At 42.1% G+C, this 57,671-nt stretch carries 52 protein-coding genes, 1 pseudogene and 1 riboswitch (1 of these 54 running past the window's edge); of the genes and pseudogenes, 35 read left to right on the top strand and 18 right to left on the bottom strand.

Features of this window, described 5'->3' with window-relative positions:
* Positions 1-255: the 3' portion of a secondary thiamine-phosphate synthase enzyme YjbQ gene (locus QYG89_RS06420; protein WP_404315778.1), read on the top strand. The gene continues 141 nt to the left of window position 1, outside the view; 255 of the gene's 396 nt are visible here — the last part of the coding sequence; the start codon falls outside the window, past its left edge; the stop codon is at positions 253-255.
* A gap of 63 nt (positions 256-318) precedes the next feature.
* Here QYG89_RS06420 and QYG89_RS06415 read toward each other — a convergent pair whose 3' ends face one another.
* Entirely contained in the window at positions 319-1,728 is a 1,410-nt protein-coding gene (locus tag QYG89_RS06415) for a S1C family serine protease (protein WP_404315776.1), read from the bottom strand.
* 557 nt (positions 1,729-2,285) lie between these two features.
* Here QYG89_RS06415 and QYG89_RS06410 point away from each other — a divergent pair.
* Positions 2,286-3,929 carry an outer membrane protein assembly factor BamB family protein gene (locus QYG89_RS06410; protein ID WP_404315774.1) on the top strand — a complete coding sequence of 548 codons (1,644 nt, stop codon included), beginning with the start codon at positions 2,286-2,288 and terminating at the stop codon, positions 3,927-3,929.
* Between the two features lie 160 nt (positions 3,930-4,089).
* Positions 4,090-4,317 (top strand): GlsB/YeaQ/YmgE family stress response membrane protein, encoded by a 228-nt coding sequence (locus tag QYG89_RS06405; RefSeq protein ID WP_404316192.1) that lies wholly within the window; start codon positions 4,090-4,092, stop codon positions 4,315-4,317.
* 84 nt (positions 4,318-4,401) lie between these two features.
* Here QYG89_RS06405 and QYG89_RS06400 read toward each other — a convergent pair whose 3' ends face one another.
* A complete protein-coding gene (locus QYG89_RS06400) occupies positions 4,402-4,596 on the bottom strand; it encodes a YppG family protein (protein WP_404315772.1) in 195 nt (64 codons plus the stop codon).
* Between the two features lie 181 nt (positions 4,597-4,777).
* On the opposite strand from QYG89_RS06400, the gene QYG89_RS06395 reads away from it, so the two are divergent.
* From QYG89_RS06395 to QYG89_RS06385, 3 genes are all read left to right on the top strand, one after another.
* A complete protein-coding gene (locus QYG89_RS06395; RefSeq protein WP_404315770.1) occupies positions 4,778-5,554 on the top strand; it encodes a DUF2268 domain-containing protein in 777 nt (258 codons plus the stop codon).
* A gap of 132 nt (positions 5,555-5,686) precedes the next feature.
* Positions 5,687-6,433, top strand: coding sequence for a CPBP family intramembrane glutamic endopeptidase (locus QYG89_RS06390; RefSeq protein ID WP_404316191.1), 747 nt, complete (start codon positions 5,687-5,689; stop codon positions 6,431-6,433).
* 27 nt (positions 6,434-6,460) lie between these two features.
* Positions 6,461-9,364, top strand: a complete 2,904-nt coding sequence (locus tag QYG89_RS06385) for a DUF3427 domain-containing protein (protein WP_404315768.1) — start codon at positions 6,461-6,463, stop codon at positions 9,362-9,364.
* Between the two features lie 49 nt (positions 9,365-9,413).
* Here QYG89_RS06385 and mutT read toward each other — a convergent pair whose 3' ends face one another.
* On the bottom strand, positions 9,414-9,803 hold the full coding sequence (mutT, locus tag QYG89_RS06380; RefSeq protein WP_404315766.1) for an 8-oxo-dGTP diphosphatase MutT: 390 nt from the start codon (positions 9,801-9,803) through the stop codon (positions 9,414-9,416).
* A gap of 192 nt (positions 9,804-9,995) precedes the next feature.
* Here mutT and QYG89_RS06375 point away from each other — a divergent pair, with 192 nt between their 5' ends.
* Positions 9,996-10,430, top strand: coding sequence for an SRPBCC family protein (locus QYG89_RS06375; protein WP_404315764.1), 435 nt, complete (start codon positions 9,996-9,998; stop codon positions 10,428-10,430).
* Positions 10,430-10,759, top strand: a complete 330-nt coding sequence (locus tag QYG89_RS06370; RefSeq protein WP_404315762.1) for an ArsR/SmtB family transcription factor — start codon at positions 10,430-10,432, stop codon at positions 10,757-10,759. Before QYG89_RS06375 ends, QYG89_RS06370 begins: the two co-directional genes overlap by 1 nt.
* A gap of 254 nt (positions 10,760-11,013) precedes the next feature.
* Here QYG89_RS06370 and gltS read toward each other — a convergent pair whose 3' ends face one another.
* On the bottom strand, positions 11,014-12,210 hold the full coding sequence (gene gltS, locus QYG89_RS06365; RefSeq protein WP_404315760.1) for a sodium/glutamate symporter: 1,197 nt from the start codon (positions 12,208-12,210) through the stop codon (positions 11,014-11,016).
* 193 nt (positions 12,211-12,403) lie between these two features.
* Positions 12,404-13,354 (bottom strand): formimidoylglutamase, encoded by a 951-nt coding sequence (gene hutG, locus QYG89_RS06360; protein WP_404315758.1) that lies wholly within the window; start codon positions 13,352-13,354, stop codon positions 12,404-12,406.
* A gap of 138 nt (positions 13,355-13,492) precedes the next feature.
* Between hutG and QYG89_RS06355 the strand changes: the two genes are divergently transcribed.
* From QYG89_RS06355 to QYG89_RS06345, 3 genes are all read left to right on the top strand, one after another.
* Positions 13,493-14,395, top strand: coding sequence for a LysR family transcriptional regulator (locus QYG89_RS06355; RefSeq protein ID WP_404315756.1), 903 nt, complete (start codon positions 13,493-13,495; stop codon positions 14,393-14,395).
* Between the two features lie 426 nt (positions 14,396-14,821).
* Entirely contained in the window at positions 14,822-15,178 is a 357-nt protein-coding gene (locus tag QYG89_RS06350) for a hypothetical protein (RefSeq protein ID WP_404315754.1), read from the top strand.
* 68 nt (positions 15,179-15,246) lie between these two features.
* Positions 15,247-17,544 carry a N,N-dimethylformamidase beta subunit family domain-containing protein gene (locus tag QYG89_RS06345; RefSeq protein ID WP_404315752.1) on the top strand — a complete coding sequence of 766 codons (2,298 nt, stop codon included), beginning with the start codon at positions 15,247-15,249 and terminating at the stop codon, positions 17,542-17,544.
* 187 nt (positions 17,545-17,731) lie between these two features.
* On the opposite strand, the gene yhfH is transcribed toward QYG89_RS06345, so the two are convergent.
* The 7 genes from yhfH to QYG89_RS06310 all read right to left on the bottom strand — a co-directional run bounded on the left by yhfH (position 17,732) and on the right by QYG89_RS06310 (position 22,557).
* Entirely contained in the window at positions 17,732-17,860 is a 129-nt protein-coding gene (gene yhfH, locus QYG89_RS06340; RefSeq protein ID WP_404315750.1) for a protein YhfH, read from the bottom strand.
* Between the two features lie 375 nt (positions 17,861-18,235).
* Positions 18,236-19,291, bottom strand: coding sequence for a TDT family transporter (locus QYG89_RS06335; protein WP_404315748.1), 1,056 nt, complete (start codon positions 19,289-19,291; stop codon positions 18,236-18,238).
* Positions 19,292-19,745: 454 nt separating this feature from the next.
* A complete protein-coding gene (locus QYG89_RS06330) occupies positions 19,746-19,970 on the bottom strand; it encodes a helix-turn-helix domain-containing protein (RefSeq protein ID WP_404315746.1) in 225 nt (74 codons plus the stop codon).
* 10 nt (positions 19,971-19,980) lie between these two features.
* Positions 19,981-20,472 (bottom strand): DUF2975 domain-containing protein, encoded by a 492-nt coding sequence (locus QYG89_RS06325; RefSeq protein ID WP_404315744.1) that lies wholly within the window; start codon positions 20,470-20,472, stop codon positions 19,981-19,983.
* Between the two features lie 501 nt (positions 20,473-20,973).
* Positions 20,974-21,279: a monooxygenase gene (locus tag QYG89_RS06320; RefSeq protein WP_404315742.1), complete on the bottom strand. Its 306-nt coding sequence runs from the start codon at positions 21,277-21,279 to the stop codon at positions 20,974-20,976.
* A gap of 14 nt (positions 21,280-21,293) precedes the next feature.
* A complete protein-coding gene (locus tag QYG89_RS06315; RefSeq protein ID WP_404315740.1) occupies positions 21,294-22,220 on the bottom strand; it encodes a DsbA family protein in 927 nt (308 codons plus the stop codon).
* A gap of 1 nt (position 22,221) precedes the next feature.
* Positions 22,222-22,557: a winged helix-turn-helix transcriptional regulator gene (locus tag QYG89_RS06310; RefSeq protein ID WP_404316189.1), complete on the bottom strand. Its 336-nt coding sequence runs from the start codon at positions 22,555-22,557 to the stop codon at positions 22,222-22,224.
* Positions 22,558-22,794: 237 nt separating this feature from the next.
* Here QYG89_RS06310 and crcB (QYG89_RS06305) point away from each other — a divergent pair, with 237 nt between their 5' ends.
* The 3 genes from crcB (QYG89_RS06305) to QYG89_RS06295 all read left to right on the top strand — a co-directional run bounded on the left by crcB (QYG89_RS06305) (position 22,795) and on the right by QYG89_RS06295 (position 24,975).
* On the top strand, positions 22,795-23,193 hold the full coding sequence (gene crcB / locus QYG89_RS06305; RefSeq protein ID WP_404315738.1) for a fluoride efflux transporter CrcB: 399 nt from the start codon (positions 22,795-22,797) through the stop codon (positions 23,191-23,193).
* Positions 23,190-23,549: a fluoride efflux transporter CrcB gene (crcB, locus tag QYG89_RS06300; RefSeq protein WP_404315736.1), complete on the top strand. Its 360-nt coding sequence runs from the start codon at positions 23,190-23,192 to the stop codon at positions 23,547-23,549. The genes crcB (QYG89_RS06305) and crcB (QYG89_RS06300) overlap by 4 nt, the downstream gene beginning before the upstream one ends.
* Positions 23,550-23,763: 214 nt before the next feature.
* On the top strand, positions 23,764-24,975 hold the full coding sequence (locus QYG89_RS06295) for an MFS transporter (protein WP_404315734.1): 1,212 nt from the start codon (positions 23,764-23,766) through the stop codon (positions 24,973-24,975).
* A 130-nt stretch (positions 24,976-25,105) separates the two neighbouring features.
* Here the strand turns inward: QYG89_RS06295 and QYG89_RS06290 are convergent.
* Positions 25,106-25,396: pseudogene (locus QYG89_RS06290) on the bottom strand (VOC family protein).
* 227 nt (positions 25,397-25,623) lie between these two features.
* Here QYG89_RS06290 and QYG89_RS06285 point away from each other — a divergent pair.
* The 9 genes from QYG89_RS06285 to QYG89_RS06245 all read left to right on the top strand — a co-directional run bounded on the left by QYG89_RS06285 (position 25,624) and on the right by QYG89_RS06245 (position 37,705).
* On the top strand, positions 25,624-27,555 hold the full coding sequence (locus QYG89_RS06285) for a sigma 54-interacting transcriptional regulator (RefSeq protein ID WP_404315732.1): 1,932 nt from the start codon (positions 25,624-25,626) through the stop codon (positions 27,553-27,555).
* Positions 27,556-27,823: 268 nt separating this feature from the next.
* Positions 27,824-28,798 carry a hydroxyacid dehydrogenase gene (locus QYG89_RS06280; protein WP_404315730.1) on the top strand — a complete coding sequence of 325 codons (975 nt, stop codon included), beginning with the start codon at positions 27,824-27,826 and terminating at the stop codon, positions 28,796-28,798.
* A 57-nt stretch (positions 28,799-28,855) separates the two neighbouring features.
* Positions 28,856-29,044, top strand: coding sequence for a DUF3311 domain-containing protein (locus QYG89_RS06275; RefSeq protein WP_404315728.1), 189 nt, complete (start codon positions 28,856-28,858; stop codon positions 29,042-29,044).
* A 2-nt stretch (positions 29,045-29,046) separates the two neighbouring features.
* Complete coding sequence (locus QYG89_RS06270) at positions 29,047-30,531, top strand: sodium:solute symporter family protein (RefSeq protein WP_404315726.1); 1,485 nt, start codon at positions 29,047-29,049, stop codon at positions 30,529-30,531.
* 72 nt (positions 30,532-30,603) lie between these two features.
* Positions 30,604-32,268, top strand: coding sequence for a thiamine pyrophosphate-dependent enzyme (locus QYG89_RS06265; RefSeq protein ID WP_404315724.1), 1,665 nt, complete (start codon positions 30,604-30,606; stop codon positions 32,266-32,268).
* Between the two features lie 87 nt (positions 32,269-32,355).
* Positions 32,356-33,534 (top strand): Glu/Leu/Phe/Val family dehydrogenase, encoded by a 1,179-nt coding sequence (locus tag QYG89_RS06260; RefSeq protein ID WP_404315722.1) that lies wholly within the window; start codon positions 32,356-32,358, stop codon positions 33,532-33,534.
* A 91-nt stretch (positions 33,535-33,625) separates the two neighbouring features.
* The gene (locus tag QYG89_RS06255; protein ID WP_404315720.1) at positions 33,626-35,053 is read left to right on the top strand and encodes an amino acid permease; all 1,428 of its coding nucleotides are present in this window, start codon (positions 33,626-33,628) and stop codon (positions 35,051-35,053) included.
* 101 nt (positions 35,054-35,154) lie between these two features.
* Positions 35,155-36,597 (top strand): aldehyde dehydrogenase family protein, encoded by a 1,443-nt coding sequence (locus QYG89_RS06250; RefSeq protein ID WP_404315718.1) that lies wholly within the window; start codon positions 35,155-35,157, stop codon positions 36,595-36,597.
* Positions 36,598-36,667: 70 nt separating this feature from the next.
* Positions 36,668-37,705 carry an aromatic ring-hydroxylating oxygenase subunit alpha gene (locus QYG89_RS06245; RefSeq protein ID WP_404315716.1) on the top strand — a complete coding sequence of 346 codons (1,038 nt, stop codon included), beginning with the start codon at positions 36,668-36,670 and terminating at the stop codon, positions 37,703-37,705.
* Between the two features lie 107 nt (positions 37,706-37,812).
* Here the strand turns inward: QYG89_RS06245 and QYG89_RS06240 are convergent, their stop codons facing one another.
* A complete protein-coding gene (locus tag QYG89_RS06240) occupies positions 37,813-39,189 on the bottom strand; it encodes an amidase (protein WP_404315714.1) in 1,377 nt (458 codons plus the stop codon).
* A gap of 152 nt (positions 39,190-39,341) precedes the next feature.
* On the opposite strand from QYG89_RS06240, the gene QYG89_RS06235 reads away from it, so the two are divergent.
* Entirely contained in the window at positions 39,342-39,845 is a 504-nt protein-coding gene (locus tag QYG89_RS06235; protein WP_404315712.1) for a flavin reductase family protein, read from the top strand.
* A gap of 332 nt (positions 39,846-40,177) precedes the next feature.
* Here QYG89_RS06235 and QYG89_RS06230 read toward each other — a convergent pair whose 3' ends face one another.
* The gene (locus QYG89_RS06230) at positions 40,178-41,620 is read right to left on the bottom strand and encodes an amino acid permease (RefSeq protein WP_404315710.1); all 1,443 of its coding nucleotides are present in this window, start codon (positions 41,618-41,620) and stop codon (positions 40,178-40,180) included.
* A gap of 99 nt (positions 41,621-41,719) precedes the next feature.
* Positions 41,720-41,898: riboswitch (Lysine riboswitch) on the bottom strand.
* Between the two features lie 339 nt (positions 41,899-42,237).
* On the opposite strand from QYG89_RS06230, the gene QYG89_RS06225 reads away from it, so the two are divergent.
* From QYG89_RS06225 to QYG89_RS06210, 4 genes are all read left to right on the top strand, one after another.
* A complete protein-coding gene (locus tag QYG89_RS06225) occupies positions 42,238-42,933 on the top strand; it encodes a FadR/GntR family transcriptional regulator (RefSeq protein ID WP_404315708.1) in 696 nt (231 codons plus the stop codon).
* Positions 42,933-44,150 (top strand): CynX/NimT family MFS transporter, encoded by a 1,218-nt coding sequence (locus tag QYG89_RS06220; protein ID WP_404315706.1) that lies wholly within the window; start codon positions 42,933-42,935, stop codon positions 44,148-44,150. The genes QYG89_RS06225 and QYG89_RS06220 overlap by 1 nt, the downstream gene beginning before the upstream one ends.
* A 463-nt stretch (positions 44,151-44,613) precedes the next feature.
* Positions 44,614-44,940 (top strand): PadR family transcriptional regulator, encoded by a 327-nt coding sequence (locus QYG89_RS06215; RefSeq protein WP_404315704.1) that lies wholly within the window; start codon positions 44,614-44,616, stop codon positions 44,938-44,940.
* Between the two features lie 15 nt (positions 44,941-44,955).
* A complete protein-coding gene (locus QYG89_RS06210; RefSeq protein ID WP_404315702.1) occupies positions 44,956-45,819 on the top strand; it encodes a permease prefix domain 1-containing protein in 864 nt (287 codons plus the stop codon).
* A gap of 215 nt (positions 45,820-46,034) precedes the next feature.
* Here QYG89_RS06210 and QYG89_RS06205 read toward each other — a convergent pair whose 3' ends face one another.
* Positions 46,035-46,826, bottom strand: coding sequence for a DUF2935 domain-containing protein (locus QYG89_RS06205; RefSeq protein ID WP_404315700.1), 792 nt, complete (start codon positions 46,824-46,826; stop codon positions 46,035-46,037).
* A gap of 360 nt (positions 46,827-47,186) precedes the next feature.
* On the opposite strand from QYG89_RS06205, the gene QYG89_RS06200 reads away from it, so the two are divergent.
* Positions 47,187-47,999, top strand: a complete 813-nt coding sequence (locus tag QYG89_RS06200; protein WP_404315698.1) for a YitT family protein — start codon at positions 47,187-47,189, stop codon at positions 47,997-47,999.
* A 65-nt stretch (positions 48,000-48,064) separates the two neighbouring features.
* Here the strand turns inward: QYG89_RS06200 and QYG89_RS06195 are convergent, their stop codons facing one another.
* A complete protein-coding gene (locus tag QYG89_RS06195; protein WP_404315696.1) occupies positions 48,065-49,465 on the bottom strand; it encodes a sigma-54 interaction domain-containing protein in 1,401 nt (466 codons plus the stop codon).
* Between the two features lie 267 nt (positions 49,466-49,732).
* Here QYG89_RS06195 and QYG89_RS06190 point away from each other — a divergent pair, with 267 nt between their 5' ends.
* The 6 genes from QYG89_RS06190 (at position 49,733) to QYG89_RS06165 (ending at position 56,425) form a co-directional block, all read left to right on the top strand.
* Positions 49,733-50,740 (top strand): NAD(P)/FAD-dependent oxidoreductase, encoded by a 1,008-nt coding sequence (locus tag QYG89_RS06190; RefSeq protein WP_404315694.1) that lies wholly within the window; start codon positions 49,733-49,735, stop codon positions 50,738-50,740.
* A gap of 12 nt (positions 50,741-50,752) precedes the next feature.
* Positions 50,753-50,995, top strand: a complete 243-nt coding sequence (locus QYG89_RS06185) for a ferredoxin (RefSeq protein WP_404315692.1) — start codon at positions 50,753-50,755, stop codon at positions 50,993-50,995.
* Positions 50,996-51,101: 106 nt separating this feature from the next.
* A complete protein-coding gene (locus tag QYG89_RS06180) occupies positions 51,102-52,184 on the top strand; it encodes an aromatic ring-hydroxylating oxygenase subunit alpha (RefSeq protein WP_404315690.1) in 1,083 nt (360 codons plus the stop codon).
* On the top strand, positions 52,177-53,628 hold the full coding sequence (locus QYG89_RS06175) for an aldehyde dehydrogenase family protein (RefSeq protein ID WP_404315688.1): 1,452 nt from the start codon (positions 52,177-52,179) through the stop codon (positions 53,626-53,628). Before QYG89_RS06180 ends, QYG89_RS06175 begins: the two co-directional genes overlap by 8 nt.
* Positions 53,629-53,647: 19 nt before the next feature.
* On the top strand, positions 53,648-54,727 hold the full coding sequence (locus QYG89_RS06170; protein WP_404315686.1) for a tartrate dehydrogenase: 1,080 nt from the start codon (positions 53,648-53,650) through the stop codon (positions 54,725-54,727).
* A gap of 153 nt (positions 54,728-54,880) precedes the next feature.
* The gene (locus QYG89_RS06165) at positions 54,881-56,425 is read left to right on the top strand and encodes a BCCT family transporter (protein WP_404315684.1); all 1,545 of its coding nucleotides are present in this window, start codon (positions 54,881-54,883) and stop codon (positions 56,423-56,425) included.
* Between the two features lie 34 nt (positions 56,426-56,459).
* On the opposite strand, the gene QYG89_RS06160 is transcribed toward QYG89_RS06165, so the two are convergent.
* Complete coding sequence (locus QYG89_RS06160) at positions 56,460-57,347, bottom strand: LysR family transcriptional regulator (RefSeq protein ID WP_404315682.1); 888 nt, start codon at positions 57,345-57,347, stop codon at positions 56,460-56,462.
* Between the last annotated feature and the right edge of the window lie 324 nt (positions 57,348-57,671).

Genomic DNA, 57,671 nt, shown 5'->3' with positions numbered 1-57,671 from the left:
ACGATTAATGAAAATGCTGATCCGGATGTGAAGCGTGATATGATCCGGCGCTTTGATGAAGTCTATCCGTGGGAGCATGAGCTGGACCGCCATGCGGAAGGCAATACGGCAGCACATATGAAAGCAAGTACAGTGGGAACGTCGCAGCATGTGATTATCACAGACGGGCGTTTGCTTCTAGGGACGTGGCAGGGAATTTACTTTTGTGAATTTGATGGGCCGCGCACTCGTACGTTTTATGTGAAGGTTTTATAAAAGACAAAGGGTCAGATCTCACCTTGAATGGTGTGGGATCTGACCCTCTGCTTTGCAGTCTAGTTAGGTTTCTTTATCCTTATCTTTCTTCCGTTCTTCCTCTTGTTTCTTCTGCAGGGCCAGCAAAATGTCTTCCATGTCTGTTTTGCCATCGCCGTTTAAATCGGAGAGGAGCTGTTCGATGCCGGCGGTTGGGTCAGGTTCGGCAGCGGCTGCTTTCGCCTGCTTTGGTTTCAGGGCGAAGGTGAAGACCATTAGGCCGATGATGAGCAGTCCGGCCGCGCCGTCAATGGTGTAGAACAGTGTTTGATAGTCGGACCACAGGATTTTACTGTCATCGACTTTCTTTTCAGCGTTAGAAATGTAGTATTTGATTTTTGGATGGTTCGGGAAGATCCGCTGGACAGCTTCGAATTTTTCTAACGCATTTTTGTAATAGCCGCCCCAATAGAGGGTTAATCCTTCTTTGAACAGTTTATCTGTCTGGCTTCTCGTATTGGTGGCCCCAGCTTGATTCACAAATTCTTTTACGGTATTGATCGGTACAGCGAAGTTAAATCCTTGCACTTCTTGGCCGTTTACCGTATCTCCTCTAAAGGTTAATAGACCAATGATTTCTCCTTTTTCATTAATGACCGGCCCGCCGCTATTTCCATGTGTGGCCGCTGCATCTAATTGAATGACCGGGCTTCCTTGTTCTGTTTTTTTGGATGTAGCCGAAATTTGTCCGTCGGTCATCGAAGATTCTAAGGAGGAATCAGGCGATAACAAGTCAGACTCAGCTGCTGCCGGGTATCCGAGCACCCAAATATTATCTTGGTCGGCAATATCCTCTGAGTTTCCAAGAGGTAACGTAGGCAGGTTCTTTCCTTCAATTTTCAGAACGGCAGCATCTTTTCCTTGATTAATAGGGGCACCGTAGCTTTTTACTTCACCGTCGAGAACATCCCCGCCAGGCAGAACGACCTTCAACTCTTTCGTGACTTGTGTGTACTGAGTGTTAGCGATCATATAGATGTAGGCTTCTTGATAGCTTACTTCGAAATATTGGGCAACGATCGCGACGAGATGTTCAAAAGCAGCATTAGCGAGCTCTTCTTCACTCATCTTAGCGCCTTCCACTACATGAGCGTTCGTGATGATGTAGCCATCAGGACTAATAATGGCTCCTGATCCAGATCCTCCAATGACCGTTTGATAATTTAGTTCTTTGAGGAGAGCATCCATTTCAGGAAAGTAAGCGTTAAACTGCCATTCCACAATCGCATAGTCAACAATACGCACGACTGCCGGCTTCGAGTACTCAGATAGCTTTCGGGCTTGAGAAACGTGGGATGTGTCTGGCTTAATGTTTAATAAAAAGACGGACGCGACCATCACAGCAATGAGCAAAATACTAATCGGTACGGTAAAAAGAGCTCTCTTTTTCAGCGCACTCACCTCTTGGTAGGTAATCAGAATTTTGAATCTCATACAATATACTCACATGGAGCCCAAAAGGAATGTTGTACCACTAAATAAAATGAAACTTCTATCAGTGGGAGCTTCATCCCCACTGATAGTTAGTTGAATGGATCGGGCGTTTACTGGCAGTTGATCCCCCGCACCTATATTTTTTTAAGGGGACCTTACTGCCAGTTAATGCGGGATAAAATGAAACTTCTATCAGTGGGAGCTTCATCCCCACTGATAGAATAAGGAACTCAGGCTAAGAGCGCCACTTCCTGTGGCAACACCTGAGTAACCAACGTCCTGTTGTCCCGAACGGATCGGGCGTTTACTGGCAGTTGATCCCCCGCACCTATATTTTTTTAAGGGGGCCTTACTGCCGGTTAATGCGAGATAAAATGAAATTTGCTTCGTTTTTGATGATCGATAAGTAAAAAGTTTTAAAACAACTTCGTCTTCCGACAAAATAACAGGGCATATGACATGGGCGATATGATATAAGTAAAGGAAGTGATTTTGATACTATTAGAAAACTTATCAAATAAAAAGGATATATCATTACATAACGGTGGTGTGTGTTGTTGAAGGTTAATAGATTAGTAGTTATATCTTTGTTTTGTTCGAGTGTGGCTTTTACGATAGCTTGTACAAATGAACAATTGAGCAGCATCATTCAAACGAAAGAGCCGGCGAATGAGGAGAGGGTTGTAGCTGCGGAACAAGAAGAGCCGGTAGATTCTGTTCAGGCTGCAAGTATTCCAGAAGAACCATTTTTGAAAGTGGAGCCGGCAGGGGATGCGATCATTTCTTCTGAATTGCTGCCAAACGGGCCATTGCATGAATTATCCTCTGTACATACTTTCCCTAAGGTATATACGGAAATGGAGGGGGTCCTCACGTTTCGCGGGGGGCATTGGAGAAACTCCCCAAGTTATGGCGGAGTGAAAACGAACCCGATTTCTCTGGAACCAATGTGGTCATTTACTACACGTCTAAGTCCTAGATGGGGAGGGGGCGCTGGATGGACAGGGCAGCCGGCCATTGTGAAGTGGGATGACGATGTGCAAGAAATGATGAACATTAAGGATGAATTTAAAAACAAGGAAGACTTTACAGAAGTGATTTATGCGAGCCTTGATGGAAACATCTATTTCTTTGACCTTGAATCGGGTCAGCCGTCGAGAGAGCCGATTCCTATACATAATCCGATCAAAGGAAGTGTCTCTATTGACCCGCGCGGCTACCCGCTTCTTTATACAGGCCAGGGCATCCCGCAGCAAGGGGACATTGGCTTTCGGATTTTTAGTTTAATCGATGGAAAACTGCTGCACTTTATTCCGGGAATTGAAGCGGATGCTTATCGGCTATGGGGAGCATTTGATGGTTCGGCACTTGTGAACCGGGAAACGGATACGCTAATCATCGGGGGAGAAAACGGATTATTTTATAATATTAAGTTAAATACCGTTTTTAATAAGGAAGAAAAAAGCATTAGTATTGCTCCTGAAACGATCAAATATCGTTATAAAGTGACGGGGAATGAACATCAAGGGATTGAAAACTCCGTGGCTGTCTATAAAAATCTTGCTTTCTTCGCTGATAATGGCGGGAGTGTACAAGGGATCGATATAATGACCATGAAACCGATCTGGGCGCTGCCAGGAACAGATGACACGGACGCATCGATCGTTATTGATGAAGAAGAACAAGTGCCTGTCCTCTATACTGGAACAGAAGTAGACAAATTAAGAGGAAGCAATAGTCATTCGCTTATAAGGAAAATCAATGGCATTACCGGAGAAGTCATGTGGACGAAGGAATACGCGGCCTTTTATCACGAAAGCGTCAACGGAGGCATGCTTGCTACACCGGTTATCGGGAAAAATGAAATCAAAGACTTGGCCATTTTCACCGTTGCCCGGCATAAGAAGATCGACGCCGGCTTGATGGTAGCGCTGGACAAAGCAACTGGACAAGAAGTGTGGCGCTGGGAAATGCCCTGCTACACATGGTCTTCACCCGTTGCCGTATACGATCAAGATGGACGGGCGTACCTGATCCAATCGGATTCAGCCGGTACGATATATTTGCTAAATGGAAAAACAGGAGAAATCATCAATCAGCTGAACTTAGGAGCGAATATTGAAGCATCCCCAGCTGTTTTCAACGACTCCATCGTCGTTGCCACTAGAGGCGGAAAGATCTTTGGAGTGAAAATTAAATAGGTAATGAAGCTGACTCGGTTCTCTTAGAGTCGGCTTTTTTTGGGGAGTTCGTCCGCAAATCGGTGGTGTCCGCCAGAAAGTGAAAAGAACTTCTCCTATCCTCATCACATATAGTGGTATAAACAGGAAAAGAGGAGTGTTAAGCATCGATCTGTTACTTATGCTGATCATGGCAACGGTTATTGGCGCGATTGGAAGTGCTCTTGTAGACGGAGATATGCCAGGCGGAATAATCGGGGCAATGGTTGCTGGATTTGTTGGAGCATGGTTGGGAAGTCAACTATTCGGTGTCTGGGGGCCGGTTTTCGCTGGATTTGCCATTGTACCCGCCATTATTGGAGCAGCCGCATTTGTGTTTGTGCTTCGTCTTCTCGTTAAGAGGCGATGAAAGGCTCCTCTCTAAAAATAAAAAAGAGAAAAGCATTATGGAAACACTTCTCTCTTTTACTTTATTTTCTAAAAAAGGAGTCTGTTACTTTTTCGTGAACATAGAGATGAATGGGCTGATTTGACTTTGAATTTTATAGAGTTGCTGCGCAGTGCCCATAATTTTCTCAATATCTAGATTCCCATTAGAGTTTTGAAACAAGGACATGACATTCGCTGTAGCTGAGGTTTGTGGGCCGCGTGCCGGCCTGCGCGGTGGAAAAGGACGATATGGGCGCATTGGTTGTCTTCTTGGTCCCAAAGGAAACATACATTTAACACCTCTCTTTTTGATCCATACTATATAGTATTCACTTCACGGTTTTCAGAGAGGATGTATGTCCTAAACTATTAAATTTTAGCAAAAGTGATAGAAACATGTATTTAAGCTATTAGATAAAATAAGCATTAGGGGTGGGGATATGAGTGTTGTTCGAACGGATGAGTGGTTACTCGATTCCTATCATCAGCCGCTTGACATATGCGAAAAGATCAAGGGTCACTTTCATGGAGCTTCACCTGCCGGAATCCATCGACACTTAACCAAGTATGGAATGTATCAACGCCCGATCAAGGAAGGATCTAGGCTTGTAGAAGAGTTAAAGAACAAGCACGTATGGGAAGTAGTGGAAAAAGAAGAGCGGCAGCTGCAAAGAATATGGAGAGGTCCAGATGTTCCTATCTTTATTTTGCCTACACAGACAAATGATCGAGGGATGAAACGTGAACATGAAGGAAAAGCAGGTGTAGCTTTTCACGATAAGATATTTTTATTCATCTCCGGACATGACACGGAAAGTGAAATAAGAGCACTGCTCACTCATGAATATAACCACGTTTGCCGGTTATCACAATATCGAAAAAGTGAAGAAGACTATGTATTGCTGGATACTATGATCATGGAAGGGCTAGCCGAAAATGCCGTTCGTGAAAGAATAGGCGAAGACTATGTGTCTTCATGGACATCGTACTATTCGAATGAAGAGCTAGAAAGAATATGGAAAACCATCATGCTTCCAAATACAAATATGGCAAGAACCCACCGTAAACATGACAGCCTGCTTTATGGAAGGGGCTTCTATCCAAAAATGGCCGGGTATTGTGTCGGGTATTATTTGGTAAAAAACTATATGGAAGAAAGCAGGCTCACGTGTAAGGATCTAATGAATGAACGGCAGGTGTTGAATGAGAGCTTATAAATGGAGGGTTCTATCCAAACTGAATTCCCGGTTAGCCGCTTGTCAGACGCTATAGGATGGATTGAATCGGGTACTGGATGTACTCGGTTTTTTTGTTTAATTATGTTAAATTTGTAAAGAAGGCAGGTGGTGGTGTTGGAGATCGGTTTTTGGATCATTATTATTTTTACATTGCTTTATGAACCAGTTATTGGTTATTTTGATTTTCAGAGGTTTAAGAAAAATGTCAGATTAAAGGAAGATGTAAGAATTAAATACTATATCAATACTATGGTCGGATTATGGATACCGACTATCTTCATTTTGCTTATCATCATTTTTACTGATCTGACTTTGAAGCAAGTTGGAGTGAACATGCCAGCAATAAATACAAATGTACTTGGTTCAGCAGTAACATATGTCGGATTTGGGATAGCGCTGCTTTATTTTTTAATTATTTTGTACTATGCGATTGGTTATCATGTTAGTGAAAAAATCAGAAGCCAGTTAACAAAGGCAAAAGAGCAAGAGTTAAGAAACATCGAGTTTTCTGCCATATTACCTATATCTAAGAAAGAGAAAAAGCTGTGGAATTACGTTTCATTCACTGCAGGTGTGACGGAAGAGATTATTTATAGAGGGTTTCTTATTTTTGCTTTAGCGTACTTATTTCCGAGTGTATCCATTTGGGCGGTTATACTCATTTCTTCGCTATTATTCGGGCTTGCCCATACGTATCAAGGGGCTGTAAAAGGAGTGTTAAGAACAGCCGTTGTTGGATGTTTGTTCGCTATTCTTTATATCGGATTAGGATCAATTTTGCCGCTCATCGCTTTCCACTTTTTGATAGATTATGTTGTTAAATTAGGGGATGTAGATCCGATAAATTATAATAAATAATAAAAACTGGTAGTGAATGGTGATTATATGGGGAATTTTATTCAAAACTTAGAAGCATCTTTGCACAAAGGGTTTATTGATCAGAATTATAGTCAATTTGGAAGTTATAAGCCTCAATTATTAGTAAATAATGCGAAGAAAAATGAAAATGTTTTAATGTCCTTGTTAGAGGAGCTCGAGTATAGCAAGTCGTTTATTTTTTCCGTTGCTTTTATTACGGAAAGCGGTCTTGCTACGTTAAAGTCTCACTTCTTAGATTTGAAACGGAAAGGGATTAAAGGGCGTATCTTAACGTCTACGTTTTTGAATTTCAATCAACCGAAAGTATTTAAAGAGTTGATGAAAATTACAAATGTGGAAGTGAGGTTGACCAGTGTAAAAGGGTTTCATTCGAAGGGGTATATTTTTGATCATGACACGCACTATTCACTGATTGTTGGGAGTTCTAATTTAACAGCTCATGCGCTAAAGGTCAATTATGAATGGAATGTGAAGCTCACGTCGCATGAAAATGGGGAGATTGTTCATCATTTTCGAAATCAATTTGAAGATGTATGGGAAAACTCTCAGCCATTGACGGAACAATGGATTGAAGACTATGAAAAAACGCATGTGCCATTTGTTAACCCTCAAGCAGGGAATCAAGTAGTCGAATTACCAGTTCCATATACGACGAATCCTGTGAAAGAGTCTATTGAGATTAAGCCGAATAAAATGCAACAAGCAGCCTTGCGAGAAATTCAAGAAGTAAGGGAAGCGGGAAGGGATAAAGGATTAATTATTTCAGCAACAGGAACAGGGAAAACGTATCTGTCTGCGTTTGATGTGAGACGATTTGCGCCGAAACGCATGCTGTTTATCGTGCATCGGGAGCAAATCTTAAATAAAGCAAAGTCTGATTTTCAGCGGGTGCTTGGCGGGATAGATGAAGAGTTTGGTACATTAACGGGAACGAATAAACAAAAGGATGCCAAATATTTATTTGCGACGATCCAAACGATTTCCAAGATAGAAACACTGCAACAGTTCGATCCAGATGAATTCGATTACATTTTAATTGACGAAGTGCATAAAGCTGGTGCTCAGTCGTATCGAAGAGTCATCAACTATTTTAAACCGCAATTTTTAATGGGGATGACAGCTACACCTGAACGAACAGACGACGTCAATATATATGAGCTGTTTGACTACAATATTGCGTACGAAATTCGCTTACAGGAAGCATTGGAAGAGGATATGCTTTGTCCTTTTCACTATTTTGGTGTGACCGATCTTGAGTACAACGGAGAAAGTATCGATGATGCGACTGTTTTATCCAAGCTCGTCACTGAGGAACGCATCAACCATTTAATTGAAAAAATTCATTACTACGGTTTTTACGGTAAGGAAGTAAGAGGACTCATCTTTTGCAGCAGAAAAGAAGAAGCACGAGAATTATCTGTGAGATTAAATGAAAAAGGCTTCCGGACAGTGGCGTTAACGGGGGATGATTCTCAAGAGGAAAGAGCACGCTGTGTAAAAGAATTAGAAGACGGGCTTCTCGATTATATATTAACGGTGGATATTTTTAATGAAGGGATCGATATACCGAGCATCAATCAAGTCATTATGTTAAGACAGACACAATCGAGTATTGTTTTTATTCAGCAGCTTGGAAGAGGACTTCGCAAGCATGGTTCTAAACAATTCGTCACGATCATCGATTTCATCGGCAATTATAAAAATAACTATTTAATTCCTATAGCTCTTTCAGGAGATAAATCACAAAACAAAGACAACATCCGGCGGCGAACGAAGGATACGAGTTATATTAAAGGTGTTTCTACGGTGAACTTTGAAGAGATCGCAAAGAAAAAAATCTTTCAAGCTATTAATAGCAGTAACTTGACTGCGATAAAGGTGTTAAAAGAAGCCTTCGTTGAGTTGAAAAACAGAATTGGCCGAGCTCCCTATTTATATGATTTTGTGTTGCATCGCTCGATTGATCCAGTCGTGATAGTGGAGCGGAAATCGAGTCCGACTAGGAACTATCATCAATTTTTATTAAAAATGAAAGAGGATGTTCCTGCCTTGACAGATTACGAGGACAACGTGCTGGCAATGCTGTCATTGGAAATATTGAACGGCAAGCGGAAGCATGAGGCTCTTTTGATAGAGATGCTGTTGCACAAAGAGAAAGTCGCGAGTGAGGAGTATACCGATTATTTACTCAGCTCAAACTGCCGGGCGGATGAGGATACGATTGCTTCTGTTCAACGTATATTCGACTTGTCGTTCTTTACGGAGAGTGAAAGAACAAGCTACGGGGGAGAGCCGATCATTCTTTTGCATGAAGACAATAGTTATCGGTTGAACGAAACTATCCGGAATAGTCTAAGCTCCAATCCATACTTTGAAAAATTAGTAATAGATGTTGTGCAGAGTGCAAAGGAAAAAAGCAAGATGTATACTTGCAGCGAGCCGTTCACTTTGTATGAAAAGTACACGAGGAAGGATGCGTGTAGGCTTTTAAATTGGGAGAACAATGAGCAATCTACAATATACGGCTACAAAACGAAACATGGTACATGCCCGATATTTATTACGTACCACAAAGATGAGGAAGTAGAGTCAAGCGTTAATTACGGCGATGAATTTCTTAGTCAGGATGTGCTTAAATGGTACACGACAAATAAAAGAACGTTGGAATCAAGAGAAGTTCAAACGATCATTCAAGCAGAAGAAAACAACGTGGATATTCATATCTTTGTAAAAAAGGATAACGATGAAGGTAAAGGATTTTACTATCTTGGAAAAGCCCTTCCTGATAAAGACAGCGTGGAGCAAACGAAAATGGAGGATCAGAGTGCGGTCGTACGCATGAATATGGTGATGGAGCATTCGATTGACAGTCAACTTTATCACTATATTAGGAATGGAACAGAAGGATGAAAAAGCGGAATGACATGGCGGTGATGTCATTCCGTACTACTAAGTCTACTCAATCTAACAACTTCTCAATTGTAGGAATATCAGCGGGTGCCCAAGCTAACGAGCGCAGCTCTTGAAGGGGCACCCATTTGATTTCTGCGTGTTCTTTCGCTTTTGGGGTTCCTTCTATAATGGTTGTGCGGTATGTAAGTAAATTAACAATGATCGTTGGATATTCGTGAACGATATCTTCAATCAATTCATGAACTTCGATCGTACATCCTAGTTCCTCTTGAATTTCTCTCACTAATGATTCTTGGGGTGTTTCCCCTGCTTCCACTTTACCTCCTGCAAATTCCCACAAGTTCGGCAGGGACATGTCTGGTGAACGCAAGGCGCAAAGTACGTTCTTTTGTTCATCGATGCATACAGCTGCAACGACTTTGATCGTTTTTTTCATAAGAGAATTCTCCTTCCCTAAGGTAAGTTCACTGTTTTTCATCCTTATTTAATCTATCATACGTTCAAAGGGAAGGAAATGATTGGGTGAGCCCAGTTAATGAATACTCTGCTTTGACATGAAACCAAATGGTGTTATATGATTAGAAATGAAACTCAATGGTGTTATATTTTTAAAATGGAGGAGATCGTAATGGAAACAAATAATCATGAGATGGTGCCAGATATTAAGCAAACGGCTATTTTTAAAGCTCCTATTCAAAAAGTGTGGGAGACTGTATCTACTTCGGAAGGCCTCGCTTCTTGGTTTATGCCCAATGACTTTGAGCTGAAAGAGGGGCATGACTTTCATTTGCAATCTCCTTTTGGCCCCTCTCCATGCAAAGTGTTAGAAATTGATCCGCCTCATCGGCTTTCATTTGCATGGGATACAGATGGCTGGGTCATTTCGTTTATTTTAAAAGAGCTGGGCGATCAGACAGAGTTTACGGTTGTTCATAGCGGATGGAAAGGGACGGATGCGGTTATTTCAAAAGCAGCTGAGAAGAGTTCGGTGATTCGCGACAGAATGAACGGCGGCTGGGAGTCACTTGTAAATGTTAAGCTGCGCAAAGCTGTTGAGGAATAATGTCATCATCAGCCGAGAAATATGATGTCTTTCAAGCGATTGCTGATCCGACCCGCAGAGAGGTGCTTCGTCTGCTTGCTGAAAAAGAATTATCCATTTCAAATATAACCTTGCATTTTCCAATGAGCCGCACAGCCATTGTCAAACATCTTCATATTCTTTCAGAAGCAAAGCTGGTCAGCGGACGGAAAGAAGGAAGGGAAAAGCTTTATCGACTGCAGCCGGAACCATTAGAGGAATTGAAACAATGGCTCTCTTTTTATGAACAATTTTGGAGTAATAAATTGTCTATGCTTAGATACGTTGTTGAAGAGGAGAAGGGAAAATAAATCAACAGGGGAGCTGACCTTAAAAACGACTTTTTAAGGTCAGTCTTTTCCCTAGATTTTTTTGCAAAGTTTAAACGATTATTTTTCACTGAGTAGATTGTAGTGGAAGGCGCGAAGACTCCTGCGGGGAAAGCGAAGCGCCTGGAACGGAAATCAACGGACAAGTGTAAAGAATCATATAAAAAAGGCTGTCCCAAAAATATAACTTTAGGGTCAGCCTTTTTTATATGATTGATATATTAACGAATTCTTTATTAACTAAAAAGATTGATCGTAGCAAGGATAATCGGGATACCAAATACGTCAATTAAAAAGGCTCCAACGATTGGGACGATTAAGAAAGCTTTTCGAGATGGACCGAATTTATTTACGATGGCGGACATATTGGCGATGGCGTTCGGCGTGGCTCCGAGTCCATGGCCGGTAAAGCCAGCGACCATAACGGCGGCATCATAATCTTTCCCGAGCAGTCTAAATAGTACAAAGGTGCTAAATAGAGCAATGAACAATACTTGAACGAGAACAATAATTACTAAAGGAAGGGCAAGGTTGGCGATTTCCCATAGTTTAATGCTCATTAATGCCATCGATAAGAAAATACCTAATGTAATATCGCCGATGAGGGAAATGCTTTTCATCTGGATGATATTTTTATCAAATTGGTCAACAACGTTCCGTACGATCACAGCAACAAACATTGCGCCCACATAACCAGGTAAGGCAAATCCGGTCAGGCTCGTAAATAAGGTTCCGAGATAATCTCCTAAGGCCATACAAAAAGTGATAATAAATACTTGAACCATAAACGATTGGGATGTAATAGATGTACCTGGTTCGTCATCTAACACCGAAGAATCCATGCTGACTTCTGTTTCATTTGGTTTTAAATCATATTTATTGACTAAATATTTGACAACTGGTCCGCCGACTAAGCCGCCTGCGACAAGTCCGAGCGTGGCGGCTGCCAGTCCAATAGAAAGAGCTGAATTGACTCCCATTTCTTCAAGCGTTGTTCCGAATGCTGTCGCGGCACCGTGGCCGCCTTCCATTGAAACGGAGCCAACCATGACGCCAATCAATGGATCGAGATTAAGCAATTTGGCAAGAGATACACCAATAACATTTTGCATAAGAGCTAAAAAGCCGCATGCTAGCCAATAGATGACGAGTAATTTACCTCCAAGCTTGATTAAGCTGAAGCTGGCTCCTAAACCGATGGTCGTAAAGAACGTCAGCATAAAGAGTCCTTGTAAGGAAGTGTCTAAACTAATCTCTAGGATGTTCAAGCTTTTTAGTATAGTTGCAATGACGGCAAATAAAAGACCGCCAACTACAGGAGCTGGTATACAAAATCTGTCTAGAAAGGTTAGTTTTTTATTTAAAAACGTCCCAATCATAAATACGGCAATGGCTAAAAAGATGGTTGTAATCTGGTTGATTTCTAGTGTCATGTATGTTCCCCTTTTAAGCTTTATTCTTGTTGAATGGATTCATGATGTCTGCTAAAAAGTAAGCTGTTTAGCCGAACCGATTTGTCTCTTTCATCGTACGTTCGGTTCACTTCTAAAATATGAAAACTTAGCATATTTTCTTTTGCTGGTGTGCATTTGAGTAATGCTTTTACTGTTTTAGAGTCTCATCCTGTTAAGCTTTATTCTTGTTGAATTGATTCATCACTTCCGCTAAATAGTAAGCTGCGAGGCGAACCGTTCTGTCGTCTTGGTCGTACGTTGGATTTACTTCTGAAATATCAAAGCTCAGCATATTTTCTTTTGCTGCTGTGTATTTCAGTAATGTTTTTACTGTTTTCGGATCTAACCCAAACGGAGAAGGCGCGCTGACTCCTGGTGCCGCATAAGCAATAATAGAATCCGTGCATAAAGTTAAAATGATGTAGTCGTGATCTTTTGAAAATTGATCAATCGCTCCAAATGTTTCTTGGAAATTGTTTGCGGTTACATCTTCTTCGTAAATGTAGCGGCAGCCTAATCTGTCGGCAGTGTTAAAGAGTGATTTCGTATTTCCGAATTCCTGAATGCCTATGCACAAATAGCCGGCATTTGAATCTTGCTCAAGAATTTGTCTGAACATCGTTCCTGAAGAAGGAATTGGATCGTCCCGCATATCGAAGTGAGCATCGATATTAATAATGCCAAGCTTCGCATCAGGGCCGATGTATTGTCTTGCACCTAAATAATGCCCATATAATGTTTCATGTCCGCCGCCTAAAATGATAGGAGTGCAAGAATGGCTATATAGCTCGTTCAGGTGGCTGCCAAGCTGTTCCTGTGCTTTTTCAAGCTCTCCATTTTCACATGAGATATTGCCTGTATCTACTACTTTTTTATCAATGTTATAAGGGAGACTAGATAAAAACTGTCTAATCTTATTAGGTGCTAAAGCCGCTCCTAACCGACCTTTATTGCGTCTTACTCCTTCTTCGCATTCAAAACCAACGATCCCAAAAGCGCTTTCATTTCCTGTTAAATTTTTGACGTCTGTTATTGTAATGGCTTGATGGAAACGAAAAGAATCGGGATTATCCTCGCTGTCAATTCTTCCGCTCCAATATTTTTTATCGGATAAAGCGTACATGAATATCACCCCATATGTTATGTTCTCTGCAAATTTTGAAATTATTCAACCTTCCACTATTATAAGAGGGAACCTTATATAATGGCTAATATATAAATTGTATATTACGATAGCTTTTATCTATAGAAGGGAGAAAAAATGGACATACGGCATCTGCATTATTTCATCACTTTGGCAGAACAAACAACGTTTACCCAGGCAGCTTTTGTCCTGCATATATCGCAGCCGTCTTTGAGCGCCACGATCAAAAAGCTAGAAAATGAATTAGGACTGATTTTATTAGATCGCAGCAGCAGGGAGATACGATTGACAAGAGAGGGAGAAATATTATATCACGAAGCCAAAAAGTTAGTAGATCATTTCGGGTATGTGTGGGAAGAAATGAGGAGGGTGAAAGAACAAGGTCCGCCAGAGCTTTCTGTTGGATTAATAGAATCGACGAAGCACTGGATTCCTAAAATATTGTCCCGTTTTAAAATGGAATATAAAGATGTGCGCATCAAATTAATGGACGTATTGAGCTTGGAGGATGTCGAGAAGGCATTGAGCAATTTTGAAATTCATCTTGCTATCACGAACCAGTATACGGATAGTGAAGAAATTGAAATGATCCCAATATATGAAGAAAAGTTGATCGCTCTTCTTCCGGAGGACCATCTTTTAAAAGATCATGCGTATCTCACAGTCCGCGATTTAGAAGGGGAGGCACTCATCATATGCAAAGAAGGTTTTCAAACCCGCACAGATACTTTAAATACCTTTCGAACAGCAGAGATCAGGCCGAACATACAATTTGAAATTGAACGGTTTGAAATGGCATGCAGGCTTGTTGAAGAAGGGCTGGGGATTACAGTGCTTCCAGAAAACTACGTAAAATATTCAATAAAGCCGAACTTTCTTATGAAGCCAATAGAAGATTCAAACCTATCTAGAACCGTTTACTTGGCATTTGATAAGAACAGGTATCTGCCTCCTTTAGTCCTTGATTTTATTTCGTTAGTGAAGGAATTTTTTGATCACCGTGCTCGTCCCCTTACGTAGCATATCTATAAATAAAGGTATTAAAAGAGAGGCTATGTTAAACACCTCTGTTGATTTCCATTACAGGCGCTTGCTTTCTGTGGGGGATTCCCTGGACACGCTTTTCTCGCAGGAATCTCTCGCACCTTCCGCTCCAATCAACAAAGGGGAAAACTAATAACATAGCCCAAAAAGCTGGTCCGTTTAACTGCTGACCAGTTTTTTTTGTTAAAAACGACAAAACTAGTGGTTATTTTTTTCATAATATAACAACATCGGCAATAGTTTCCACTTATGATATGAGAGGGATAAGGGGGAGGTGAAAGGCAGGCAAGGCATAAATGAAATGAAATAATTATGATTTTTTACCAGGTTGCTAGTTAAAATGGTTCGAATGGTCAGGACATTCCAGCTATCCGGAGTGTTTATTAAAAAGGAGGGTTTTCTATGATTGATCAAGTAAAGAAGGTTTATTTAGAGAAGGATAAGTACATTCTTGAGAACAACATAAAGCCCCTTATTACAAAAGAGCTCATTGAAGAGCATCGGAAAACACCAGTTGGCCGGCATAGCCATCAATTGACGATGGTACTGAACTATCTTCGGAGGAATCATGAGGAAATCAAAGGCAAGGACTTGCTTGTTTGTACAAAGCCTCATAAAGAATGGTGTCTCGGAGAGCATCCAGGTAAACGAGGCGTTCCTTATAAAGTATTCGAGGACGAGCGTTTTGATTCGCGCGAGGCGGCAGAGCATGCGCTATTCCTTAAAAGATTAAAAAAGCTTGGTTTATTACCTAATTAAACTATTAATCAACGAAATAATTAGATAACTAACTAACTCATTAATAAATAAAAGGGGACGATTCGTTTATGAAAATTACTGGATATACTGACCGACTAAGTGTACAACCTGGAGAAAATATTAAATTTATGGTGAATAGCCATTATAAAACATATAAAGCGGAAATTGTTCGTCTCATCCACGGAGATTCCAATCCTGAGGGACCAGGAGTAAAAATGGAAAAAGTGAATGCAGACGTGAATAAAGAATATAACGGCAGAAGACAGGAAATACATATGGGGTCATACATTAAGTTTGACGCTCATCCGCTTTTCGCCACAGTCGACAGCTTTTCTTTACAGGCAATGATTTATCCAACGACTCCTGAATTAGGAACACAAGGGATTCTAACGAAATGGTCGCCTGCAGCGAATACAGGATATGGCCTGTTCATTGATGACAAAGGCTGCCTGGCATTGTGGATCGGTGATGAAAAGGGGAACGTTGAAAAAATCAGCACGAATCAGCCATTAATTGCAGGCTGCTGGTATTTTGTAGGCGGCTCCTTTGATAAAAAGAGCGGGAAAATAGCTATTTTTCAAGAAGCTGTCATCAGCAAAACGAATGGAAAGTTTTCACTGCCTTATGAGGCGGAGAAACAGAATGTCAGCAATGAAAGAAAGGTAAACATTCAACCGTTTGCGGATAACAATGCACCGTTTTTAATTGCGAGTGTCATTGAGAAGCAGCCAGACGGTAAACATAAAGTGATCAACCGCTATAATGGGAAAATTGACCGTCCGCGGGTAGCTTGTGCGGCACTAAGCAAAGAAGAAATGTCTGCATGGATTGATCAGCCTTCTGGCAAGGATTTAATCGCTGCATGGGATTTCTCTGCTGGAATTACGAAAAAAGGTTTTAAAGAAATCGAGAAGATCCATGATATTTCTCCAAATAAAATCCATGGGGTGGCAGTGAACCATCCAACGCGCGCTGTAACAGGGTACAACTGGACATCAGAGGAACAAAACTTCGTCCATGCTCCGGAACAATATGGTGCGATTCATTTTCATGATGACGATATGACGGATGCTAAGTGGGATGTAGACTTTGAGTGGAAAGTACCTGATGATCTGAAGAGTGGAGTGTATGCTGCCCATGTCCACTGTGGAGATGATGCAGATCATATTACATTCTTCGTTAGACCGAAGAAAGGACAGCCGACGGCGAAAACGGCGCTCATTATTCCTACAGCTAGTTATTTAGCTTACGCGAATAACCGTTTCCAAGACATTCCGCTTGCGCAGCTCATGTTTGGACGAGCACCAGTCGTGCAGCAGGAAGATATGTATCTTGGCGAACATGCGGAATATGGATTGTCGACATATGACCATCATAATGATGGAACAGGTGTCTGCTTCTCATCCAGCTTGCGTCCAATTTTAAACATGAGACCGAAATATCGCCATAATCTTTCTCCTTCTTTATGGCAGTTCAATGCGGACCTTCATTTAGTCGATTGGCTGACGGAAAAAGGGTTTGAGTTTGATGTGATTACAGACCAAGACCTTCATTTTGAAGGGGCTGAGCTGCTCAATCAATACAAAGTAGCGATTACTGGATCACATCCAGAATATTATTCTGGTCCAATGTTAGATGCGGTGGAAGACTTCCAAGCACAGGGCGGCCGTTTCATGTACATGGGCTCGAATGGATTCTATTGGGTTGTTACATTCGATCCAGAAAATCCAAGCTTGATGGAAGTAAGAAAAAATTACGGAAACCAAGGATGGAAGTCTAAGCCAGGTGAGATCCATTTAAGTCTGACTGGAGAGCAGGGAAGTATTTGGAAACATCGTGGCAGAGCCCCGCAAAAAATCTGCGGAGTAGGCTATATGGCGGAAGGCTTCGAAGTTTCTTCTTACTATCGCCGGACAGAAGAAAGCGGTGCTCCAGAGCTTGCTTGGATCTTTGAGGGGATCGCAAAAGATGAAAAACTTGGAGACTTCGGCCTAGTGGGCGGAGGAGCGGCTGGACTAGAGCTTGACATTTATGATGAGGAGCTTGGCACACCGTCCCATGCGGTCATCCTTGCTTCATCGGAAGGTCATACGAGCGTCTATATGCCAGTGGCAGAGGAATTGTACTTTAACATTCCTGGTTTGTCGGGCGAGGAAAACCCACGGGTAAGAGCGGACATGGTGTTCTATCATACGCCTAACGGCGGGGCTGTGTTCTCAACGGCTTCCATTGCTTACTGCGGCAGCTTGTCTCACAACAATTACGATAATAACATTTCCCGTTTAACGGAGAATGTATTAAAGAACTTCTTGTTAGATCAGCCGCTTCCAGGAGCAGAAAAGCAACAAGTATTAACGAAGAACTAATCACTAGATAAAAGGAGCTTCTCCTTCTGTGTCGATTGACGCAGAGGGGGGGCTTTTTTGATGTTTCCTGTATTATAACAGGAGGTGAAAACAAACCTGTCCAAAAATTAGTTATAAAAAAAATCCGCCCTAATTCCAAAAAGAACAGGCGGATTTATAAAAAGAATTCATGTGTCAAAATCAATATTTACTCCTCCACTTTGCTTAGGCAATATTCACATTCAGTGTGGTAAGACTCATGTTGTTCAATAATTTGCGCTCCGCATTGGCAGCACTCTTTCGCTGGAATGTTTCGGTAAAATTCTAATGGCATCATATGGATCGTCCCCCTTGTTTTTTAGTAGTTAATGTGTTGCTGTTGAATTCATTGTATTATAACAGATTGATGAAGTCAACACCTGTTATATAATTAATTTAAATATTTTTTGAAAATTCAATTAAACATTAAGTTTTGTTAAACCTGCCTGTTGATTTCCGCTGCAGGCGCTCGCTTTCCGCGGGCAGTCTGGGAGCCTCCTCGGGGTCTCCCCTGGACATGCTTTTCCCACAGGAGTCTCGCGCCTTCCGCTCCAATCAACAAATCAGTCTAATCAACACTCGTCATTAACATAGCCAAATATAAAAAAACTGTTGAAGCTGTCGCAAACACATTCGTTTTGAGACAGCTCCAACAGCGGAGTGAATTCATTTATTACTTACTGGCTTGATGATTGTGCAAGTCTTGAAAAGTTTGAAGTTTTGCTTTCCGAATGACTTGAAGAACAAATGGGGTATAGATCAATACTTCAATAATGAATAGTAAAAAGATGACCGGCACACCTGCTATTAAGATGGTGTTTTTTATCCGTACGAGAAAGTCTGTCTGCGGGTTCACAAGTGAGGTGAACGTATAGAACATGCCGAACGTGAAAAGTCTGCTCCACTGGGTGACGTCATATATCCAGAGACCTTGTTTAAATCCATCACGGTTCAGACGCTTCATGAGCCGCTGGATTTCGATGGCTTCTACAAGAACGAACATCATGACAACAAATATCCATAGTGAGAGAGTCAGTTGCACACTGACTGCATCTGAAACAACGCAGGCAAACCCGGTGATTGATAAGGCGCCGTGCAAAATACAGTTCGTGTTGGCCCAATGGTCCTCGACCGTCCAGCCGGGAGTAAAGCGGTGGCGGATGATAAAGAAGAAGCTGATGGCATACAGCATAAGCCCGAAGCCGATCAGTGTTCGGTCGAGTACAATTGGTATGTGTTCATACATGGTATTCATTAAGAGAACGATCGACTGGGTGCTGACGGTCGTCAGCAGCAAAATGCCATGTACCCGCTCCGTTCTGGGACTGTGGTGCAAATGATAAAATGAGCGGAACGACAGCTGGAGATAAAAAAGCCATAGTCCAACAATGATATAAGAAAGTGCAATAGCAGCCGGGCGCCACTGATCAAAGTGCTTAAAAATGAGAATAGAACAAATGGACGTACCGGCGATCCAAGTGCCGATGCCAAACCGATTCATCGGATGGGCGGTGTGCAGCGAGGCGAACTTCCGGTGGATCGATGCTAGAATAATCGAAAAGGAGAAGGTCAGCCACAAAGCGATTGTTAGCAGACTGGCTATTTTTATGGAAAGAAGATAAGGGGCAGCAATGTGAAAAAGCACCCCGTGAATCATAATCCCGAGCGCCATAACAATCGCCATACTGGACGTTTTCACGAAAATCTTATTGAAAAAAATAATAGACATTAAACAAACACACATGGTGACAAATAAAAATAAATAAAGCATTCTTTTCACCGGTTTCATATATAGAGTATATTCATAGGATAACACGATTTTGATAGGGAGGGGAAGCGGCCGGCTGTAATGTGGATTTTTTCGGCCGAAATGCGAGTGTGTCCGCCCGTAAGCCTGGAATATCGGCCTGCACTATGTGTTTTTTCGCCTGCAAGTCCGGGTCCTCCGACTGCAATGAAAAAAGATGCCCTGAAAGCTGGGCATCTTTGAACAGGGGTCACTTTTTTATTTGACTGCTCCAAAATCCAAGGGGCAGATCAACCATGAGACAATCTCTTTTAAATGAAGAGTTTTAATGAATTAAAGCACTCGTTAACACAATAACTTTTATATGTTTAATGATCGTGGCCAAAACAATATCAGTGCTGACAAAAAGGCTATCATCAATCTATATTTTTATTTTCTAAGTGTTTTCAGTATTTTCCTCGCTTTTGTATTCTAAAATATCTCCAGGTTGACACTCTAATGCTTTACAAATTGCTTCTAAAGTTGAAAATCGAATCGCTTTTGCCTTTCCATTCTTCAATATAGAAAGGTTAGCCATCGTTATTCCAACCTTCTCCGAAAGTTCTGTTACGCTCATTTTCCTTTTAGCCAGCATCACATCAATATTGATTATAATTGCCATTGTTTTCACCTCAGATAGTTAAATCATTTTCTGATTTTATATTAATTGCTTCTTGTAAAAGTCTTTGGAGAACGGCTGCAAAGACTGCGATAACCATTGAAGCACCAATAATGACCATTCCGATTAGTATGAGACCTGGTGCATCATCCCACTCCGCTATGATATAGACTAAGGGCAAGGCTGTCACATATAAGCCGCTGATTGTGATAGCAAAGTTTTTTATTTTCTTTAGAGCCCTTACAGATAATTCCGAGAAAGCTTGGTTCTTGTCAATATAACTCAAAAGCCTTAATGCTTGATGCAATGCAAAGTAAAATGGGATAGCCGATACATACATAATAATTAAAATGCCAAATACCACATAGGCCAAATGTGCCCCCTTTTTTGCTTGTTCAATTGCTTCATTCGCTATCTGGGGCAGCAAAAATATGCACAGAGCAAGAACTGGAATGCCAATAAAGATAACAGCGGCCCTTAAAAAGAGTGTTGAACCCCGTTTCATAAAAAAAGCACCTCACTTATTTATTGTCCATTTGAATTTAACATGTTATTTATCGTTTAACAATAAATTTTTATTTATTTTAATAATAAATTTATTGTTAAACAGTGTTGATTTTAAGGGGGATAAAAAGTATTCCTCGTTAGAAAGAAATGATTCATAAACGTAAAACTAATAATTGTTTAGAGGGACAATGAAAAAAGACCGAATCACGATGTGATTTGGTCTGCTAATGACTCTGTTATTTATTTCTCCACGTCATTGAACTGCTTGCGAAAATAAGGTTCCCTTTAAATATACATAATAGAATGAAAGCACTAGGCGTATCGTCTCTTTAGCGTTATGTGAGAGGATCTTTTCTTTGTGTGTGAAAATGTTGACTTTATGAGCGGACATTCCTCATTTGTGCGCGGGGATGCCGACTTTATGAACGCATATCCCTTATTTGTGCGCGTGAATCCCAAATTTATAAGCACAAATAAGGGAATATGCGTACTGTCCCCTTTATTTTACCGGCCCGTGATTAATGACGCTGAGTTCGTCGTTCACTTCGAATATTTTTGCATGAACGTCTGCGATGCCGAAGCTGTTTAGGCGTTTCGTATGCTTTTCTAAATAGTTTTTAGCGTCTTCTTTCGTTTCAAACAGATAGATGCCGCCTGCTTCTTTTGTTTCTTCGTTCTCTGTCCAAATCTTCCAGATGAAGCCTTTTTCCTCATTAATGCTTTTTGCTAAATCCGTAAATGCTGCTATCATTTCAGCGCCGAACGGTCCTTGATGGTCGAAGTCGACTTGCAGTAAATAAGCCATAATTGTTGTCTCCTTTAGTTGGATTGTTTTTTGATATACGCTTCCCCAAGAATGTTCTTTAATTCGTATTCAATAGGGGAAAGCTGTTCTTGAATGAGTGAAACGGCTTGTTCTTGCTCTACATCATACATAATTTCAATTTCTTTGGAAAATAACAACTTTTCCTTTTCAAGAAGCTGAGATAGTGTCGGCTGCGGTTTCGGCTGTACTTCTTCATTAGCAGGAAGCAGCTGTTTCAGCCCGTTCACATACTGGTCGAGTGAGCGTGCACCGACGATTTTGACGCCTTTATTGTCTTCGTTCACCATGATGATCGTTGGGAATCCGCGGACGCCGAGTTTACCGGCAAGGGCGAAGTCTTGATCGAGCAGCTGCTGGCCCCCGGCTTCGTTCGCTTCTTTAATGATGGCTGTGCCGTCGAGTCCGAGTTGATTCACGATGTCGATGAGCACGTGATCGTCCCCGATGTTGCGGTTAAAAGCAAAGACGGCTTCGCGTGCGCGGCGTAAAAAGACGGAGGCGAGCTGTTGATCTTTCTGCTGAATGACTTTAAAAACGCGGGATGGCGGATAGGAAGATTGAATTGGGTTGTCATACCACAGTGAACCATCGATCGGCATCCGTGAATGTTCACCTACTTCTTTCCAGTGGGGAGCGACGTTAGCAGGACTAGAAATCCCGTTCGCAGCATCTGCAAATCCTTCCCAGCCTTTCAATAAGCCTCCCATCACGATATGAGCGTTAAAATATTGGCCATATTGCTTTTCAAACCGGCGAAGAACGGGTTCTAGCGCCCAGCAGTGAGAGCAGATTGGATCTGTCACGTAATAAAGTTCAATCGATTTCTTTAAATGATCGAGCTGAATGATTTCCATTTCTTCTTCACCGGCCGGCCCGCATACCCCTGTATGTAAGTCACACATCATATTATTATTCGTCATGTCATTCTCCCCCTTTTGATTGTTCTAAATTCATATGTTCCAGCGCCCACTTTTGAATAGGTTGGAGTGCTGTAGCGAGTGATCGTCCTTTTTCTGTTAATTCATAAAAAATGGTAACAGACGATCCACTTGTGACTTTTTTTTCAATTAAGCCGTATTCGATCAGCTCAGACAGCTTAAGAGAAAGGGCACGTGGTGTAATATCTGGGAGGTCTCGTTTCATGTCGGTAAAATGAGCCGTGCCATTCTTGCAAAGAGACAAATAGTGAATGATCAAACCGTTCCACTTTTTTCCTAAAATTTGAAAGGAAAGTTCTAAATACGGACAAATATTAATCAAGATCACCTCCCTTTTGTATAAATAGTATATCAAGTATAAAAAATATATCAAGAGGGTAAGAAGCCCTTATTCGTAAAGAATAAGGGCTGATTCATGATAATCCCCGCCTGAATCATGATATTTTATTTTGAATTATGATATCCTTTCCCTGATTCATGATAAAGTTTTCTCAATCATGATAAAACTATAATAAGTGAATGCTAACAATACAGACGAGGAAGTTGAAATGAAAGAATGGTGATTGGGATGAATGTGTTATTCGTTATGATTGGCGGTTTTGTCGGTGCCATCGGGAGATATGCGTTAGGGGAGTTCATACATACAAATAATCATTTTCCTTTAGGTACCTTCTCTATTAATATGATCGGATGCTTATTTCTTGGCTGGTTTTTAACGTTTGCGGGCCAGAGCGGAAAAGTAAAGCCGGAATGGACGTTATTGATTGGAACAGGATTAGTCGGTTCCTTTACCACTTTCTCAACGTTTTCCGTGGAGACGATTCAATTATTTCAAGAAGGGCTTGTTTTCCTTGCGCTGCTCTACGCTGCTGCCAGCACGGTATTCGGTTTATTGCTCGCTTATGCAGGCCGCCGGTTGGCGTTATCAAATAAAAAAGAGGACGGTGTACGATGATTTGGCTTATAGGCTTAGGCGGTTCATTAGGTGCTGCGGCTCGTTATTTACTAGGGAATCTAGTAAATAAAAAAGCCAAAAACATTTATCCTTTTCCAGCAGGTACTTGGGTCATCAACGTAACAGGCTCCTTCCTGCTAGGATGGATCGCCAACCTTCACCTGACAGGTGGAATCGATGATTGGGTATGGCTGTTTGGCGGTGTTGGTTTTTGCGGTGCTTATACAACATTCTCTACATTTGGAAATGAAACGATTACTTTAATACAGTCCAATCAAATGAAATCAGCTGTTATTTATGTAATGACATCGGTCATAGTAGGCTGTGTGTCTGCAGCCGTTGGTTTAGCTATTTAAAATGGACTGTCAGTAAAAACAGGGGTACTCCCATATAAACTGTGGGAGTGCCTCTGTTTTTGGGTGGAGAAATATTCATCTTGTGGTGTCTATACTATGAAAGTATGTTTTCCTAATAAATTAAATATTAGACATCTAGGATTATGGAGTTTTATAATTAAAATTAAAATATTCCGAATATTTTTAACTAACATCTAGAAAAGGAGGGGATTCAATGGAACAGCTGGCCGCGGAAACACCTCATACAGTGGTGGAAAGGAGGTATTCGCTCATAACGCTCGTCTTTTTTTGCAGCGGGTTGTTTGTCGTTGCGGCTTTGTTTTCCACGATTCCGTTAAATCCGGTGTTTATGACAGAGTTTCATCTTACGGCAGAAAGAGCGGCTTTGGCAACAAGTATTTGTTCACTATGCTATGCTCTCGGGACAGTGGTGTTTGCTCCGCTTTCAGACCGATACGGGCGGAAGCGGGTCATTATATTGGGGCTTCTGTTATTAACAGTCATTTCTCCAGTGATCGGATTTCTTTCCAATTATGAGGCGATTATTGTATTCCGGGGGATTCAAGGATTTGTTGCTGCTTCCTTTGCTCCGACTGCGCTTACTTTCATTACGGAGCTGTATCCGCCGAAAAAACGAATGACGGCCATTGGTGTGATTAGTGCGGGTTTTTTAATGGCGGGGATCGTCGGTCAAGTGTACAGCAGCATGATTAATGGAATGCTTGGCTGGCACTTCGTATTTTACATATTCGGCCTTCTTTATTTAGGATTGGCTATCGCCTTTATAGCTGTTATTCCGAGAGATCGCGTTCTTGACGTTATGGAAAAGAGATCCGTCTTTGGAGCGTTTCCTGTCGTTTTATCACAAAGTTTCTTTCGAAAGTGCTATTTCATTACGGTTTTATTGTTGTTAAGCTTCGTCGGAATGTATACAGCGCTTGAAAATTATTTGCGAGACATGTATGCGCTTGAAGCATCACAAATATTGCTCATTCGATCTGCAGGAATGATCGGGATGCTCCTTACACCGTTTGGCGGCCGGCTGGCAGAGCGTTTCGGCACGTTTAAAACATTGCGCAGCGGTCTTGCTCTTGCAGCGATTGGCCTGTTTAGCGTCGGGGTATCGAACAGTATTTTCATGATTGCCTGTATGAGCATCGTCTTTACAGCGGGCATTTCCATTACTGTTCCTTCCTTAATTTCTCTGCTCGGGCAAATTGGAGGAAAGGAAAAAGCGTCGGCGATGTCACTGTATTCATTCTTCTTATTTGTTGGTTCGACGATCGGACCGATGATCGCTGTTTTCTTAATGAAAACAGGCAATTATGTCTTGACGTTCGGAATGATCGCGGCTTTGCTGACGTTCGGATTTTTGACGACATTCCCGCTCGCGAAAAAAGCAGCAGTCCGTCGAGCGGAATCATGATTTTCTCTTAATTAAAGCGTCAGACCTCTGGAACCATACGTATGGTTCCAGAGGTCTGACGCTCCTGCACTTATTAGCCTTTTAATAAAAACTCGTTTTCATCTTCATTTTTAAATTGTACGAACGTACCTCATTGCATTTGGTTAGGTCCTCCTAAAAATTCTACCCCGTTTGCTTTCATTTTTTCATATGTTCCTAAAATGTTCTCACATTCAAAAACGATCGATGCTTTCATATTCTCTGACCCGTTCATCATGGACTTTGGATATAGAACGAGTCAGGTCTGGGCCTGCTGGGAGCTGCATCAAGCCAATGAGCGATGATCCGCCGCCTCGAAACCCACTTTCTCTGTCGTCCAAAATACTTTTGCTTTTTGTTAATCTTCAACATAAACAGCGACTGTTGCTACGTGTTTAATCATTTCATAAGCCTCCCAATGTGAATAGATATAAGCTATATTTTAGCCTAACTTTAAAGGGGATGAAACTGGTGTTCGTTTTTTGTTAGGGCAACACTAACGGCACTTACACTTTGCTGGAAGGTGCCTTTTAGCTTATGGGAAAATATTCATAATCACACACGTCTGAGCTTTACGTTTATAATTATGAGAAAATTATATTTATTTTCACAACAGTTGAGGTGATGGCTTTGATTAAAATAACACTTGTTGTTCCTCGTAAAGGATATATTAAAGACGCTTTTGAGCGGTTTGAAGAATTTAATCGGCTGGAAGAAATGGAAAACAAGCATGAGGCAAGCATAGAGTTTGAATTAGAAGAAATAGTAGTAGCAGCTGATAAGATTTCAGAATTGGAAATAGATGCGGATGTCATTATATCGAGAGGATTAATGACGAAACTGTTAAAAGAGCATAATGAATTTATGCCGATCGTTGATATTCCGGTACAGGGAATTGACTTGATCCGCTGTTTGTCTGATTGTAAAGCGCGTTTTGGCAGAAAAAAAGTAGCTGTTATTGGGGCGCTTAATATGATTTACGGCGTAGAAAACCTAGCGGACGTTGTGGATCTGCCGATTCAGTCGTACATCTTAGAGAGTATAGAACACTCAGCGAGCTTAGTAGACTTAGCTGCCAGCGAAGGGTGTGAAGTCGTGTTGAGCGGATTGAGCACGTCTAAATATGCGGAAGAACTAGGCCTAGGGGCTGCCGTCGTTGAAACAGGAAAGGAATCTTTTCGTCAGGCGTTAATTGAGGCGAAGAGGCTGGCGCTTGTCAGTTTGAGAGAACAGGAAAAGGCTCAGCGCTATCAGACGATTCTTAACTATGCGTATGAGGGAGTCATCGCTATCGATTTAAAAGGGCATATCTCTGTATTCAACACGGCAGCCCGCGAGATTTTATCGATTTCAGAAGAAAGTTTCATTGGACGATCAATAGACGAGATCTTAAAAAAAGGGAAGTTTCGGGATTTATTGCTGAGTGATGGAGATTATCGGGAAGAAATTGTTTCCTACCAATCTATTCAATTATCAGTAAAAAAGGTCGGGACATTTTTAAAAGGAAAAAAAGTAGGGAACATGGTTGCTTTTCAAGATGTGACAGGCATTCAGGAGATGGAAGGGAAAATCCGTAAAAAGATTCATTCTCGTGGACATGTGGCGAAGTACACATTCCAAGACATTCTATTCCGCAGCATTGAAATTGAAAAAACGATTGAAACAGCCAAGCGGTACAGTGAAGTGGATTCTAATATTTTAATTATTGGAGAAACGGGAACAGGCAAAGAAATATTTGCTCAAAGTATTCATAATCACAGTAAGCGGAAAAGCAATCCGTTTGTAGCGATCAACTGTGCGGCTCTTCCTGAAGATTTATTAGAAAGTGAGCTGTTCGGTTATGCGGAAGGAGCTTTTACAGGAGCGATGAAAGGTGGAAAGCAAGGTTTCTTTGAGCTGGCGCATCGAGGAACGATCTTTTTAGATGAAATTGGTGAGATTTCTCCTAAACTGCAAAGCAGGCTGCTTCGTGTGCTTCAAGAGCGAGAAATTATGCGCATCGGAGACGATAAAGTGATCCCGGTAGATGTAAGGATTATTGCGGCTACAAACAAAAATCTTATACATATGGTTAAAGAAGGAGATTTTCGAGAGGATCTTTATTACCGTTTGAGTGTGTTAGACCTTAACTTGCCCCCTCTTCGGGAACGCAGAGGAGACATTCCTGTATTAGTGAATGCTTTCATCAGTAAAGCTTTTCGCGGTCAGGAAAAGGGTGGGATTACTGATGCAGCCAGTCAAAAATTAAGCGAAGCCCATTGGGAAGGAAATGTGCGCCAGCTGCAAAACTTCTGCGAAAGGTTAACCGTTCTCTGCAAAGGAAAGGTCATCGATGTATACGATATTGAGAAATATTTGCCGAATATGAATCAGCAGAGAGAACAGTCCAAGCAGGAAAAAGAAGAGGACGCTGCAATTATCCCGCAGCGATCCGAGCGTGAGCGTATTGTTCAAGTGTTAGCAAAGTGTAATTACAATAAAGGAAAAGCAGCCGTTGAATTAGGAATGAGCCGTACGACGTTATGGAGGAAGATGAAACAATGGAATATTGAAACAGAATGAAACAAATTGAAACATTTTGTTGCGTGAAGAAACAAAATGTTAACCGTATGTGTAGCGAAATGAGAGCGAAAAACGCTTGGCAGCTAGTAAAAAGATAATTTTAAATATTGGCACAATTTTTGCAAATATAAAAACAAAGGAATGAGATAGACGATACCTTAAGAGTACAACATTTATTTAAGAGGAAGGCTCTGTTAATGAAGATTGTTGATTGAAGTGGAAATCAACAGGCAAGTTTAACAAAGCCAAGAAGAAAGAGGGGGATGATGTGAGCAGCGTAGTCTATATTCCTCAAGACATTGAGGAGGAAGGAAAAAATTATTTATTAGAGAGAGGGTATCAACTTAGAATAGGGTCTGATTTGTTACCGGAAGTTTTAACGAAAGAAGTGAAAGATTGTGATGCAGTATTAACAAGGTCCATAGCTGTCATTAATAAAGAAGTGATACAGGCAGGAAAAAAGCTTAAAGTCATCGCTAAGTATGGGGTAGGGTTAGACAATATTGACATTGAGGCAGCGACAGAAAGAGGCATTTATGTAACAAATACTCCGGAGGCGAATGCCAACGCGGTTGCTGAACATGTGATAGCGTTCATTCTATCTCTGTCTAAAAGCCTCATTTCGGCTGATCGGGAGCTGCGCAGCGGAAATTATGCGAGCCGCCATCAACTTACTAGCATCGATTTAGAAGATAAGACGTTAGGGATTATCGGGTTAGGAAGAATCGGGAAGCTGTTAGCACAAAAGGCAGCTAAAGGGTTCGGTATGAAAGTCATTGGCTACGATCCTTATTTAACAGCCGGATCAATGCACGATTTAGACATCGTGCCGAACATAGAGGAGCTGTTCAAAAACTCTGATTTTATTAGCTTGCATTTGCCGTTAACGGAATCAACGAAAGGATCAATAGGGAGCCGGGAGTTTTCCTGGATGAAAACGTCCGCTTATTTTGTTAACGCTTCCAGAGGTGGCATTGTGAGGGAAAATGATTTAGTAGAAGCTTTGAGAACGGGCGAAATTGCCGGGGCTGGAATCGATGTATTTGAAGTGGAGCCGCCTGATGCAGACAATCCCCTTTTTCAATTGGATAATGTTATCGTTAGTCCGCACAGTGCGGCTTTAACGAAAGAAGCGTCCGTACGCATGGCTGTTCATGCCGCAATGCAGGTAGATCTGGTGCTAAGCGGAAAGAAGCCTCAGTGGGCTGTCAACGATCCGTTAACTAAAGAGCTATCAACCTAGAAAATTAACGATCTTTTGATTGGGAATAACCGCTTGGAAAACAAGGATGGTGAATGAATGAAAAAGCTAATTTATGTAACGAGTGTGATACCGGCACTCGGTTCGCTTGTCGTCATTAATCGTGTAGAACCTTATGTACTTGGAATGCCATTCGTGCTTTTTTGGGCAATCTGCTGGGTCTGTCTGACATCTCTGTTTCTGATCATTACGAATAAACTAGATCCTGCTAATAAGGAGGAAGAATAATTATGAATACCGCCCTTCTCGTCATTTTATTCTTTCTCGGTTTGTGTATTTGGTTAGGACTGCAAGCACGTAAAGGCAAAGATATGAGTTTGGAACAGTGGGCTGTAGGCGGCCGCGGTTTTGGAGGCGTATTAATCTTCTTTTTGATAGCGGGAGAGATGTTTACAACTTATACATTTCTAGGAGCAAGCGGTGGTGCTTATCGATCCGGTATTCCTCCTGCTTTATATGCTTTCAATTGTTTCTATTTTGTAATTGCTTACTGGCTGCTGCCGCCCATTTGGAAGTATGCCAAAGAAAATAATGTCATCTCTCAATCTGACTTTTATGATAAAAAGTACAATAGTCCGGCATTAGGGGTTCTTGTAGCCATCATTAGTGTTATTTCCATTATTCCTTATTTGATCATGCAGTTAAAGGGATTAGGAATTATTGTGTCAGAAGCTTCTTATGGCTCGATCTCGCCAAATATGGCGATCATCGTAGGCGTGATTGCCATTACTATTTATGTAACGGCTTCGGGTATGCATGGTGTAGCATGGACAGCCATCATTAAAGATATCATGATTTTGGCTGTTGTCGTCTTTATGGGAATTTATTTTCCAATTCATTATTACGGCGGAATGCAGCCAATGTTTGAAGCGATCGATACAGCTAAGCAGGGATTCCTGATCTTCCCTAAAGAAGGGCTGAGCATTTCATGGTTTATTTCCGCTACGATTATGACAGCGTTGGCATTCTATATGTTTCCTCATATGCTGGCAGGAGTGTTTTCGGCGAAAAGTCCAAAATCGCTTCGCTGGAATGCCGGGATTATGCCGATTTATCAAGTGATTATCGTTTTTTCATTATTTATTGGCTTTTCGGCTATTCTTCAAGTGCCAAATTTACAGGGAGCAGATGCGGATTTGGCTTTATTTAAGATGGCGAAGATGTCATTTGATCCTTGGTTCGTTGGTGTCATTGGAGCATCAGGAGCCATGGCTGCTCTCATCCCAAGCTCATTAGTGCTGACAGCAACAGCTACGATTCTTTCTAAAAATATATATAAAGTATGGAAGCCGAATACAACAGATGAGCAGCTGGCGAGATTAAGCCGGATGCTGGTTCCTATTATTGCTTTAGTCACTCTCTACTTTACATTTAATGGTGGTAATTCCATTTTTACTCTGTATTTGATGGCTTATAGTTTCATGGCACAGTTATTCCCGGCATTGTTTTTTAGCCTTTGGAAAAAGAATCCGGTTACTGTACAGGGAGCTTTCGCCGGAATGATTGTCGGAATCCTGGTCGTTGTCTACTCAACTATTTCGGGCACGACACTTGCCACATTGTTCCCATCATTTCCACCAGTCATCAAAGACCTTGATGTAGGGTTGGCAGTATTGTTGATTAACATTGCAGTCACACTTGGAGTAAGTGCCGTTACGAGAAAGCCCAATGTCAAAATAGAAGAGAACAGAGAAGTGACTGATTTAGCAAATTAATGAAATACATTTAAAATAATTCAATATTTAGATCAACATAACTTACTAGAGATAGAAACAGGAGGAGTATGTATGAAAATTAGTGGAGGCAAAGCCGTTGTTGACGTCATGGTGAAAGAAGGGGTAAAGAAAGCCTTTTGTGTACCAGGAGAAAGCTATCTCGGTGTCATGGATGCGCTATATCAGCATCCTGAGATTGATTTGATCTCGGCCCGGCATGAAGGGGGGGCTTCTTTTATGGCGGAAGGGTATGCTAAAGCATCTGGTGAAGTTGGGGTATGTATGGCAACTAGGGGAGTAGGAGCGACCAACTTAGCAATCGGTATTCATACAGCTGCACAGGACTCTACTCCAATGGTCGCACTTATTGGGCAGGTAGAACGCCCATTTAAAGAAAAGGAAGCGTTTCAGGAAGTTGATCTCGCTGGATTTTTCAGTCATTTGTGTAAATGGACAGTAGAGATTGATCGAGCAGAAAGAATTCCTGAATTGCTGCATCGAGCGTTTCATATTGCACGTTCCGGACGCCCGGGCCCTGTGTTAGTTGCGTTGCCGCATGACATGTTGGAAGACGAGGCGGAAATGGCTGATTATTCACCTTATCGCTCGCGTCGTCCGCGTCCGCATATGGAAGATGCCGAACGGGCAGTAGAAGAAATCCGAAAGGCGAAGCGTCCAGTGTTGATTGCTGGAGGAGGGGTTATTCATGCGAAGGCTCAGCCGCTGCTTGTCGAGTTTGTAGAAAAGATGAACCTCCCTGTTGTCACTGCTTTTCGCCGGTTTGATGCGTTTCCGAACAAGCATGCCTCCTACGCGGGATGGCTCGGATTTGGCACACCTCACAGCCTGCTTGACGAAATCAGAAATGCAGATGTAGTTATTGCTTTAGGAACACGTTTTTCTCAAGTAGGAACACAGGATTACACTTTACTGTCTGAACGGACGAAATTGATCCATATAGATATTTGTCCGGATATCTTTGGAAAAGTATATGCTCCTTCTCTTGCGATTGAAGCAGATGCAAAAAGCTTCCTTGAGCTGGCATTACAAGCCGTAGACTCACAGGCTGCTGTTGAAAGAAATGAGAGAACAGCAGAATTGCACGCGGAGTATATGAAATTTTCTGAAACAAAAGCTGATTATACAGATGAATTTACAGATATGGATGGGTTGATGCATGATATCGTTGCTCAGCTTCCAGCGGATACGATTATTACGAATGATGCTGGCAATTTCTTTAGCTGGCTGTCTCGATATTACCGTTTTGAACAGGAAAATACTTACGTGGGGCCAACATCAGGAGCGATGGGGTATGGGCTGCCGGCAGCGATTGGGGCAAAGTTGGCGCAGCCGCATAGACCTGTCGTATCTTTCTCAGGAGATGGAGGCTTCATGATGACGATGCAAGAAATTGAAACGGCTGTACGATATAAAGTTCCAACTATATCTATTGTCATTAACAACAATAAATATGGAACGATTCGCACGCATCAAGAAATTCATTTCCCAGAGCGCGTCATTGGAACGGACTTGACTAATCCGGATTTTGCTAAAATGGCACGTCTTTTCGGGGCACACGGAGAGAAAGTAGAAAGGAATACTGAGTTTGTGCCGGCGCTGCAAAGAGCGATCGCTTCGGGACTTCCTGCTGTCATCGAGGTTACAGTCAATCCAGAGATTTTATCTGTAAGCCAGGATAAGGGGGAAGTGACGGAAAAGCTAGCATCCCTCAATTAATTATCAGATGTATCTTTTAATAGGAACGTTAAATAAAAAGTTAGCAGAAACTACTATTTTAAAAAAGATCTTTAGGAGGTTTCATATATGTCAAAGCCATATTTAGTTGTGGAGTGGAATGATACGGAAACAGATGCAAAAGGGTGGCTGGTTGTTCATAATTTCGTGAAAGGTTACACAGGAGGCGGCACGAGAATGCATCCGACCGTGACAAAAGAAGAGGTCGAAAGATTAGCTGAGGCAATGGCTTATAAGTATGTAGCCTGTGAGTGTGGAACGACTGGCGGGTGTAAAGCCGGTATCGCCTATGATTACAAAGCGCCAGATGCGTACGCGGTATTAAGAAGATTTCTCATTGCGATGATGCCTTATATAGACATCGGTGTATCTTTAGGCAGCGATTTAGGCACTAAATACGAAGATGTGCTGAAAGTATTTAATGAGTTCGGTATTGAAATCCCTCTGACAAAGTCAATGAAGCAAGACCCGAACGTTCTACAAGGAATAAAGGATTTTGATAAACTTTTGGCGACAAGGATTGATGGTCTGCTTTTAAATGATGTTGTAACGGGCTATGGTGTAGCATTTTCGGCAGATGAGGCTTGGAAGTTTAAGGGGGGATCAGCCGGAGCGAAAGTTGTCATTCAAGGTTTTGGATGTGTAGGAGCAAGCTGCGCGTTGAAATTATCGCAGTTAGGCTATAAAATCGTTGGAATTTCTGATGCCAATTTGTTGGTAACGTGCGAAAAGGGATTAGATGTCCAAAAACTTATTGATCATAAGAATGTGTATGGGGAAATGGATCAAGACTATTTTGAATCTCATTATACTGTAAGGCCAAATACAGAATGGCTCGATGTGGATTGTGACATTTTAATTCCATCTGCACTAGAGGATGTCATCAACAAATCCAATGCAGACAGTGTAAAAGCAAGTTTAGTCGTAGAAGCCGCAAATATTCCGATTTCTTCAGAAGGAGATGCAATCATAAAGCAAAGAGGAATTGATATCGTCAATGATTTCGTTGCTAACTTGGGAGCAATCAGATTTTATGATGCGGTTATTTTTGGACTAGTTCGGCCAAATCCACAAGCTGTCGTTGATGACATTGAAAAGTTATGCAGGAAAAATACGTATCGCTTGTTTCAAGAAGCAAAAAAACAAAATAGATATCAAAGAGAAGTGGCTCATGAAATCTTTAAACCGACAATCAGCGATTTATTAGAATATGAAGAGCCATCTGAAACGGTACCTGCCCAGCAATAAGTTTAAATTTCGGAATAGTGACAATATTCTTTGTACTATCTTAACCACGATCATGTAAAGAGCATATTAAAGGTGAGAAATGGGGGATTTAATGCGAACAGAACAAGAAAACCAGCCAAAAGAATTACAGCGTTCAATGAAAAGCAGACATTTATTTATGCTCTCCTTAGGTGGAGTAATTGGAACAGGTCTTTTCCTAGGATCGGGTTATGCGATCGGTGAAGCCGGACCTGCAGGAGCAATTGTTGCCTATTTGGTCGGCGGGTTATTGATGTATCTGGTGATGGTTTGCCTCGGTGAATTATCGGTGGTGATGCCGGTATCCGGTTCCTTTCAGGCTCATGCAGCGAAATTTATCGGGCCGGCCACTGGATTTGTCATCGGATGGACCTACTGGATGAGCTGGGCTCTTTATGTAGGCTTAGAGTTTATAGCTGCTGGTTTGCTCATGGCCAGATGGTTTCCGCATACACCGGTATGGGTGTGGTGCACCATATTTGCCATACTTTTGTTCGCTATAAATGCATTGACAACGAAAAGCTTTGCTGAGACAGAGTACTGGTTTTCAGGTATCAAAGTACTTACCGTTATTCTGTTCATCATTATCGGTGGTGCAGCGATGTTTGGATTAATACCCCTAAAGGAACAATCTGCTCCGTTTTTTACTAATTTTGTTGGTGATGGACTATTCCCTACAGGGTTTACGGGAGTATTTATATCGATGATGACGGTCGTATACGCATTCCAGGGATCAGAAATTATGGGGGTTGCAGCAGGTGAAACAGAAAACCCGCAAAAAAGTATCCCAAAAGCCATTCGAACCATCGTAGTGCGCGTGCTGCTCTTCTATGTTCTAGCAACATTTGTCTTGTCAGCGATCGTTCCGTGGAAGGAAGCAGGAGTGCTGGAAAGTCCATTTGTTACTGTATTTGAAATGACAGGCATTCCTTATGCAGCGGATATTATGAATTTCGTCATCTTGACGGCGGTTCTCTCTGTAGGGAATACGGGTCTGTTTGCTTGTACTAGGATCTTGTTCTCTCTTTCGCAAACAGGCATGGCACATCCCTTGTTTGGAAAAATTAACCGGCGCGGTGTACCGATGAATGCCTTACTAGTCACTCTTTTCTTCGCCTTGTTGTCTCTGCTTACTAGTGTAGTAGCAGAAGAAACATTATTTGTGGTGCTGCTTGCTATAAGCGGGGTTGGCGGGCTGCTTACTTGGATGGCGATTGCATTTGCACAGTACAGGTTCCGTAAACAGTATATTCGAGAAGGTGGAAAGGTGGAGGAGCTGAAGTTTAGAGTCCCTCTCTTCCCTTTTGTGCCGATTCTCGCTCTCATAATGTGTCTAGGCATTTTTGTATTCACAGCTTATGATCCGACACAGCGCACTTCGCTCTATTGGGGATTTAGTTTCGTCGCAGCTTGCTATATATTTTACTACTTTAGATACACAAGAAGAAAGGTCGGGGAATCTGCCTTAACAAATGAACAGCCAGATAAACTAGTTCAATAGAAATGAAGGGTGCAGAGAGCTTTGTGATCTCATGATAAAGAAAGAAAACATACAGAAATTTAAGTATATATGAATAGTAGAAGACTATAGGAGGAAAACGTATGCGTTACTTAAATTATATCAATGGACACTGGAAAGAACCCTCTACAGGGGAGTATAAAGAAAATCTCAGCCCGCATAACGGAGAGAGCCTTGGAGAGTTTTCGTCAAGTGCGGCAGCGGATGTGCATGATGCAGTGGCTGCTGCAAAGCAGGCTTTTCCTGCTTGGAAGAAGCTTTCTTTTCAACAGCGTGCAGCGTATTTACAAAAAGCCGCAGCGATTTTGAAAGCAAATGTAGAAGAAATTGGACAGGATTTAATCAAAGAAGAAGGAAAAACATTTACAGAAGGAATGGGAGAGGCAAACCGGGCTGCAAGCATCTTTGAATATTACGCAGCAGAAGCACGGCAGCCACTTGGAGAAGTGATTCCTTCCGCGAATGCTGATACATTTCTGTATACGACCCGCACACCGCTCGGCCCGGTTGGATTGATTACACCATGGAACTTTCCAATCGCGATCCCTGTATGGAAAATGGCACCAGCTCTTATTTATGGGAATACAGTCGTCATTAAGCCGGCTGATCTTACACCGAAATCTGTTTATCATGTGATGAAAGCATTTGACGAAGCTGGGCTTCCAGCAGGTGTTGTAAACTGCGTATTCGGAAGAGGTTCTGTCATTGGTAATGAATTAGTGAACCATCCTGATATAAAGGCCATTTCATTCACAGGTTCCAATCAAGTTGGGCGTCAAATTCAAAAGCAGGCGATTGACAATGGAAAGAAAGTGCAAATGGAAATGGGCGGGAAAAACCCACTTGTCGTTCTTGCCGATGCCGATCTTGAAAGAGCAGTGGAAATCGCTGTGGGCGGTGCTTTCAAATCGACAGGGCAGAAGTGTACAGCTACTAGCCGAGTCATTGTCGAGGAAGGAATCTATGAAGTATTCCGTGATCGGCTTGTCGAGCGCACGAAGGAGTTAAAAATCGGCGACCCGCTCCATAAAGAAAATGATATCGGGCCGGCTGTATCTAAAGCCCAGCGCGATGGGGTGCTGGAAATGATCGAGGCTGGGAAATCAGAAGCGGTGCTTTTATGCGGGGGCGAAATTCCAGCGGAAGAGGAATTGAAGAACGGCTTCTACGTCCAGCCGACGGTGTTTGAAAATGTTCCACGGGATGCCCGCATTGCACGTGAAGAAATTTTTGGCCCGGTCATTGCTCTTTTTAAAGCTAAAGATTATGAAGAAGCGGTAGAGATGGCTAACGATACAGAGTATGGCTTAAGTGCAGCGATCTGTACGAATAGTTTAACGGCGGCTCAGCGTTTTATTGAAGATGCCGAGGTAGGACTTGTACACGTTAATTCGGAAACAGCGGGAACAGAACCGCAATTGCCATTTGGCGGCTGCAAAAACTCAAGCACCGGCAGCCGGGAACAAGGAAAGAGTGCGGTTGAATTTTATACAGAAGTCAAGACGGTTTATATGGATCGGATGTAAATTGAACGGAATATGTCATGAACACAGATGCTTGATATTTCAAACTAGATGATTAATAGGGGGTTTTATTATGACAACAAAAGAAGAATTGCAGTTTAGCCAAACACAGCCTTATTCACGCTATGTAGATCCAGAAGTATTTAAGGAAGAGAGAGAAAAGATTTTTTCGAAGAACTGGATATTTGTTGGGCATGCGAGTCAGCTGGAAAAAGTGGGTGATTTCTTAACATTTGACGTTGCCGGGGAACCGATTATCGTTACTCATGACAAAGACGGCGAGCTGCGGGCCTTCTACAATATTTGCCCGCACCGTGGAATGAAAGTAGAACAGAGTGACGGGGGAAATAAAAAAATACTGCAGTGTAAATACCATGGCTGGACGTTCAAATTAGACGGAAGTATCAATAGAGCGCCTAACTTTAAAACAACTGAGCTGGGAGCACACAGCTGTATGAGATCGATCCGATTGGAAGTGCAGCACTCTCTTGTTTTTGTAAATTTAGATAATGATGCTCCTTCGCTTGCCGAAGCGTATCAAGAGTTTTTAGGAGAGATGGAAAAGTTCTCATTCTTCAACTCTGTTAAACTAATTAGGGAAACACGCCGTGTAGTGAAGGCGAATTGGAAATCGGTTATTGATAACTATCTTGAATGTGATCATTGTGCCATTGCCCATCCTGGGTTTGCTAAGTCTTATGATTTATCTAATTTCTGTACGACTACGCATGATAAATTCACTCATCAATATATGGTATCGAGCCAAAGTGAAGATGAAAGTGAACTTGCTCGTTTTTATTGGATCTGGCCAAACATGATGATTAACGTCTATCCAGGAGAAGGAAATGTCAATACGATTCAAGTGGTTCCTTTGGATGCAGAAACATCTATGGGGATTTACCGTGATTATTCTCTTAATGAAGAGATCACGGAAGCAAAAGAAGAATATTTTAAATTTGTCGATCAAGTGAGACAGGAAGACTTTGAATTAGTAGAAGAGCTGCAGAAAGGTCTAGGTTCCAAAGCGTTTGCGAACGGAATCTTTTCTCCTACTGAAAATGCTGAAGTGTACTTTCATCAGCTGATTGAAAAGGCTTTGAAAGGTAAATAACCTATTCGGGCTGTGGATAAACGCTTGCTTTCTTTGTTGTCCATCTATCTGTATATTAGCAAAATAAAACAACGCGGCTATATTTCCGCGTTGTTTTATTTTAATTTCTATACAAGTGATGAGACTTTATCCCGCTTCTCATAAAACTCTTTCAAGAAGCTTTGTTCATACGCATATCCTGCGCGGATGAGTATGTTTTCGTTAAAGGAAGCGGCTGCGAGCTGCAGTCCTGCTGGCAGGCCGTTAGAGGCGAAGCCGGTTGGGATTGATAAAGCAGGCTGACCGGTTAAGTTGAAGACGGACGGATAGCGAATCATCGCATCGAATAATGGTTCTTGTTTGCCGTTGATGTTTATTGTTTCAATACCAATTTTCTGAGCAGTATCCGGCAAGGCCGGTGTGGCTATGACGTCAACCTTCCCGAACAGCTTTTCAAATTGTTCCGTGATTTCAGCCTTTCTTTTTAACGCTTTAATATAATCGAGGGCTGAGAAAGTACGGCTCGCTTCAACGGCGGCACGAACGTCTGCGCCAAACTCGTCGATCTTTGTATTTAAGCTGTTTTCATGAACGAAGCCTGCCTCAGAAATGGCCAGAACGAATATTAGGGAAAGGTCATCCATCGTAAATGGAATATCGATATCAATCAGCACCGCTCCGAGCGATTCAAGGTTATGAAGTGCTTGTTTGTAAAGAGCAGCCGCTTCTGTATCCATTTGCTCGTTAAAATAATTGTTAGGAACACCGACTCTAAGGCCGCGAATGTCTTCCTGTAAGTTTTCTAAGTAAGAACGGCCGGTTAACGCTTCCATCATCATGGCTAGATCATCTACATTTCTCGTAAGGGGTCCAACGTGATCGATCGACCAGGAAATGTTTGTGACACCGGAAGCGTCTACTAAGTTATATGTAGGTTTTAAGCCGACAATGCCGCAAGAAGCCGCTGGAATACGGATCGATCCGCCAGTGTCGGTGCCGATGGATGCAGCGCATAAAGAGGCTGCTACTGCTGCTCCAGACCCGCCGCTTGATCCGCCTGGTGTGTATTCTTTGTTCCATGGATTTTTGACCGGGCCGTAGAATGGGTTGTTTGATGTGATGCCAAATGCATACTCATGCAAGTTCACTTTGCCAAGATTGACTGCTCCTTCTCTTTGAAGGGCACGGACGGCACCAGCGTTAGTATCCGGTACGAAGTTCTCTGCAATTTTTGACCCGCTCGTCGTCCGAATGCCTTTCGTATATAAGTTATCCTTATAAGAAAGCGGAATTCCTTCTAACATGCCTGTGAAGTCATTCGCTAAAAATTTTTTCTCAGAAATCTCTGCTTGTTTTAAAGCTTCATCGGCACATACGGTAATGAAGGCATTTAGGTCTTGGTGCTGATGAATTCTTTCTAAATAAGCCTTTGTTGCTTCTACAGGAGAAAATTCTTTCTTTTCATATCCCATCTTCAGCTCGCGAATCGTTAGGTTTTTCATCATCCATCCTCCTCAAGATTATTGAGTCATCCCCTTCATCTTACCATGGAACGAGTCATAATAAGTGGAATATTGAAATAAGTCAGAAAGTAGAAAGGTTTTTGTTCATTTTCTTGTACATCCGCGATAGTTATATAACAAAGGAGAGATGAATAATGGAAAAGGCTGAACAACAAAACTTGTTTAAAGAAGTAATGGGGAATTATCCGACAGGTGTGACAGTCGTCACTGGAGTAACAAAAGATGGAACACCCGTTGGTCTGACAGTAAATTCATTTGCGTCTGTTTCGCTTGATCCACTGATGGTGCTATGGTCTATTGATCATGGAGTATCCACTATTAAATCGTTTACGGAAGGCGGCAAGTTCGCTGTTCATGTTCTTTCAGGTAATCAGCAGGAGCTATGCAAAACGTTTGCAACGAAAGGGATTGACCGCTTCAGTCAATGTAAATGGGAAATGTCCAAGAGCGGTCTGCCGATTATTGAAGGGGCATTTGGGGTATTGGAGTGCGAAACGTTTCAAGCAGTGGAAGCGGGCGACCATACAGTGTTAATTGGCAAAGTGACGGATATTCATATTCATAAAGAAAAAGAGCCAATGCTTTATCACCGCCGCTTCTTCGGTCCAATTCCAGCTGCGTTTTATAGTGGGAAATAATAGAGAAAGGGGTGTCCTAAAAGTATAACTTTTAAGGGCACCCCTTGTATGGTTCTTTAAACTTGTCCGTTGATTTCCGTTCCATGCGTTTCGCTTTCCCTGCAGGAGTCTTCACGCCTTCCGCTACAACCGCCTCAGTGAAAAATTATCGTTTGAACTTTGTGGGAAAATGGGCATCATCCACTGGAAAACAATAAAAAACGTTGAAGTAAGAAGATGAACTTCTCTCATGTTCACTAAAATGATACATTCATATTAAAAAATTAATCTAAGCAGAGACTGACCCTAAAAAGTCGTTTTTAATGACCTTTTAGGATCAGCTTTTTTGTTTATCAATGTTTTCTTCTTAAATCACAGTCTTGCAATGGAATTAATTTTGTTTTGTATTTTACTTTATAGATGAGCCAAGTGATTAAGAAAAGAGGCAGGCCAATATAAGAAACGAGCACGCCATTCCAATCGATTCCACCGCCTGTAAAGGCTTGGAGGTTTTGTCCCAAAATAACGAAAATACATAGGATCAATGCTAATAAGGGACCGAATGGAAACCATTTTGCCTGGTATGGAAGTTCGTTTACATCGCCGCCTTGAGCAACATAAGCTCTGCGGAAGCGGTAATGGCTAATGGCGATACCGAGCCATGTAACGAATCCAGCCATCCCGGAAGCATTTAACAGCCAGACATAGACAACACCATCTCCAAAGAAAGTCGTTAAAAAGGCAAAACAGCCAATGAACGTTGTGACGATTAAGGCATTCACCGGCACGCCTCTTTTATCTAATTTACCTAAGAACTTTGGTGCCTTTCCATCGCGTGCTAAGTCCCAGAGCATACGAGTGGAGGCGTACATGCCAGAGTTGCCGGCGGATAATACAGAGGTTAAAATGATCGCATTCATAACGGAGGCGGCAAAAGCAAATCCTGCTCGTTCAAATACGAGTGTGAATGGACTGACGGAAACTGCGTCGCTTAATAAACGTTCATCTGTATATGGAAGGATCAGGCCGATCACGAAAATCGCTAAAATATAAAACAGCAGGATACGCCAGAAGACAGAGTTAATTGCTTTTGGAATGGCCTTTTCCGGATTTTCACTTTCTCCAGCCGCTACGCCGAGCAGTTCCGTCCCTTGGAAAGAGAAACCAGCAGCCATAAAGACACCCAAAATAGTAAAGAATCCTCCATTGAACGGTGCATCTTCAATAGTGAAGTTTGTAAAGCCGATCGATTCCCCGCCCATAATTCCAAAAATCATTAAAAATCCAGTAATAATAAAGATAATAACTGTGACCACTTTAATGAGGGCAAACCAAAACTCCGCTTCGCCAAACCCTTTAACTGACATGTAATTAAAGCCAAACATAATGACAAGGGCCAGTGCGCTCCAAATAATAGAAGGGCTTTCAGGGAACCAGAACTTCATAATCAGTACGACTGCAGCAAGTTCTGCAGCAATCGTAATCGCCCAGTTGTACCAGTAATTCCAGCCGATAGCAAAGCCGAATGCCGGATCAACAAACTTTGTTGCATACTCTTTGAATGAGCCTGCAACCGGCATGTAGGCAGCCATTTCCGCAAGACTCGTCATTAAGAAATAAACCATGATCCCGATCGCTGTATACGCGAGCAATGCGCCTCCTGGTCCAGCCGTATGAATGGCTCCGCCGCTCGCTAAAAATATGCCTGTTCCGATGGAGCCTCCGAGGGAGATCATCGCCAGGTGACGTGCTTTAAGTGTTCTTTTTAGTTCGGTTGGGGCTGATGTATTCGCCAATGTTGTACACTCCTTTTCTAGGAAGGAAGACTGAAAGGAAAGATAAAAAAACAGCCGTCGAAAAAGATCGACGGCTGTTTGATCAGTCCGTTTAATCCTTCCGAAGATAGTTCTCCACGTTACATAACGTGACAGTGATGTTCCTGTTCGAAAACATCCCCAGCGTGGATAAACAATGATTGATCCACACTTCGGCAGCCCATCCTTTCAAGCAGAGTCATAAATTTCATTGAATCTCGTCTGTTCTACTTTTATAAGCTGCAGCCTCTATCCCATCGGTGAATGGGAATATTCAATTGATATCAGAATTATAGTTAATTAATTTTGATATTGCAATAGTTATTTTTTTACTTTGTTTTCTTTAGTAAATATATTTTGATAGGTTTCTGAAAGATTGATTTGGAATCACTAATGGCAAGAATGTTATTGTAAAAAAATAATAATGGTTTTTGTTTATTGTCTGTTCTCTTACTCAATCGTAAGTGCCGGGGAATGAAAATGGTTGAAAGACTGAGAAGAAATATCTGGTGTTTGAGCCTTGTTTGCTATTTACAATTTATGTTACATATGATAAGTTTTCGGATGAACCAATCATCCTACAAATTTGAGGTGTGGAAATGAAGATTGAAAAAGCGAATCGAGTTTCGCTTGTGGATCAGGTTGTTTTACAGATGGAAGAGTTAATCGAATCTGGCGTTTGGGAAGTCGGTACTAGGCTGCCGCCGGAAATGGAGTTGATGGAACAGTTTGGTGTGAGCCGCAATACGCTTCGGGAAGCGGTGCGCGCTCTTGTCCATAGCGGACTTTTGCAGACGAGGCAGGGGAGTGGAACCAGCGTTTGTTCATCTAGCATTCTCGGAGCGGTCATTGAACGCCGGCTGTATAAGTCGGATTTACTGGAAACATTAGAAGTCAGGCATGCGCTTGAACGGGAAGCTGCACGGTTAGCGGCGGTCCGCCGGAGTGAAGAAGATGTCCGGCAGCTGCGCATGCATATGGAAGCTTGTCTTCAGGCGAGCCGAGATCAAGATAACCGGGCTTATGCCGAAGCGGATATCCGTCTGCATCAGGCGGTTGCAAATGCAGCTCACAATCGTTTGTTGATCGATTTATATCATCACATGACGGATGCATTGCATTCTTCTGTTCGTAATCTCGTTGAACTGGCTCCTAATATGGATGTCCATCAGCGCATTCATGGCAAGCTTGTAGACGGCATCGTTACGCAAAACGAAGAGCAGGCAGCCGAAGCTGTGAATGAATATATGGCGCATTTAAAAGAAGTATTGACTACTAGTTTGGAGGAATCATAATGGGAGAACCGCAAGTCATTGAATCGTCCCAACAAGCAAAAACAAAAATAAGGTGGCATACGGCCCTTTTGGTCATCGGTATTCTTTTTATCGGTGCAAATCTCAGAGCACCTTTAACTTCAGTCGGTCCGTTAGTGCCGGCAATCCGCGACGGTTTAGGGATATCTAATGCTATCGCTGGTACGATTACAACGGTACCTTTGCTTGCTTTCGCTTTCTTGTCACTGTTTGCTCCACGGCTTTCCCGCCGCTTCGGAATGGAACTGACGCTATTTGTTTCTTTGCTCGTTCTAGCCGCTGGGATAGTGATTCGTTCGTCAGGGGGGGTAAGCACGTTGTTTGCCGGCACAGTGCTGATTGGTTTGGCTATTGCGATCGGGAATGTCTTACTGCCGGGTTTCATCAAACAGCATTTTGCAGAACGCATCGGTGTCATGACGGGCGTGTATTCCGTGTCAATGAACTTATGCGGAGCGATAGCATCAGGTATTAGTGTGCCGCTCTCCTCGATTGCCGGGTTTGGCTGGTCCGGCGCTCTCAGCGTATGGGCCGTATTGGCCGCGATCGCGGTTATTTTGTGGCTTCCGCAATTACGGCATCAGCGAAAGCAAAGTACAGGTGCAGCAGGAACTAGAAAAAGTGGGCGGCTATGGCGTTCACGCCTCGCTTGGCACGTCACGCTATATATGGGGTTACAGTCATTCATGTTTTATGTTGTTATTACGTGGCTGCCGGATATTTTGCAGCAAAAAGGGCTGGATGCGGATGCGGCTGGCTGGATGCTTTCCATTATGCAATTTGCTGTTTTACCGTTTACATTTATCGTTCCGATCTTAGCCGGACGAATGAAAGATCAGCGCGGAATGGCTGTGATTACGTCTGCACTGTTCATCACTGGATATGCTGGTATTTTACTAGACGATGGCTTGCTTCTTCCGTTGTGGATCATTTTCATCGGCATCGGGGCGGGTTCAGCATTCAGTCTATCGATGATGTTCTACACCCTGCGTACAAAAAATGTCCAAGAGGCAGCGCAGTTGTCAGGAATGGCTCAGGCATTTGGTTATCTCCTAGCATCTGTCGGTCCTGTTTTCGTGGGCTGGCTTCATGACTTTACCCACAGCTGGACGATTCCATTAGTTATGCTTGCCGCAGTATCAGCATTCATCTCTGTAGTCGGAATGTCTGCTGGGAAAAAGGGATATGTGACGGATTGACGAGCGGTGCGCATATTTTTATGAATCACGCGCACAAAATGGACGAGAGCGTGCAGAAAGTTTTGATTTCCGCTCATAAAGTTGTAATCGCCGCTCATAAAATGTAAAAATCCACGTATAAAGCATGCCCATTTTTTATATCAAGTTAAAAAAGCTTCCTGTAACCGATGGTTGATCGGCGATGGGAAGCTTTTTTGTGTTCCACTGCTTGCAGCCATGTATCGCCCGTTAAAATAAAGAAAGAGAGCAAAAGCAGTGGAATGGTATAACTAGAAAAGTAGTCTACGGGCCAGCCAAACAGTGACGGGGGAGGACGGTAAATATTTGATTGAGGGTTCATGCAAACTAGACTGTTAATGCAGCAAAGTCGAGAATGAACTTTTCTGCAAAGAAATAATGCCTGTAATATTACTTTGACTGTCATAGTAATATGAAGTATAGTGTAGTTGTAGGAGGGACGTATATGGGTGCGAAGATTTCGTCGGATTTAATTAGAGGCCATACAGATACGATTGTTCTCGGAATTTTAAAGGAAGGGGACAGTTATGGATATGAAATTTATAAAAAAATTATCGAGAAAAGCGAGGGGCAGTATGAATTAAAGGAGGCGACACTTTATTCAAGCTTTAGAAGGCTTGAGCAGGATGGGTGTGTGACTTCTTACTGGGGAAGCGAAACGCAGGGAGGCAGAAGAAAGTATTACAGCATTACCTCCTCTGGTGAAACTCTTTATCAACGAAACCGTGACGATTGGGAATTTACGAAAAGCGTGATCGATAAATTATTATAGAGAGGTTGTGAAATCATGAAGAATCAGGTGAAACAATATATTGAGCAAGTGTTTGCCGATTTTCCCGAATCCGATCAGTTAAAAGAATTAAAGGAAGAAGTGGAAGTGAACCTGCAAGAAAGAATTCAAGAATCGATTCATTCGGGAATGAACGAGGAAGAAGCCTTTCAGAAAGCGATCAGTGAACTTGGAGATGTAACAAAAGTAGCAGAGGATATTAGCGTAAAAGCTAGGTGCGAAGTGATTGATCATATGTATAATAAAAAGCCGCTCCCGAAAGTGCATGTGTTTGGCTATGTTATCAGCGTGGGGATGTTGTTATTTGGTATCATTACCGCACTGCTCGTCCAATTTCAAATGGAAGAGTACTATATCACCATTTCTACTCTATTTCCGTTCGTGCTTATTTCAATCAGTGCACTCGTTTATTTAGGACTCACTCAAGAATCGCAGTATCAATTTGGAATGAAACCAATGCGGGCAGCCGGCTACTCAGCGGCAACGGGGGGACTATTGTTTGGTTTATTTACGTCAGGTATTGTGTATTTTCAAGGAACGACTGGAAATGGAGAATGGATCGCCACTTTGCTGCCGTTCGCCATTCCGTCTATTTGCCTTTACACGTTTCTTGGTCTGACAGAAAAAGACCGGAGTAAACGAAATGAAGAATGGATGAAATACATGGCGAAATATCACGATCCAGAGTATCAAATGATACGCGGCAGTATTTCTGGTGCATTGTGGATCTTTGCCTTTGCTCTATTCTTGATTCTCGGCTTTTCTATCAGTTGGAAGTACGCATGGATTGTCTTTATCTTCGCTGCGGGCATCGAAGTGTTGATGGAGGCGATTCCGTTTAGGAAGAAAAATGCTTTATAAAAGCACAGGTCAGAAAAGGTGAATATCGGGTTTAGGATCATCATTATAGCCCGTCATATTCTAAAACAAAGAATAACATAAAGAAGGTATCCCAAAATGATGACTTTGGAATACCTTCTTTTTTAAATGTACATAAATTTTGCGCTGGTTTTTCGAGTTTGTGCACGAGTGATCACCTTTAGTTTGTGAGCGGGAAGCACGAACATATGCACACTTTATGATTTTGCGGTCAAACTTGCTTCGAATTGATCAATAATATGCAGGAAGCGTTCAGCTTCGCGGAAAGTATGATCGGCAAGCAATGGGTGAATGTTACTTTTAATTTTGCAGGCTTCAATCAAATCTCTCGCGGCTTTCTTGAAATCTCTCAAAGAAGCGACGGATACACGGTTTTGATCTAGAAACTGATCGAGCATCGGCACGGTTTCTGATTGCGGTCTCATTGAATCGAGATCAACCGCCTGGAAGAGTAATTGGTCAAAGTCATGGCTGAATTCCCGTGCTTGGTCGACGAGTTTTCTTTCTGACGGGTCGAGCAAGTGACCGATGAATTTAGCGTGATCGGCCATGATTCTAAGAAAGAACACATTCTCTTTAATAATGGCTTCAGGAAGCGGCTTGAGCTTCCCTTCATTTAAATCTTGCAGGCGGTTGGCGAAATAAGCGGCCTCTCGGCTGATGTGATCGACTAAGAGAGGAAAGTTGTTTGATCTGATTTTACATTGCAGTGTAAGCCCAAGGACTTTTCTTTTATACGCCCAGATCGCTGTAGCAGCCTGGCAGACATGCGTATTAAACGCTCTAATTTGCTGAGGATCAGAGTTGTTGGAGTATTGGCTCAGCTGCTCTTCAATTCGTTCAAACAAAGCAATAAAGTGCTGCGCTTCTTCAATGAGTTGTTTGTCAGTATAGCTAAAACCTAAGCTTAAAAATAATGCATGCTCTTTCATAATTCTTGACCAGAAGCGGATTTCTTCTAACGAGCGGCTGACGAACATGTCTGCCATAAGCGGATACCTCCTGTTAAGAAAGCTGTATTTTAATTTAAGGTATTCGTCTATTTATGAAAACATGTCTGGACAAGCTAAGTGACTGATCTCACTTGAATCTTATTGTGGCAGTTCAACATAAACAAATAAGTAAAGAAGAGGGTGTATGTCTTCAGGAATAGGGAATCTGGACCGGTTCGATCAATGCATGCAAAAATATAACAGATACGGATCAGATTTTTTATATTGAAAAAAGAAAAAGTCAGACGGTTAGCGACATCTGTCAGCTATTTCAGAAAAAACTATCATCTCAGAAATTCCCAATTCTTCACTTATAATAAAGTTCACCAAATAGTGGATGAAAGAAGGGGATGTGGGATGCAGAACATTTTTGTTATTTTATTTGGCTCATTTTTAGTAGGAGTAGCTTATAACTTTTTTTTAATTCCACATGAGGTGCTGAGCAGCGGACTAAGTGGCATCGCCATTATGTTTGGATTGATCACCCCTTTGAATACGGGTGTGGTGAACTTGCTGCTGAATTTGCCGCTTTTGATTATTGGCTTTATTAAACTTGGAAAGCGCTTTATTTGCTACACGATAGTATCAGTTTTAGCGGTTTCAGTTAGTTTGTATGTTATTCCAATCGTCGAAGTATCAACGGAGCCCATTTTATCCGCATTGTTTGGGGGAGTAATCACAGGACTCGGTGTTGGTCTCGTATTCCGGGCTTCCGGCTCATCAGGCGGGTTTGATATTATTGCGATGCTTCTCACGAAGAAAAAAGACTTTCCGCTTGGAACGGTTTTAACAGTGATGAACGGAGGGGTTGTGCTGGCATCTGGCTTTATTTTCAACTGGGATGCTGCGCTGAATACGATGGTCGCTATTTATGCGACAGGAAAAGTAGTTGATATGGTCCATACAAGCCATGTGAAGCTGACGCTGATGATTATTACCGCCAAAGGGGAAGAAGTGAAAGAAAAACTTCTGGCGAATGTGTATCGCGGCGTTACACAAATGAACGGCGAAGGAGCCTATACAGGCGAAGGCCGGGCTGTACTCCTTACCGTCATTACGCGCTACCAGCTCACAGATGTGAAAAAAATGATACAAGAAGCAGACCCTAGTGCGTTTGTGAACGTCACGCAGACCGTGGAAGTCGTTGGTTCGTTTCATCGGACATTATAGAAAACAAGCCTTTTCCGAATTGGAAAAGGCTTGTTTTCTGTCTGTTGTTCGTTAAGTAAGAGGGGTTACTGTCTGCTGGGACGATCACTGCTGTTTTTATTAATTAAATCACTGCAATACTCCCGGATGAGCTTTGATGCTTTGGTCTGACTGATACTTAAGTCGTTAGCGACTTTTCTCGATGATTTATATGTTTGATAGGATCTTCTGATTAAGGTCCGTTTTGTTTCTTCAAGTGCTTGATCCAGTGAATGGGGAAGAGCAAGCTGTGTAACAGTCCCTGCGTTTTCAGTGATCATATCTGGCAGATCGGTCACTTGGATAATAGAATCGCTGATAACGACGAGACGCTCAACCAAATTTTCGAGCTGGCGTACATTGCCTGGCCACGGATAGTGAATCAATATGTTTAAGCATTCCTCTGAAATGACTTTGTTTTCGTGATATTTTTCATTAAATTTATTTAGAAAATTGTACGTAAGCGGAATGACGTCTTCTTTTCGCTCTCGTAATGGCGGCAGATGAATGTCGATGACGTTGAGTCGATAAAATAAATCTTCCCGGAATCTTTTGGCGCTCACCATATCTATTAAATTCTGATTAGTCGCAGCGATAATACGAATGTCGACTTTTTTTATTTCGCTTCCCCCTATGGGAATGAACTGCTTATCCTGAATGACCTGCAAAAGTTTAGCCTGCAGAGCAAGCGGCATTTCACCAATTTCATCTAGAAACAAAGTGCCGCCATCAGCTACTTCAATCAGGCCGGGTTTTCCTGATTTGCTGGCGCCGGTAAACGCACCTTTGGCATAGCCGAACAGTTCCGATTCAAGCAGTTCTTCGGGAATGGCTGCACAATTAATTGTCAGGAACGGATTGTTTTTCCGTTTACTGATCTTGTGGATAAAATGGGCGAGTACCCCTTTTCCTGTTCCTGATTCTCCTTGAATTAAAACGGTTGAATCCGTTGGCGCTACTTTTTCGCAGAACGCAAGGATTTGTCTGATTTTTCCGCTGTTAGTAATCATCCGATCTGCTTCGGTTTTTGAATGAGTGGAATTTGACTCAGTGTCATCTTTATTGGCTTTTCCCATTTTATACGTTTTTAATTCCGTCGATGTTGTAACGACAAGCTCTATCTCTCCTTCCTCATTCAAAATTGGGATCGCCGACGTCATCAGTTCCGCGCCGATATACGTCTGCTGCTTTATATAACAAGGTTTTTTCCTCTTGTATACTTCCGGTACAATAGACGGTTTCCAGTAGCCTTTCTCAAATAGATCAACGTTGTATTTACCAATGACCTCTTCGGGTTTCAAGCCGTAATGGCGCTCACATGCTTTGTTGACATAGAGAATCCGCTGTTCGCCGTCAAGTACAAAAATTTCATCTAAAGAATGGTCGAGAATCTTCAACAGAGTCTGCAGTGTCATCTCTACACTGCTTGTATCATCTACACGTGGCATCGCATGATCCTCTCTTTCCTAACGTAAGTGAGTTGTTTTTGACTAGTTATTCATTATATTGAGTTAAATATAACTCAATTTCGGGGGAATTGTAACGAATTTTTAATATTTTCCCAATATTTTTGCGGTTTTTATAAAATGGCACATTAATTGCATATATAAAATCGACAGACAGCAAAGAATCTATCTGTCAAAAATTATTAGACTATTTAAAATGTTCCGAAGGTCCGAAGCGTTTGAAAAATGTTTGTGTAAGGGGGAATGAGTATGGAGAATAATTATGAAATTTTCGACATTACTATCATCGGAGGCGGGCCGGTCGGTTTGTTTACTGCTTTTTATGCGGGAATGAGACAGGCTTCAGTGAAGATTATTGAAAGTCTTCCGCAGCTCGGGGGACAGTTGTCCGCTTTGTATCCTGAAAAATATATTTATGATATTGCCGGCTTTCCAAAAGTGCGGGCGCAAGAACTTATTGATCAACTACTTGAGCAGATGAATCAGTTTGAAACGACGATCTGTCTTGAACAATCAGTAGAAAGTATTGTACGTACGACGGATGGAGCATTCGCCATTACGACCAATGAGGAAACCCATTATTCTAAGTCCGTCATTATTACAGCTGGAAATGGGGCCTTCCAGCCGCGCAGGCTGAACATAGAAGGTGAGGAGAAATTTGAAAGCGCTAACCTCCATTATTTTGTACAAGATCTAAGTCAATTCACTGGCAAGAAAGTAGTCGTATTCGGGGGAGGAGATTCAGCGGTTGACTGGGCTATGATGCTTGAGCCAATTGCAGAAAAAGTAACACTCATTCATCGGAGGGACAAGTTTCGCGCTCATGAGCATAGTGTAGAGCTGTTGAAACAGTCAAAAGTAGAAATTTTAACCCCGTATGTGCCAGTGGAACTTGTCGGTGAGAAAAATATTGAAAAAGTAGTTGTGACAGAAACGAAGAGCGGCGAGCCGCTTGAAATCGAAGCCGATGATGTGCTAGTCAACTACGGATTTGTCTCTTCGTTGGGAGCGATTAAAGATTGGGGCCTTGAAATTCAAGGGAATTCAATTGCGGTTAATTCTCGCATGGAAACAAATATTGAGGGAATTTACGCTGCTGGAGATATTTGCACATACGAAGGAAAAGTAAAACTGATTGCAAGTGGTTTTGGTGAAGCACCGACGGCTGTCAGTAATGCGAAAGTGTATATTGATCCGTCTGCCAAGGTGCAGCCGCTTCACAGCACGAGCATTATGGGGGAGAAAGTAAAAATATAAGGAGGCAGCGCAATGGCAAAATACACAATGGTTGACCAGGATACATGTATTGCCTGCGGGGCATGCGGAGCAACAGCGCCGGAGCTATTTGACTATGATTATGAAGGGCTTGCCTTTGCGGTGCTTGATAACAATGAAGGGGTTATGGAAGTACCGGAAGATCTTGAAGAGGATTTAGAGGATGCCTTAGATGGCTGTCCGACAGAATCCATTAAGACAGCGCATCAGCCCTTTATATGCCAAAAGACGGTGTAGCTTTAACAGCAATCCCTTTAAAACTAGTAATACCAACAATGAAGTAATTCATTCAGCTATATCACTATGACTTTATCATCATTTTTTTTACGAAGGAGAATGAAAAATGGCTTATAACAAAGTAGAAAATGCGACAACTCGGACATTTGAAAGAACGATGACATACGATATGTACACAGATCCAAAAGTATTAGATAAGGAAATGGATCTTGTTTTCGCAAAATCCTGGCAGCTTGTGGGTCATGTTAGTCAGCTAGAACAGCCGGGAGCTTTCTTTACGACTGAAGTCGCTAAAGAACCGATTATCGTCACTCGCGGTCAAGATGAGGTAATCCGTGCATTCTATAACGTCTGTCCGCACCGTGCGACGAAGCTTGAACGAAGTGAATCAGGAAAGAAAAAAATCCTTCAGTGCGGCTATCACGGCTGGACATTCAAATTAGACGGAAAATTAAACAAAGCGCCGAACTTCAGAGGAGAAGATGCAGCTTGTGTGCAGGACGCTTGTTTGCGATCCGTCCGCATGGAAATTATGGAGTCTTTAATCTTTGTCAACTTGGATGATCATGCAAAGCCGCTTAAAGAATCTTACGGTGATTTTTTCGAAAAGTTAAGCAAGTTCCCATTTTTAAGCGAGTTAAAAAGAACAAGCCAAAAAACACGGATCATTAAAGCGAATTGGAAAGCGTTTATTGACAACTATTTAGAATGTGACCACTGCCATGTCGCTCATCCAAGTTTTGTTGCGACGCTCGACATGAATGATTATCAGATTATTACATGTGAAAATTACTCTTACCAAGGGTCAATCGTAAAGCCTGACAAAAACTATGGGGCAGTTGACCTAAGCGAGTCGGAAATGCCGGGCGGTTCATTCTACTGGCTATGGCCGAATTTGATGGTAACTATTTATCCGGGGCCTGGCAATATGGCAACGATTCAAATGCTGCCGATTGACCACGAAAATACGCTGGCTGTTTACACTTATTATTTCCGTGATGAAAACCTGACTCAGGAAGAAAAGGACTTAGTTACATTTGCTGAACAAGTCCGCCAAGAAGATGTGGAATTAGTCGAGCTTGAACAAATTGGTTTCCGTTCCCGAGCGTTTAATAAAGGCAGATATTCTTCTTCAGAAAAAGCAATTGTTCAATTTCATGAAATGGTATTGGAGGCCCTCAATGAGTAAATTAGTGAAAGAAGTAAAATCGGCGAAACAGTTTCTTTTGATCAATGGTGAAAAAATAGAAGCACCAACGTACGCTCCGCTTTACTCTCCTTATTCCGGAGAAGAAATTGCACAAATTGCGATGGCAGACGAGGAATTGACAAAGCAGGCCATCACAGCTGCTTACAATGCGCGCGAAGTCATCGGCAAAATGCCGGCTTACAAGCGGGCAGAAATTCTGGAAAAAGTCGTTGCCATTTTAAAAGAAAGAGCAGATGAAGCAGCTGAAATCATCTCTCGGGAGTCTGCCAAACCGATTGTGTTTGCCAAGGCAGAAGTGGCGAGAACAATCGAAACGTACAAGTTCTCTGCTGAAGAAGCCAAAAGAATTCATGGAGAAACGATTCCTTTTGATGCGGCGGCAGGCGGCGTCGGCCGCATCGGCTATACGGTAAGAGAGCCGATTGGTGTCATCGGGGCGATCACACCGTTTAACTTTCCGCTGAATCTTGTTGCGCATAAAGTCGGGCCGACCATCGCAGCAGGTAATACAATCGTGTTAAAACCGGCATCACAAACACCGCTGTCCGCTCTCTTTATTGCAGAAGTATTTGAAGAGGCAGGTCTTCCAGCAGGCGTGCTGAATGTCGTGACGGGGCCAGGAGGAATGGTCGGAGAAGCCATCGTAGCGGACGACCGCGTAAGCATGGTGACGTTCACAGGAAGTCCAAGCGTTGGCATTGGCATCAGAAGTAAAGCGGGATTAAAAAAGACAACGCTTGAGCTTGGCTCTAACTCGGCACTTATTATTGACAAAGATGTTAAAATTGATGAAATCATTGAACGCTGCATCATGGGAGCTTTCTCAAATCAGGGACAAGTATGTATTTCTCTTCAGCGGGTATATGCCCATGAAGAGGTATACAACGAGTTCGTTGAGAAATTTACGGAAGCAGCGAAGAAGCTAAAAGTCGGCGATCCGCTTGATCCGGACACGTACATTTCCGCATTGATTAACAAAGGGGAGGCAGAGCGTGTATTGGGCTGGATTGAAGAGACGAAGGAGAGCAATGCCAAGATAGAGGCAGGAGGCAAGCTGCAAAATGGTATTTTAGAGCCGACTATTGTTACAGGTGCTGACCGCAGATTGAAAGTGTCATGTCAGGAAGCATTCGCTCCCGTTGTCATCATTAATAAAATAAGCGGTATTAAAGAGGCGGTTGAATTGGTAAATGATTCTCGCTACGGATTGCAGGCAGGGATTTATACAAATAATATTAAGAATGCTCTGTACGCTTCACAGGAGCTGCATGTAGGCGGGGTCATAATCAATGACGTGCCGACATACCGCGTTGATCAAATGCCATATGGCGGAGTCAAAGAAAGTGGAACAGGACGAGAAGGCATTAAATATGCAGTGGAAGAAATGACGGAAATGAAATTAGTTGTTTGGAACCAAAGCTGAAAAAACGAGGGAGATTACCGTGAAAACATTTAAAATAGCAGTCATTGCCGGAGACGGTATTGGTCCTGAAGTCATTAATGAAGGAATTAAAGTATTGAATAAAGTAGCTGAACTTGATTCAGGCTTCCAATTTGATTTTACTTATTTTCCGTGGGGGTGCGAATTTTACACAAAGAATGGAAAAATGATGGATGACGATGGAATTGAACAGCTGAAAGAATTTGATGCCATTTATTTAGGGGCTGTTGGATTTCCCGGTGTTCCCGATCATATTTCACTATGGGATTTACTATTGAAAATCCGCAAAAGCTTTGATCAGTATGTGAACATTCGGCCGGTCACTTTATTAAAAGGGGCGCACTTGCCGCTTGTGGATGTCAAACGTGAAGATATTGACATGCTGTTCATTCGTGAAAATAGTGAAGGGGAATATTCAGGTGCCGGCGACTGGCTGTTTAAAGGACAGGAGCACGAAGTCGTCCTGCAAAACAGCGTATTCTCGAGAAAAGGCACAGAGCGCATTATCCGTTACGCATTTGAAACGGCGAAAAAAGAAGGACGATCATTGACAAGTATTTCTAAAGCGAATGCGTTGAATTATTCAATGGTATTCTGGGATCAAATCTTTGATGAAGTAAGCGCAGAATATCCAGAAGTAGAAACGGCATCCTATCTTGTAGATGCAGCGGCAATGCTAATGATTAAAGATCCGAAGCGTTTTGAAGTGGTGGTTACATCCAACTTATTTGGCGATATCTTAACCGATTTAGGCGCCGCTCTTGCCGGAGGTATTGGACTTGCTGCAGGTGCTAATATCAATCCAGAAAGAAAATATCCGTCCATGTTTGAACCGATACATGGGTCAGCTCCAGATATCGCGGGAAGAGGGATTGGCAACCCGCTTGCATCGATTTGGTCTGCAAGTCAGATGCTTGACTTTTTTGGCTATGAAGAGTATGGAAAAATCGTTCTTGATGCGATGGAACAGCTTCTTTTAGAAAATGAAGTGTTGACGCCTGACATGAATGGAAGGGCATCTACTTCGGAAGTAGGAGACCGGGTAACAGATATTATTGCTTCATTAGTTCCGGCCAAATGATTTTAAAATGAATAAGTCGGTATCGTATGGGAAAAAGTTTCTTTATGCGGTACCGACAGGATTTTTTGAAACCTCGAAATATTTTCTTCATTTTGATTTTAGAAAACGTTTTCATCAGGCTATCTATTTGGAAAAATTTAAAGGAGTGGTTAGGTGAATAGCAAGAAAGCTGTGTTCTATACCTCTTTGGCGGTCAGCTTATTATTAATCAGCTTTGGTGTATTTGCACCGAAACAATTGGAGAAATTTTCCAATTCGTCACTTGGTTTTATCTACAACAATTTAGGGTGGTTTATTCTTGGAAGCGTGTTTATTTTCTTTGCTTTTTGTATGTATATCGGGCTGTCGAAATTTGGTCACATCCGTTTAGGCGATGATGCCGATCGGCCCGAGTATAAAACGGCCACCTGGATTGGCATGCTTTTCAGTGCTTCCATCGGCATTAGCCTCGTATTCTGGGGTGTAGCAGAACCTGTCTCCTATTATATTGACCCTCCATTTGGCAAAGGCTCTTCCGAGGAATCGGCGAAGCTCGCTATGCAATTCGTTTACTTGCACTGGGGCGTATCCGCTTGGGCCTGTTATGCGCTCGTAGGAGTTTCCTTAGCTTTCTTTCAGTTTAGAAAAAAACTTCCGTCCTCATTGAGCTCTGTCTTTTATCCTTTGATTGGAGATAAAATCAGAGGTCCTATCGGCAAGATGATTGATGTAGTGGTCATTCTTTCCATTGTTATTGGAATAGCTACTTCACTGGGATTTGGTACGCTGCAAGTAAACAGCGGCATAAATTTTCTGTGGGGGCTGCCGGTGAATATTAATATTCAGGCAATCATCATTGTTATTGTGACAGTTATTTATGTAGCGTCTACTGTTTCAGGATTACAGGGGGCAATGAAACATTTATCCAATCTTAACATGCTGCTAGCTTTTGCTTTGTTAGGGTTTGTACTTTTTCTCGGACCGACACAAGCAATTTTTAAAATTTTTTTCCAGGGGATTGGCGATTATGTTCAAAACTTTATCGGTATGTCATTCCGAACTGAGCCTTATAGCGATGGTTCCTGGATTGCCAGCTGGACGTTGTTTTATTTCGGCTGGTGGATTGCTTGGGCCCCGCTTGTCGGCAGCTTTGTTGCCAGAATTTCTAAAGGCAGAACAATTAAAGAATTTATGATGGGAGCTGTCTTTATTCCTGTACTTGGTTCTTTCTTCTGGTTTGCAGTAATGGGAGGATCAGCCATCCATCTTATTCAAAACATGGGGGAAAAGGCACTTGCTACCGCCGTATCAACCGATGTAACATCTGCCTTATTTCAATTTTTTAATTATTTGCCAATGAGTTCGTTTCTAAGTATATTGGCAATGGTGCTTGTGCTTGTTTTCTTTATTACATCAGCAAACTCAGCTGTTTTTGTATTAGGGATGATTAGTGAAAATGGAAACCCCAATCCGGCTCACCGGACAAAGATTATTTGGGGAATCGTTATTGCTGCTATCTCGGTCGTGTTAATTATGACAGGTGGTTTACAAGGTCTTCAATCGGCACTTGTGGCTACAGCTGTCCCACTCGCCGTTTTAATGCTGATCATGTGTTACTCAACCTATAAAGGGCTGAAAGCGGAACTGCTTCATATATCCGTAAAAAAAAATAAAGAAAAGCAAGAACGACTAATAGTATCTGAAAAAAAAGCATTATAAGAAAGTGAGACCGCCCCGGCGGTCTCACTTTCTTTCAGTTTGTGGCAGATTGGGCTGACTGAAATGTTTCAAGGAATCGCTCTGCTTTTTTTGATAGATAGCGGTCTTTTAGCCAAATGACCGCAGATTCCGAATGGATGACGTGGTCTTGGATTTCAACAATTTTTAAGTCATCTGTTGGAAAAGAGAGCAAGGTTGATTTTGGCAGCAAGGCCGCTCCGAGTCCTGTGCGGACAAGTGACAGCAGCATGGACGCATCGGGGCATTCACAAATAACATCTGGCTGGAATCCATGTTTTTTGCATTCATTGACAACAAGCTCATAAAGGCCGACGCCGCTCACACGATGAAGCAGCATAAGCGGCATGCCGTCGAGTTCATTGATGGATATAATGGGTTTGCTCTCCCAGTCACCGGGCATGATGACGACAAATGGATCTGTTGGCAGTGGAAGGTAAGAGAATTCTTCCATGTCTAGAGGAAGACGGACGATGGCAAGTTCCACTTCACGGCTTCTCACATACTGTGCCATTAAAGAAGAGTCGCCTTCCTTTAAACGAAATGTTACTTGGGGATAGTTCTCCCTAAAATGGCGAAAACGATCCGGGATATAGGAGAAGCATGTTTTGACAGAACCAATCGATAAAACACCTTTTAATCCGTCGCCGACTTCTTTCACTTCAGTCACCGTTTCATCCATTTGCGCGAGCAAATATTTTGCTTTTTTATATAGGACTCTCCCTGCCTCGGTCAATTCAAGGCTTCTTCCTTTACGTTCTAACAATAAAACACCAAGTTCCCCTTCTAATATCTTTAACTGCTGACTGAGCGGCGGCTGGGCCATGTGCAGCTTTTTAGCAGCTTTCGTAATTTGACCTTCTTCTGCGATCGTAACAAAGTAGCGGATTTGCCGAATGTCCAAGTATAGCGTCCTCCTTGTATACTTTTTTCATATAGATAACTAACATTTTAAATATTTATAATATTTTAACTAATATGATAAGTTATTTATGTAAACGATTCCACCAATTTTTAAAAATATTTGGAAATTCATTATTCCATTAAACGAAGATCCAAACCGATTGTAAAAAAGGAGAGAATGAGACATGTCAAAACTGACAAAAGTTCAAGCGGCAAAAGAAAAATTAAAAGGGTCGATTGCACCGGTTATTACACCTTTCAAGCAGGATGAAAGTTTAGATATTGAAACATTTAAAAGTTTAGTGAACTGGCAGATTGAAAGCGG

Origin of the sequence: Bacillus lumedeiriae (genome assembly GCF_044891285.1) — a bacterium.
Taxonomy (GTDB): Bacteria; Bacillota; Bacilli; order Bacillales; family Domibacillaceae; genus Pseudobacillus; species Pseudobacillus lumedeiriae.
Note: the sequence above shows the minus strand (reverse complement) of the source record. Positions and strands in the feature narration are given on the sequence as shown.

Excerpts from the sequence above, each read along its gene's own strand:
- QYG89_RS06315 (WP_404315740.1), bottom strand. The coding sequence starts at position 22,220 with ATGACGAATAATAATATGATGTGTGACTTACATACAGGGGTATGCGGG.
- QYG89_RS06295 (WP_404315734.1), top strand. The coding sequence starts at position 23,764 with ATGGAACAGCTGGCCGCGGAAACACCTCATACAGTGGTGGAAAGGAGG.
- QYG89_RS06370 (WP_404315762.1), top strand. The coding sequence starts at position 10,430 with ATGTCATCATCAGCCGAGAAATATGATGTCTTTCAAGCGATTGCTGAT.
- QYG89_RS06180 (WP_404315690.1), top strand. The coding sequence starts at position 51,102 with ATGGCTTATAACAAAGTAGAAAATGCGACAACTCGGACATTTGAAAGA.
- QYG89_RS06245 (WP_404315716.1), top strand. The coding sequence starts at position 36,668 with ATGACAACAAAAGAAGAATTGCAGTTTAGCCAAACACAGCCTTATTCA.
- mutT (WP_404315766.1), bottom strand. The coding sequence starts at position 9,803 with ATGAAAAAAACGATCAAAGTCGTTGCAGCTGTATGCATCGATGAACAA.
- QYG89_RS06215 (WP_404315704.1), top strand. The coding sequence starts at position 44,614 with ATGGGTGCGAAGATTTCGTCGGATTTAATTAGAGGCCATACAGATACG.
- crcB (WP_404315738.1), top strand. The coding sequence starts at position 22,795 with ATGGTGATTGGGATGAATGTGTTATTCGTTATGATTGGCGGTTTTGTC.
- QYG89_RS06250 (WP_404315718.1), top strand. The coding sequence starts at position 35,155 with ATGCGTTACTTAAATTATATCAATGGACACTGGAAAGAACCCTCTACA.
- QYG89_RS06270 (WP_404315726.1), top strand. The coding sequence starts at position 29,047 with ATGAATACCGCCCTTCTCGTCATTTTATTCTTTCTCGGTTTGTGTATT.
- QYG89_RS06260 (WP_404315722.1), top strand. The coding sequence starts at position 32,356 with ATGTCAAAGCCATATTTAGTTGTGGAGTGGAATGATACGGAAACAGAT.
- QYG89_RS06405 (WP_404316192.1), top strand. The coding sequence starts at position 4,090 with ATGCTGATCATGGCAACGGTTATTGGCGCGATTGGAAGTGCTCTTGTA.
- gltS (WP_404315760.1), bottom strand. The coding sequence starts at position 12,210 with ATGACACTAGAAATCAACCAGATTACAACCATCTTTTTAGCCATTGCC.
- QYG89_RS06345 (WP_404315752.1), top strand. The coding sequence starts at position 15,247 with ATGAAAATTACTGGATATACTGACCGACTAAGTGTACAACCTGGAGAA.
- QYG89_RS06175 (WP_404315688.1), top strand. The coding sequence starts at position 52,177 with ATGAGTAAATTAGTGAAAGAAGTAAAATCGGCGAAACAGTTTCTTTTG.
- QYG89_RS06205 (WP_404315700.1), bottom strand. The coding sequence starts at position 46,826 with ATGGCAGACATGTTCGTCAGCCGCTCGTTAGAAGAAATCCGCTTCTGG.
- QYG89_RS06200 (WP_404315698.1), top strand. The coding sequence starts at position 47,187 with ATGCAGAACATTTTTGTTATTTTATTTGGCTCATTTTTAGTAGGAGTA.
- QYG89_RS06265 (WP_404315724.1), top strand. The coding sequence starts at position 30,604 with ATGAAAATTAGTGGAGGCAAAGCCGTTGTTGACGTCATGGTGAAAGAA.
- QYG89_RS06415 (WP_404315776.1), bottom strand. The coding sequence starts at position 1,728 with ATGAGATTCAAAATTCTGATTACCTACCAAGAGGTGAGTGCGCTGAAA.
- hutG (WP_404315758.1), bottom strand. The coding sequence starts at position 13,354 with ATGTACGCTTTATCCGATAAAAAATATTGGAGCGGAAGAATTGACAGC.
- QYG89_RS06220 (WP_404315706.1), top strand. The coding sequence starts at position 42,933 with ATGGGAGAACCGCAAGTCATTGAATCGTCCCAACAAGCAAAAACAAAA.
- QYG89_RS06350 (WP_404315754.1), top strand. The coding sequence starts at position 14,822 with ATGATTGATCAAGTAAAGAAGGTTTATTTAGAGAAGGATAAGTACATT.
- QYG89_RS06275 (WP_404315728.1), top strand. The coding sequence starts at position 28,856 with ATGAAAAAGCTAATTTATGTAACGAGTGTGATACCGGCACTCGGTTCG.
- QYG89_RS06195 (WP_404315696.1), bottom strand. The coding sequence starts at position 49,465 with ATGCCACGTGTAGATGATACAAGCAGTGTAGAGATGACACTGCAGACT.
- QYG89_RS06320 (WP_404315742.1), bottom strand. The coding sequence starts at position 21,279 with ATGGCTTATTTACTGCAAGTCGACTTCGACCATCAAGGACCGTTCGGC.
- QYG89_RS06235 (WP_404315712.1), top strand. The coding sequence starts at position 39,342 with ATGGAAAAGGCTGAACAACAAAACTTGTTTAAAGAAGTAATGGGGAAT.
- QYG89_RS06240 (WP_404315714.1), bottom strand. The coding sequence starts at position 39,189 with ATGATGAAAAACCTAACGATTCGCGAGCTGAAGATGGGATATGAAAAG.
- QYG89_RS06355 (WP_404315756.1), top strand. The coding sequence starts at position 13,493 with ATGGACATACGGCATCTGCATTATTTCATCACTTTGGCAGAACAAACA.
- QYG89_RS06330 (WP_404315746.1), bottom strand. The coding sequence starts at position 19,970 with ATGGCAATTATAATCAATATTGATGTGATGCTGGCTAAAAGGAAAATG.
- QYG89_RS06190 (WP_404315694.1), top strand. The coding sequence starts at position 49,733 with ATGGAGAATAATTATGAAATTTTCGACATTACTATCATCGGAGGCGGG.
- QYG89_RS06385 (WP_404315768.1), top strand. The coding sequence starts at position 6,461 with ATGGGGAATTTTATTCAAAACTTAGAAGCATCTTTGCACAAAGGGTTT.
- QYG89_RS06395 (WP_404315770.1), top strand. The coding sequence starts at position 4,778 with ATGAGTGTTGTTCGAACGGATGAGTGGTTACTCGATTCCTATCATCAG.
- crcB (WP_404315736.1), top strand. The coding sequence starts at position 23,190 with ATGATTTGGCTTATAGGCTTAGGCGGTTCATTAGGTGCTGCGGCTCGT.
- QYG89_RS06210 (WP_404315702.1), top strand. The coding sequence starts at position 44,956 with ATGAAGAATCAGGTGAAACAATATATTGAGCAAGTGTTTGCCGATTTT.
- QYG89_RS06375 (WP_404315764.1), top strand. The coding sequence starts at position 9,996 with ATGGAAACAAATAATCATGAGATGGTGCCAGATATTAAGCAAACGGCT.
- QYG89_RS06325 (WP_404315744.1), bottom strand. The coding sequence starts at position 20,472 with ATGAAACGGGGTTCAACACTCTTTTTAAGGGCCGCTGTTATCTTTATT.
- QYG89_RS06255 (WP_404315720.1), top strand. The coding sequence starts at position 33,626 with ATGCGAACAGAACAAGAAAACCAGCCAAAAGAATTACAGCGTTCAATG.
- QYG89_RS06225 (WP_404315708.1), top strand. The coding sequence starts at position 42,238 with ATGAAGATTGAAAAAGCGAATCGAGTTTCGCTTGTGGATCAGGTTGTT.
- QYG89_RS06335 (WP_404315748.1), bottom strand. The coding sequence starts at position 19,291 with ATGTCTATTATTTTTTTCAATAAGATTTTCGTGAAAACGTCCAGTATG.
- QYG89_RS06400 (WP_404315772.1), bottom strand. The coding sequence starts at position 4,596 with ATGCGCCCATATCGTCCTTTTCCACCGCGCAGGCCGGCACGCGGCCCA.
- yhfH (WP_404315750.1), bottom strand. The coding sequence starts at position 17,860 with ATGATGCCATTAGAATTTTACCGAAACATTCCAGCGAAAGAGTGCTGC.
- QYG89_RS06185 (WP_404315692.1), top strand. The coding sequence starts at position 50,753 with ATGGCAAAATACACAATGGTTGACCAGGATACATGTATTGCCTGCGGG.